The sequence below is a fragment of the Pseudobutyrivibrio xylanivorans DSM 14809 genome (assembly GCF_900141825.1).
Taxonomy (GTDB): Bacteria; Bacillota; Clostridia; order Lachnospirales; family Lachnospiraceae; genus Pseudobutyrivibrio; species Pseudobutyrivibrio xylanivorans.
Window position 1 is genome coordinate 346,030 of the sequence record NZ_FQYQ01000001.1, and the last position, 57,671, is coordinate 403,700.

The window sequence follows — 57,671 nt, forward strand, 5'->3', positions numbered from 1 at the left end:
TATATCAATTGTGACAGGACATAATTTATCAGCTTAATGGACTTTATAATTAATAATCACTGATTCGAAATAATTTTACACTGCTTTTGGTGTCATATATATAATCAGTGCATTTTTCAATAATAAATGATGATAGTGAAAAAAACATGTTTCAGTGTAAATTCGGGCTTAATAAGTGTAAGGCACAGGCTCCAGGAAATTTGGTGATAAATTTATCATGAAAATAAAAAATTAGCTGTGTGCTACGGGAGTTTTAGAGGAGAGAATGAAATGGAAGCAATCAATCAATTCCTGGTAATAATTTTTACACTTATTCAGATATACGTTGATTTTCTATTGTAATGAATTATCATGAAAATAGGTAGAATCTGAAGGGGGTACAAAATGCTAAGAATAGCAATTTGTGATGATGATAAATTAGATAGAGACAGACTTCATGAATACGTTGATCAGTATCTATATGAAAGAAGTGCTCAGGCTGAGGTCAGAGTATTTGATCATCCAGATACATTAATTCAGGAATGCGAAAGCTTCAGACCACAGGTATATCTTCTTGATATTGTTATGCCTATGGTTACAGGTATTCAGGCGGCCAGAGAATTAAGATGGAACCAGCCAGATGCGCAGATTATTTTTGCCACATCTGAAAGTTCTTATGCGTTGGAATCCTTCGATGTAAATCCAATTAACTATATTTTAAAGCCAGTTGATAAGGAAAAGCTTTTTTCAACCTTGGATTTGGCATTGTCGAGAGTGCAGGATGAGGACAAGAAGTCTATCACTATAAAAATAAAAGGTGGCCTTTGTACCTTAAGAATAGATGAAGTGATGTACATCGATTATCGTAATCACGTAGTAACATATCATATGGCAAATGGAGAAATTGTTTCCACTCCCACACTTAGAATCGGCTTTTCAGAATATATGGAGGAGAATCATTCCACACAGGATTTTGTCAGATGTCATGAATCCATCAGCGTTAATATCTCAGCAGTTGATAAACTTACAAAGACTGACATTACATTAAGGAATAAAGAGACTGTGCCAGTATCAAAAAGTAGATATAACGAAGTTGCAGACAGCTACATGAATTATAGATTTTAACGACTAAAGAGGAATTACTATGGGTGATAATAAAGCAAACGAATACGATGTACCGAAAAGAGAAGGAAGTGTGTGGCCAGAAGATATTTGTCCGGCGTATACACCACGTGAGGATGCCATACCATCAATCAAAGGCTGCTGGTACTGTAAATATGCAGATTTCCATCTAAAAGAGGAGCGGGCATTAGAGGTGGGAATATGTATGTGGCCAAAGAAGATTATCGAATAGGGGGAGATGACAAATGCATAATTTTCTTTTAGCTGCAATCATGGCCAGCGTATTCGCTATGTTTTTCGAGGGCTTCATCGTTTTTAGAAGCATGAAGAACAGGCTTCACGCATATCTGTTTATTAACTGTATTGTTATGCTTGTAAACAATATAGGTTATCTCCTGCAGCTATTATCCAAAACAGAAGATGAATATATAGCTGCCCTTAAATTTTCATATGCCGGCAGAATATGGATTATGTTTTCTCTTTTCATGTTCACGGTAGAATTTTGTCATATTAAAATTCCAAGATTTATTCCAAGCGTAATAATTATAATTAATGTTGTTGTTTATGGATTCGTATTTACGTTACAGAACCATACTTTCTATTATTCAAAGATGTGGTTCGATAAAGACGGACTTTTTCCAGTCCTGTTGCACAGAAGCGGCATAGTTCACCAGTCATTTATGCAGTTTCAGGCTGCTATTATGCTTATTAGCTTCTTCTGGATGTTTAGAAGCTTAAGAAGCTATAAAGGTAAAATTGCAAAAAGAAGAGCAACTATTATCATTGCTGGCTTTCTTACAGAGGCTGTTCTTTTTGTGTGTGAGATTGCACATTTATTCTTCTTCACTTATTTCTTTGATATTTCCATTATTGGCAATGTGGCTGTTACCATTTCCATGTTCATAGCCATATTTAGATACAACCTTCTGGGGATTATTGATATGGCCCGAGAGTATATTGTGGATAGATTATCTGAGGGCGTTATTGCTGTGGATTGTGAGGAAAGGGTCCAGTACTACAATGAACATGCCAAAGAACTTTACCCGGAGATTGCAAGCAATCCGGAGAGTGTTGTGGAAAAATTAAAAGAGGCTATTGTAAAAGATGACACCATAACAATAGGTGACAGATATTTTTCACCGGAGGAAAAGGATCTTTTTGCAGAGGGGGAACCTATTGGAAAGCTATATGCTCTGGTGGATACCACAGTCTTAAAGCAGAGAGAGTATAGGCTGAAATCTGATGCTGCCATACTTGAAATGGCTGCCAATAGCATGAAGGAACGCCTTAGTGCTACAGAAGAGATTCTCAGTCAGGACAGAACTATGCGTCATGACAGGAGACATTTTGAGGCATTGATTTTATCTTTGATTCAGGATGGAAAAGTTGATGAGGCCAAAAAATTTCTTGAGGAACGACTGGCTCACGAGCCTCGCGCCAGCGTGCGATACTGTGAGAATGCCACTATCAATGCTGCTATCATGCACTATGTCACAGTGGCCCAAAGAAATAATATTGATGTAAAGGTGGCTGCCAATATTCCTTATAATCCCGGGGTGGATGAAATGCAGCTTGCTATTGCCATAAGCAATCTTCTGGAAAATGCAATTCATGCCTGCGAAAAGCTTCCAGAGGCAGAGCGTTTTATTGAGGTAAATGCCAAATTCAAGGAACAGCTTTTGTTTGAGCTTGTAAATGCCTGTGATGGTAAGGTGGAGCTTGATGAGGATGGCTACCCTGTCACTACAGAGGTGGGACATGGCATAGGAACACGAAGCGTTCTTGATTTTGTTCAAAAGACTAACAGTGAGATTCGATATATTGCAGAAGATGATAAGTTTAAAGTAAGGATGATTATTGGTTAGGGGAATTTTGGGGGATTTTAAAGGCTATAGGCTGAGGAGATATATAGATGAAAAAAGGAGCATGTTTTCTTTTATCTATGATAATGTGTCCGCTGGTTTTTACAGGATGTGGTTTTGGAACTGGCAGTGGGGTTACGACTGTGACTTTCCAAACCTGGAACCCGGCAGATACGGGACCTGATAGTCCGATTTATAAAATCATAGAGGAGTTTGAAAAAGAAAACCCGGATATAAAAATTAAATACAATTTTGTTGGTGCAGGAGATTATCAGGAGCATCTTCGTGTAAATCTTATGACTGGAGATGGCCCAGATGTATTTGGTGTTAGCACCGGATCGTATTTTGATACATCAAGAGAGTTTGAGGAAGAGCTGGCACCATATTGCAAGAAGGCATGGGGCACAGACTGGAAGAGCAAGTTTTATAGCTCCTGTATCGAGGATGTAAGTGACGAGAATGGTAATATTTACGGATTGCCACTGGGCCAGACATACGCAGGCTATATGTGGGCAGATGTAAATATGCTAAAAGAGTATGGCTGTGAAGTGCCTTCCAGCTATAAAGAAATGCAAATGACCTGCCAAAGGCTTCGTGAAAATGGTCAGTATCCTTTGGGCATGGGAGCAAAAGATTCATGGCTAAATATTGATATGTGGATGTCCATAGCGGCTGACTGCGACAGGGATGCTTTGTATGATGCGATAGATGGAAACGCATCTTTTGAATCGGCTCCTATTATAAAATCCTTTGAAATATGGCAGGATTGCTTTAGCAATGGAGTTTTTCAGGATAAAGCTATCAAAATGACTCTTTACGATACAGTAAATGAGAAATTTCAGCGTGAGGGCAGTATACCTATGTTTGCCAACGGTTCATGGGCAATGAATATGTATACCATGAATGATGAGAAGACACAGGATAATTTTAATGGCTCAGGGGCAGACCACGACATCTTCCTTATTGATTGGAATGACGATGGAAAAGTGGCTCCGGTCACAGCATCTGCTGATGTAATTCTTTGTTTGAATCCTGAATCTGAGAATAAGGATGCGGCATTTCGCTGGATGGATTACTTAGTCAATGAGGGGCAGGAGCTTCTTGTAAATCAGTACCTTGAGTACATGCCATCCAGAACAGATCTGGAGCTTAATGTGCAGGGATTAAGTGCGGATGGAAGAGAAAATCTTGATTACATCCTTGAAAACGCAAATACGAATGTGGCAGGCTCCAGAATAATCAGATACGAAGATTTGAAGCTGGCTGTTCGTGATGCACTTGAGGATTTGGCATATGGACGAATAACTCCAAAGGAGGCTGCCAGCAGAGTTCAGAAAGTATCACATAATACAATTAGATGACGAGGCAACAGACAGTTGCGTGATTAAAATTAGTCTTCATAATACAATCAACTTATGAGGAGGTATTAATCTATGAGTACACAGGAAGTTTTATTAGAGCTTAGAACAAAGAATGGTCTTTCCCAGGATGAGCTGGCTGAAAAGGTTTTTGTCACAAGACAGGCTGTATCACGCTGGGAAAATGGAGATACTGTTCCTAATACAGAGACACTGAAGCTTTTATCAAATCTTTATAATGTATCAATCAATACATTGCTTGGTTCGCCAAACAAGCTAATCTGCCAGTGCTGCGGCATGCCACTTGAGGATGAGATTATTGGTCGCAATAAAGATGGAAGCCTGAATGAGGAATATTGCAAGTGGTGCTACGCTGATGGCACCTACACCTATAGCGATATGGATGATTTGATTGATATATGTGTTCAGCATATGGTTGGTGAAAATTTCACTGAGGAGCAGGCTCGCTCTTATCTTAAGATTGAGCTGCCTAAGCTGAATTACTGGAAGAAATACGATGAGCTTAGTGATGGTGGTCAGTTTGAGGAATTTAAAAAGCAACTGATTGATGAGATAAATGCTCTTGGCATAGAGGGCATGCCAAAGCTGGAAAAGCTGAACGCTTTGGTTGGTAGTTATGTGAATTTAGAGTATAAGCTGCCTAGCGGAATGAAAGTGAAGTATCTTGATGATGCAACCACATACCTTGGAAATCAGCTGGAGTCAGAAATTGTTCCGGGGCTCTGCTTTGGAATAGTTGCAAATATGGATTTCATCCTTGTTTGCACCTACGAGGCAGAGGGCGCTAATCCGGAATTGCTGGTGTATAAAAAGAGATAGCTGTTGATATTAAATGAGAGTAAAGCAGATTCTAATAATGGATTAGGATCTGCTTTTATTATGGGATTTTCAATGGGTGGAGAAAATGGTCGTATATTGAAAAAATAATGGCAGTATTTTCAATATATTGAGGTATGTGATTTATATTGAAAATTTTTTGCTGTTTTTTTCAATGGGAGAAGATTTTGAAAGTATATTGAAAAAATATGCCCTTATATTTTCAATGGGGAAGAGATTTGCTTCTATATTGAAAATAATAGGATTTTATTTTCAATGGGAATAAGATTAGCTCTAATATTGAAAAAGATAAGATATATTTTTCAATATAGATTTAGATTATTTTTCTGTTGAAAATTTCAGTGTAAAAACAGACTAAAAGCGTGAATGCTTAGGTCTGTTTTTTTCTATGTGATAAAAATGTAGTAGGTCAGGCAGGACCTACATGAATCCTTCTCAGCAGGAGGATTAAATCATGTACGATATTAATTTTTTTGAAATCGCTAAGAGGCGAGAAGAGTATTATCAATTTTCTGAGTGGGCAAGAAGTGAAAATCTTGAAAGAATCGTTCCACAGAAAGATTTGTGGGAGATGGAGCTGGACTTGGAAAACAAAATTGGAATTTTAGAAAAAATCGTAAGGAGGTTTAAATATGGTATTAGGAATAATAGGAGAGAATTGCAGTGGGAAGTCAACACTGGCGAAGGAAATAAATCAGCGATTAAATGCTAAGGTATATACAGGTAGTGATTATTTGAGACTAGCGAAAAATGAAGCAGAGGCAAGAAAAATGTTCATTAAAATGCTGAGTGAAAATGAGAGTGAAAATAACATTATCTATGTTGTTACAGAGCCAGAGCAGCTTGATATTTTACCAGATAACGCAGTCAGGATTCTTGTTAAAACAGACATAGAAACAATAAAAGAAAGATTCAGAGAAAGGATGCATGGGACCCTGCCTAGGCCTGTGGAGATGATGCTTGAGAGAAAGCATGGAATGTTTGATAACGAGAAGGTTGAGTTTGTTTTCGATGGAGTATCTGGTGATACAGATAGCTTATGTGATGCACTTGAAGCTATGTAGCATTATCTGGAGGAATAAGTAATGAGAGAATTTATAGATTTTAGTGTAAGTGCTCTTCCATGGATAGCAATCGGATTATTTATTGTAATGTCGTGTATACAAGCTAAAGCCATGGCTGATGGTAAGGAACTAGGCAGAGCCTTCAGCTGTGCTGCCTGGTTTCCTGCAATGGTATTCTTTATTCTTGAAATTTCAGAAATGCAAGATGGAGATACATCTAGTGGTACAACTTGGTTGATTTTGGGTATAATCAATATTATTCTTAATTATGTGGACAGAGAGAAAGATGAAACGTGAAATCTTTCACTCTTAGGAGGACAAAATGACACATAAAGGAGACAGTGATGTTTGTTTGGATTTGTTTAATAATATTGGTTGAGGTTCTTACATTTGGGTTTACAAATAAAAAACTGAAAGCTGCAGGTAAAAGAGGCATTAGAATTTTGGCAAATATAGGATTTATTCTTATTTTATTGGTTACACTGCGCTGTGCCCTCTTTCCACCTGTAGGGGAAATGCCTACCAATGGGCAGTATGAAATAACATCTAATGAATATTGGCTTGAGGAAGACAGGGTAGATCCTTATTTGGAAAGTGGAGACAAGAGAGTCCTTTGGGTAAGAGAATGGAAGCCAGTGGACTGTGATGAGGAGAAACCTGTAGTAATTGCTTCCCATGGTTCTTGTGGCTCTATTGATAATAACAGGTCGATGTACAGAGAGCTGGCAAGTAACGGATATACGGTATTGGCTGTAGCTCACTACGGTCAGTCGGCATCTTTTGTATTTGAAGATGGCAAAAGCACAGGCCCAAGTATGATTTTTATAAAGCAGATGACATCACTAGATCCTGAAAATAATCCAGAGGAAGCATTTGAGGTTTACAAGGAATGGATGGATATTCGTACCACTGACCTGAATACTGTCATGGATGATTACAACAACAAAAATGGTAAAACTGAATTTGTTGCTATGGGGCATTCCCTTGGCGGAAGTGCAGCCTATGCTATGGCAAGAATCAGAAGTGACGTGATAGGTGTTGTAGCTCTTGAGTCACCATTCATGTATGACATTGAAGGTGTTGAAAACGGTAAATACGTATTTAATCAGGAAGATTATAATGTGCCACTTTTAAACATCTACTCAGACTCAGTCTACCCACATCTTTTTGAGGCTGATTTTTCCGAATATGCCAATAATAAATTATTTTTAGAGCGTTCGAACGAACAGTACACAACTATCCATTACGAGGGTGTGGGACACATGGGACTTTGCGACTTATCACGACAGTCACCAATCTTAGCAGCTATGTTTAGTGGTGGCTTCCAGAAAGTAAATGCCAGAATACAGCTGGATACTCTAAATAAAGATTGCCTGGAATGGATAGAAAACATTAGATAATAAAATTTTGTGGAGAAGTAAACAAATGAAAACAATTGGACTTATAGGTGGAATGAGTTGGGAAAGCACAATCCCATATTACAAGATAATCAATGAGTATGTTGGAAATGAGCTTGGTGGCTTACATAATGCCAGAATCATTCTTTTCAGTGTAGAGTTTAGTGAGCTTGAGAATTACATGTCAGCAGGTGAATGGGATAAGATTGAAAAGATTCTTTCAGATGCAGCAGTAAAGCTTCAGGCTGCTGGTGCTGAAGTCATTCTTATTTGCACTAACACTATGCATAAGATGTTTTCAAGCATAAAAGAGAAAGTTAATGTTCCAATGATTCACATAGCTGATGCCACAGGAGATCAGTTGGAGAAAGATGGCTTCAAAAAGGTGGCTCTCCTTGGAACAAAATATACAATGACAGAAGACTTCTATAAATCCAGATTAATAGATAGAGGTTTTGAAGTGCTGATTCCAAATGAGGAAGACATCGAAACTGTAAATGATGTTATTTTTGATGAGCTTTGCTGTGGAATCATAAATGAAAAATCTAGAGATGCTTATTCTTTAATAATTGAAAAATTAAAGGCACAGGGAGCAGAAGCAGTCATTCTTGGATGTACAGAAATTGGAGGTCTCATCAGACAGGAAGATTCTGTCCTTCCAATCTTTGATACCACTGTAATTCATGCTGAGAGTGCTGCAAGATTTGCTGTGTCCTAGACTTGAAATAAGAGGGAAATAAAAAATGAATTACAAAATTATTGATAAAGAAAAATATTACAGACATGGTGTCTTTCGACATTTCATGGAGGACTGTAAGTGCTCAACATCAATTACTGCAAAGATTGATGTGACTGAGCTTGTAAATTATTCAAAGCATACAGATACTAGATTCTACATTAATTTCTTGTATCTGTTATCAAAGGTTTTAAACTCTAGAGACGATTATAAAATGGGATTTTTATGGGAAAGTGGAGACTTGATTTGCTATGAAACAGTGAATCCTATTCAGTACATTTTTCATGAGGATACAGAGACCTGTACACCGGTTTATACCACCTACTATGAAAACTATGAGACATTCTACGTAAATGCGATAAAAGATGTTGAAAACGCAAAGGAAACAAGAGAGTATCAATTAGATATGATGAATCATCCAAATTGGTTTGATGCATCATACATTTCATGGCTTTCATATGATGCTTTACATGTTGAACTTTCAGATGGATATCCGCACTTTGCACCTATTATTAATTGGGGCAAGTACAGCCAGCAGGATGGAAGATTTATGATGCCACTGACAGTTAGGTTGAATCATGCTATTGCAGACGGTTATTTAGTTTCATTGGTATATAGACTTTTGGAGAAGGAAATAGCTTCTTTTTGCAGAGGTAATAAGGAATGAGAATAGAGACAGATAAAAACATAGGATATGTGCAGTTGGTTCCAATTGGAGAAGATAAATTGGAGATTGGTTACCATGTTGCAAAACCATTTACCAGAAATGGATATGCTACTACCTACCAGAAGCATATTGGGATAGGTAGTAGGAAAAATTGGATTTTTTACTATCTGAAAAGCTTTTCTTCATGAAGGTGGTAATTTTTGACTTATATATTACTACTTGTATTGATTTTTCATTTTTAGGTAGTAAAAAGTTACTACCTGTATTCATTCCTCGTAGATAGGTAGTAAAAAATCTAAAAAAATGTACTACCTAATTCAATTAGTAGGTCACAGGTAGTAATTACAAAGGGGTTTGCCTAAAAAGAGGTCTAACTAAAGACTAAATATCGGAATTAAACTCTACTCTGAGTAGGTAGCCTTATCAGATCCGCTGATTTATCCTTTAATCAGAGGAGGTAAAAAGATAATGAACCAATATGTTACAGGAGCAGTTATTAAGGAACTGCGAGAAAAAAATAAGATTACCCAGAGTCAGTTAGCAGAAACTTTGGGAGTCAGTGATAAGGCTATTTCAAAGTGGGAGACTGGAAAAGGTTATCCTGACATAACATTGCTTGAACCCATAGCAGAAGTATTTCGTATTTCCGTTACAGAGCTTATTTCAGGAAGTACAGTCAGTAATGTGAATGTATCCGCAAATATGCTTAAGTCATTATTTTATGTATGTCCGGTTTGTGGAAATGTGATTCATAGCATGGGACAATCTGTTATCACCTGCCATGGAGTAACACTTCAACCGGAGGATGCAGATAAGCCTGATGAAAATCATAAGATTTCAGTTGAGCGAGTTGAAGATGAATACTTTGTTCACATCGAGCATGAAATGACAAAGAATCATTACATTTCATTTATTGCAGCAGTATCTTCAGATGGAATCCAGATGATTAAGCTTTATCCAGAAGGTAATCCTGAGGTTAGATTTAAGATAGCTGGGGTTAAAAAGATAATATTCTACTGTAACAAGGACGGGCTATTCCAGAAAGATTTGATTTCGTCCCCCAAAAACAGGGAATAGATACTATTTCAATGTAACATAAAACAATTTTAGCAAGGAGCGGAGTTATGATTGTGATAGTTAATACTACAGATAACAAAGAAATATCAGCGCTGATACAGACTGATTTAGAAGAGAAAAAAGTGGAGTATAAGATTTTTGAGGCTGACACTATGAACATTAGCCCTTGTTTGGGTTGCAACTATTGTTGGCTTAAAACTCCAGGAAATTGCATGATTAATGATGATTATGAGCAGATTGTAAAGTTGTTGGCAAAGGGAGGTCAAATGTGGGTAATATCTGATACAGCACTGGGATTTATTAATCATAAGGGAAAAAATATTTATGACAGATTGATGCCAATAGTTACCATGAATCTTGAGTTCAGAGATAAGTTGATGCGCCATATTATGAGATATGATACAAGACCGGATGTAGGTGTTATTTTCCAAGGGGAAGCAGATAAGGAGTTCCTGGATACCTGGAATAAAAAGGTAGCATCAAATATGAATAGTGAGCCACTTGGCGTATATGAGGTTAATGAAATTAGGGAGGCAATAGCATGCATGCAGTAATTATAAATGGCAGTCCTAGAATTCAAAAGAATAGCAATACTGATAAGATATTACAAAAATTCACAGCAGGTTTCTGTAAAGCAGGAAATACATTTGAATTGTATTCATTATCCGATAGAAATATTTGGGATGATGCAAGATTAGCTTTTGATAATAATGATAACATTATTTTTGCATTACCTTTATTTGTAGAGTGTGTACCTGGCTTGATGTTGGAGTTTTTAGAAACATTATCTTCTAAGAATTCAGATACAAAATTATCTTTTATACTTCAAAGCGGTTTCGCAGAAGGAGCTCAGCTTAGAGTAGGAGAAAAATATTTGGAGATTCTTACAGAAAAACTGAACTGTACATACGGAGGAACCCTCACAAAGGGAAACAATTTTGGTATCCGTGTATTTGAGGGAGCTGAAAGAGATAGAATCACAGAGCCATACAAAGAAATGGGTGAGTTATTTGCTGAAGAAGGTGATTTCTTCGACGAGAAATTCAAGACCTTTACCGGACCTGAAATGTATCCACTACCACTTCGATTATTCATAGACCTCTTGTTTAAAACAAGTGCTAAAAAGGCATATCAGAAAATAGCACAACAGTGGGGCTGTGATAAACCATTGGAATATCAGCCTTATGCATAAAAATATTACATTTTCAGCAGTAGTGTTTAATGCTATCATTGGGGTATATGTTTTGCTAGAAAAATTTGATGAAGATAGGAGAATTTTTATAGGTATGCGAGTAAATGATAGCTGTGCAAAGTGTATGTATGACCGACAATGTGCTAAAACTGACAATAAGGAGTATCTTTCTGAGATAAAAAAGCTCCTTGATAATAGACCAGAGGATATAACTAGCGCTGAGCTCAATATGGAGTTTAATAGACTTCATGAGAAATATATTGGAGAGCTGCCAGATTTTAAAGATGAAAAGAAGCAGTTTAATGATTTGGTTCTATCTATGGAATCGGATTTACGTAAAGAAATAGAGGCAAGTGAAGATCCTCTTGCAACATCTATTATTATGGCAAGAATCGGGAATTATATCGATTTTCCTGTACTTGATAATGTGGATCCTGATGAGTTCCTGCAGCTGTTTGATAATACGCAAATACGAAATGATGAAATAGATGTCTATCATTCATTTTGTAAGCAATGTGCCGAGGCAAAGAGCTTTTTACTTCTCACAGATAATTGCGGTGAGATAGTATTGGATAAGCTGATGTTGGAGCAGCTGAAAAAACGATTCCCCAATATGGAATTAACTGTAATGGTTAGAGGCGAAGATGTTTCAAATGATGCTACCATGGAAGATGCCACTTATGTTGGTATAGATAAGGTTGCAAAGGTAATTACGAATGGAAGAAAAATGGCAGGAACAGTGTATGAACTTGTTTCTGATGAGGCAAGGGAAGCAATTGATAATGCAGATGTAATATTATCAAAGGGGCAGGCTAACTTTGAGTCATTTTCGGGTGATGGCCGTCATGCCTTCTATACATTTTTATGTAAGTGCCAGTTATTTATAAATAGATTTCAAGTGCCTAAATTTACAGGAATGCTTGTGGAAGAATAAAACAAACATAGGAGAATAAAATGCAAGAATTAGTATTACACAGAGTGTATAAGCACTTTAAAGGTGATTATTATTTAGTGGAAGATGTTGCCCGCGATTCTGAAACACAGGAAGAAATGGTTGTATATCGCAAGCTTTATGATGATGGCTCTCTATGGGTCAGACCTAAGGAGATGTTTCTATCTGAAGTAGATCACGAAAAGTATCCTGAAGTGAAACAGAAGTATAGATTTGAACTTCAGGAAATTGCAAGCAAAAAGCATTAGGCAAATTTATATCATTCATATATAAATGATAAAAAAGGTTTCTAATCCGACAGTTTGAGTTTTTTATTGATATCATACCAAAGTCGGTTATTGGTTTATAGAGTATGAAAAAGAGCTTGATTAAGACTGTAGCTTTTTCAGGTATTCCTTATTAACATACATCTTTTCATCAGCAGATTTGAAGACAGGTGCAACACTACCTTCATTGTCATAGCGGGACATACCACAGGCTATAACAATGCCGCCTTTCTTTACTGCTTCCAGATTGGATTCGGTGAAATAATTTAATAATTCATCAATGTGCTCATAGTCCTCCCCTTGGGAGATGGCAATGAATTCATCACCGCCAATGCGGAAAACAGGACTATGTTTAAATTTGGTGCATATAATTTTACATGCTTCACAAATATAATTATCTCCAGCCTGATGGCCTAATGTGTCATTTATGGTTTTAAGATTATTGACATCGAATATCGTAATTGCGAATTGAACCCATCCTTTTTCAGAAATTGATTTATTTAGCTTGCTTTCAAATTCAACATAGGCAGCCTTATTTCTAATTCCAGTCAGAGCATCTATGTTGGCTCTGTTCTGTGCATTTTCAAGTTTTCTGTTATATTCTTCCTTAATTGTCATTGCGTCGGTAATATCCTGACATAAACCAAGCAGGCAGATTCTTCCAGAAGCATCCATGAATTTAAGTTTTGTAGTCTGGAAGCGACGCATATTTCCCTCAGCATCAGGAACATCTTCGAAAAATATATAAGGCTTATCCATGGACATGGCTTTTTTATCATCATCTACAAAATGTTGAGCGGTATTTCTATCAAATATTTCAAAGTCGGTAAGTCCACATACATCTTCCGGTGTTTCTTTAACTGCATAGTCTGCAAAGGCCTGGTTGCAGGCAATGTATTTTCCCGTACTAACATCCTTTGAAAAAGTCATGGCAGGCATATTTGAAAGAAGTGATGAGACAGACTCCTGCAAATCCATAATCTTTTGAGTAACCTGATCTCCAGCTTCTGTATACCATACATGAACAAGATGTACGTCGTTACCCATATCAACACATTTCCCAATTGCATGCATAACTTTATAGTTAGCAGAGGAATCTGTTCCCGCTGTACGTGAACGGTAAATTATGTCATAGGTGCCACTATTCATCAATGAACGATATGCTTCAGAGTCAATTCTGGAAACATCTGCAGGGTCGATATTATGGTAGACATTTTTGCGCAAAGCATCATAGGCTTGAGATTGATTCTCAAACCCAAAGGTTTTGCAATATCCGTCAGAGAGTACCAAGACGACAACCTTATCTTCTATAAATTGATAAATTGCCAGTGCATGAGGTAATCTCTCATAAGCATTTTGGATTTCATCGCTGAATTTAAATATTTCCATATTACCCCCACATCATGAGTAATTTTACAACACAAAATTAAATTTTTTGTGAAGATAAAAAATTCACACTTTTAATTTTCAGTGTATGATATAATAACTTTGCTAGAAAGAATTTTGTACATGGGGTTATTAATTCGGCGTTAATAAAAAGGGGGTTACTATGCTAAAAGAGTATACTAAGATTCCTGCACCACTTAATTCAGAAGTTGCACTGAAGATTATTCCTGGTCACTTCGCTACCAACCACTCGCACATCACTAATTATATGGAGATTGGTACAATGAAGACCAGATGCAACGAGGCACAGGGTGTTGCCCAGCTTCTTGCCATGCATTATTCAGTACAGACTCCCGTTGACACAATCGTATGTGCCGATGACATGGAGGTTGTTGGAACATTTTTAGCTATGGAACTTACAAAAGCCGGTGTTGCAAACTACAATCAGCACAAGACTATTTACGTAACATCACCAGAGCTTACCTCAACAGGACAGAGTATTTTCCGTGATAATATGCAGTTAACTGTACGTGATAAAAATGTACTCCTACTTTTTGGTTCATTAAGTACAGGACGTACTGTAGAAAGTCTTGCAGAATGCGTTAAGTATTATGGAGCAAAGATAAGTGGCGCCTGTGCTATTTTCTCTGCTGTACGACAGGTTGCTGGTATTGATATTACAGCTGTGTTCCATGAAGAGGATATTCCAAATTACGCATCATATCCACTTCATGACTGCCCACTTTGCAAGCAGGGAGTACCAATTGATGCCATTGTAAATTCATTTGGATATTCGGAATTACGATAATGTGAGCCACCTCATTTGAGGTGGCTTATTTTTTTAAGTTCACAAATCTGACATTAAATCATGAATTTGATAACTTTTTTTACAGGTGGGGCGTATAATACGACACATCATAAGAAAACAATTTTGTGAGGAGTATGATATGTTAAAAACAATCAATACAGATAAGTTTGAGTTTTTAGATGACAAAGGAAGCTTTAAAATCGGCAGAGCTGAAGACACAAGCTACCTATATTTTCCTATAGCTGGTGAGAAGGGATTAAAGTCGTCTGTTACACCTAATCTTGGTGGTGACGCTATGGTGAATCAGGAAACATTTCTTCTTGAGCCAGTGAGTGTAGAGAATCTTCACAATAATAAAAATGGCCGTAACTTCTGGTTGTATATGGATAATGGTTCTGTATGGTCAGCAGTTGGTACTTCTGCAGAGCAGGAGAGTAAGAAATTCACTATGGAGCAGGATGAAAGCCTTGTTTCCGCTGGCTTTATGTGGCACACAGCTACAAGAGCTAATAGCAGTTTTGGTGTATTGGCAGAGATTACATCATTTGTCCCTGTAGATTTTAATGTTGAAGTCATGTCAGTAACAATAAAAAATATCGACCACCAGACAAAGGTTATAACCCCTATCGCAGCAATTCCAATTTTTGGACGTTCTGCGGATAACCTTCGTGATCATAGAAATGTTACATCTATGCTCCACCGAATTTCTACTATAGAAGATGGTGTTACTGTAAAACCAACTATGTCATTCGATGAGAAGGGACATAGACTTAATAATAAGACATATTTTGTAATAGGATATGATGAGAATGGCAATAAGCCTGAGTCATTCTTTCCAACAGTAGAGTCGTTTATAGGTGAGGGCGGTAGCTTTTCAAAGCCAAGAAGTGTATATCGTCAGGAAGCTGGCTGTAGCGCTGGGGAAAACTTTGCCGGACTTGAGGCAGTTGGTGGCTTAAAATTTGCCAAGGCTACTCTTAAGCCAAAGGAAGAAATCGTATATACGGTATTAATTGGTGTGGCAGAAGATGAGGCAGAGTTTGAAGCTGCAAAGAAGAAGCTTGCATCAAAAGATGATGTTGAAAAATCTCTTGAAGCTACAAAGAAATATTGGAGTGACAAGGTTAACGTAGCTTTTCATACAGGCAATAAAGAATTTGATGAGTTCATGGCATGGGTAGCATTCCAGCCTTTCCTTAGAAGAGTATATGGCTGCTCATTCCTTCCATATCATGATTATGGAAGAGGCGGAAGAGGATGGAGAGATTTATGGCAGGATTGTTTAGCACTTCTTTTCATGGAGCCAGATGATGTAAGAAAAATGCTTGTTGCAAACTTTGGTGGTGTCAGAATGGATGGAACCAACGCAACAATCATCGGAGATGGTCTTGGCAACTTTATAGCAGATAGAAATGGTATCGCAAGAGTTTGGATGGACCATGCATATTGGCCACTTAAGACATTACTCTTATACATCCATCAGTCTGGAGATTATGAGATTCTCAAGGAGAAGGTTCCTTACTTTAAGGATTCCATCGTACACAGAGGAAATCTCATAGATAAGAAGTTTGAGACAGAGGGCAACCACCAGTACAGTGAAGATGGCAAGGTTTACGAGGGCTCTATTATCGAGCACCTTCTTGTTCAGAATCTCTGTGCATTCTACGAGGTGGGAGAGCATAATACATTAAAGCTTCGCGGAGCTGACTGGAACGATGCTCTTGATATGGCATCACATAATGGTGAGTCAGTTGCATTCTCATATGCATATGCAGGAAATCTCAAAGATCTTTCTATACTGATTCAGGAGTATGCAATGAATACAGGCATCGACACTGTTTCAATTGCATCTGAGCTAAATATTCTTTTGGATTCTTATGTTCAGATATACGAATCTGTAACAGAGAAAACAGAGCTTTTAAATAATTATTGCAAGCTTGTTGAAGGAGATATTTCCGGCAAGCAGATTTCAATTCCAGTATCTACATTGGTTTCTAAGCTTATGGAAATGTCAGAGTGGTTCACAGAGCATCTGAATAAACAGGAATGGATTTCAGGTGACGAGGGCCAGGGATGGTTCAACAGCTATTATGATGACAGCTGCCGTAGGGTAGAATGTTACGACAGCGATGATAAAAAAACTCGCATGATGCTGACAGGTCAGGTATTTGCAATTATGGGTAATGTGGCAACTGACGAACAGATAGAATATATAAGTAAGGCTGCAGATAGATATCTGTACAAGGAAGAGATTGGAGGCTACAGACTTAATACTGACTTCCATGAACTTAAGGGAGACCTTGGAAGAATGTTCGGCTTTGCTTACGGGGAGAAAGAAAATGGCGCGGTATTTTCACATATGGCTGTTATGTATTCAAATGCATTGTATAGAAGAGGCTTTGCTAAGGAAGGTTACAAAGCACTTAATGCTCTTTCTGAAGCATCAATGAATTTCAATGTAAGTCACATGTATCCAGGAATCCCTGAGTATTTTGATGCTAAGGGACGAGGCAAATATCCATACCTGACTGGGGCGGCATCATGGTATTTATTAACTATGATTACCGAAGTGTTTGGTGTAAAGGGTGAGGCAGGAAATCTTGTTCTTGCACCTGCGCTATTAAAAGAACAGTTTGATGAAGCCGGTGAGGCTAAGATCAGTTTGAACTTTGCTGATAAGAGATTTGATATCGTATATGCGAATTCATCAAAGCTCCAGCATGGTACATATAAAATAAAGGCGGCCAGCCTTAACGATGGCCAGCTCGCCTTTGATGAAACTAAGGTTACTATCTCGCGAGATGTTATTGATAACCTACCAAAACACAATAGCATTATCGTGACTTTAGGATAACAAATCTTCATTCTTCATGGGGGATATAATCCATTATGTCCCCCGCAGTTCCTTTCCAATGAGTACCGTAATATTTTTCACGGTACTTTTTTGGTGTAAGGCCAGTTTCTTTTTGGAAGAGCTGGCAGAAATGACTTTGAGATGTAAATGAAAAATAATTTGCTATATCAACAAGAGAGTAATCGCTATATCTAAGAAGATTCTTTGAAGCTTCCAATTTCGCATTTCTAATATAATCGCTGGTGGAAACACCTAATTCCTCTTTGAAAAGACGAGAAATATAGCTGGCTGAGTTGCTAGTGTACTCAGCGAGATCCTTTACGGTGATACGATCCTTTAAATGTGAATAGATGTAATTCATACATTCTGTCATAGGACGGGAAAGTCCAGCGTTCTGACGAATGATTTTCATCTTATATGTATAATCAGTAACCATCTTATCGTGAAGCTGCTCCATCATTTCTATAGAAGTAATATCATCCAAGCGCTGGATGTAAAAATCACTTAGTCTATAAGATTTTTCCATTTCCATTCCATTATCAACACAAAGACGTGAGATGATGGCAACAGAAACTACAAAATGATATTTAAGATTCTGAAGGGGATCTTTGGAAAGCTGACCTACACCAGCCTGATTTAAAAACTCATGATTAAGACAGTTCTCACGAATGGCGTCGATATCGCCTTTTGCAACCTGCTGATAGAATAGCAGCTCGGCATTCTGATGACGATGAACAATAGCTTCATCATCGTCGTTGACATTGTAAATAAAGAAATCTTTTTCCGCTTTCATAACATTACCTCCGCGGGTGGCCTAACAAAATTTTTATAAAGCATAGCATGAATTTATTATTTTCGCAATGAATTTGATATTAAAAAAATCGCCGAAAAATTAATATAGTAAACGTTTAAGGGAGATAAAAATCAGAATCCCAAATGTAGTATTTCTTAAGGAGGAATAAGTAATGAAAAAGAGAGTAGTTAGTCTTATGCTTTGCCTTTCAATGGTAGCAGGACTTACAGCTTGCGGGGGAGACGCGGCTGGTGCGGGCAGCGGTGCAGCAGATGCTGGTGCAGACAGCAGTTATGTTGCAGCAGGCGAAGAAGGAAAGGTAATCAACATTTACTGCTGGAACGATGAGTTCAGAACAAGAGTTGAGGCAGTTTATGACAAGGTTGATCACACATCTGACGATGGAACAATCACATACCTTACAGATGGAACAGAGATTCACTGGACAGTAAATCCTAACCAGGACGGTGTATATCAGTCAAAGCTTGATGAGGGTCTTTTAAATCAGGCAACAGCAGCTGATGATGACAAGATTGATATGTTCCTTTCAGAGACAGATTATGTTGTTAAGTATACAGACGCTGAGGCAGATGTAGCAATTCCACTTACAGACCTCGGCATTGACCCAGCAACAGATTTAGCTGATCAGTATGATTTCACAAAGACAGTTGCTTCTGATGCTAATGGTGTACAGAGAGGTTCTACATGGCAGGCTTGCCCATGTCTTTTCGTTTATCGTAGAGACATCGCACAGGATACTTTCGGAACAGATGATCCAGACGAGATTCACGCAAAGGTTGCTGATTGGGCAACAATGAAGGCTTCAGGCGAAGAGCTTAAGGCTAAGGGTTACTTCACACTTGCAGGTTATGCAGATACATTCCGTGCTTATGGAAACAGCATTTCAGCTCCATGGGTTGAGGAAGGTTCAACAGAGATTAACGTAGATCCACAGATCATCAACTGGATCAACGATTCAAAGGATTGGCTTGATGCAGGTCTTCTTGATAAGAACATCAAGGGCCAGTGGACAGATGATTGGAACAAGTCAATGGGTTCTGCTTCAAAGGTATTTGGTTTCTTACTTCCAGCTTGGGGTATCGATTTCGTACTTAATCCAAACTGGGATGGCGAAGCAGGTGAGTGGGCTGTTACAGATGGTCCTCAGGCATTCAACTGGGGTGGTTCTTTCGTTCACGGTTGTGCTGGTACAGATAACCCAGAGCACGTTAAGGAAATCATCCTTGCAGTTACAGCAAACAAGGATAACCTTATGAAGATTACAAAGGATTATCTTGATTTCACAAATACACAGTCTGGTATGAAGGAAATCGCAGAGGATGAGAGCTTCGGAGCTGAGTTCCTTGGTGGTGAGAATCCATTCAAGTACTTCCAGCCAGCAGCTGCATCTATCGAGATGACAACACTTTCACCATATGATCAGGGTTGCGTAGAGCTTATCCAGAGCTCATTTGGTGATTACTTCCAGGGACAGGTTGATTTCGAAACAGCTAAGGCTAACTTCGAAAAGGCTATCATGGAGAGATATCCAGATATCACAGCTGTTAACTGGCCAGAATAGAATTACCTAGTTTAATTTAGCTTTCTCTATTCATCCCAAATATATATGGGGCAGGCTTAAGTCTGCCCCGAATTTTTAAGGAGATATACATTATGAAAAAAGCAAAAAGTATAAGCCGATCAAAGTATGGCTACCTTTTCATATTGCCTTTCTTTGTGACTTATTTCATTTTTTCATTGATACCACTGTTAGACACGATTAGGTATAGTTTTTATGAATATTACCGCTCTGGTCTTCGTATTGTAGGACCAAGTTTCGTGGGATTTGATAACTATATCAATGTGATGGGTACGGATTTCTTTACATATATGGGAAATACCTTTACTCTTTGGATTATTGGATTTGTTCCACAGATTATCATCGCACTTTTACTTGCTTCATGGTTTGTAGATGTACGACTTAAAATCCGTTGTGAACAGTTCTTCAAGGTGGTGATATATTTACCAAATCTTATTATGGCATCAGCGTTTGCAATGTTGTTCTTTACTCTGTTTTCAACATCAGGCCCTGTAAACAATATTCTTACAGGTCTTGGAATTGTAAATGGACCAATCGACTTCATGGGTACACCAGTAGGAACAAGACTTCTTATTGCACTTATGAACTTCCTTATGTGGTTTGGTAATACAACAATCATGCTTATGGCAGCAATTATGGGTATCAGCCCAGATATTTTTGAGGCTGCATCAATCGATGGCTGCACACCTAGACAGTCATTCTTCCATATTACATTACCACTTATCAGACCTATTTTAACTTACACACTTATAACATCACTTATCGGTGGTCTTCAGATGTTTGACGTTCCTCAGATCCTTACAAACGGACAGGGAAATCCAAACAGAACAAGCTACACACTTATTATGTGGCTCAACAACTTACTTCGTGCTCCAGATTATGGCCGCGCAGGTGCACTTTCAGTTTATCTGTTTATTGTCAGCGGTATTCTTTGCCTTGTTGTTTATAAGATGGTAAACGGACAGGACAATGATGCTAAGGCAGAAAAGAAAGCTGCAAAGAAGAGAATGAAAGGTTTGAAAGGAGGAAACTAATAATGGCAAGAAAGAATTTTGCAGGAGTAGCTAGAAGCTTCATTGCACATTTGGTTTTAATTATCCTTGCCTTTATGTGTTTATTCTTCTTCTACATTTTGATTATTAACTCTACATGTTCACATGCAGATTTACAGAAGGGCTTCTCAGCTCTTCCAAAGGATTACTTCGGTAAGAACTTTAACGCAGTTGCTAATGACGGTACATTCCCAATGATGAAGGGTATCGGAAACAGTATTATCGTATCCAGCCTTTGCGCTGCAATCTGTACATACTTCTCAGCTCTTACAGCATATGGTCTTTATGTATATGACTTTAAGCTTAAGAAGGTGGCATTTACATTTATTATGATTATCCTTGTAATGCCAACACAGGTTACAGCACTTGGTTTCCTTCGTCTTATTACAAATATGGGATTATACGATACATTAATCCCACTTATTTTACCTTCGATTGCAAGTCCAGCTGTTTTCTATTTCATGTACAGCTACCTTCAGTCAAATCTTCAGCTTTCACTTGTTGAGGCTGCAAGAATTGATGGTTGCTCTGAAATGAAGATATTCAACAGAATTATCTTCCCTATCATGAAGCCAGCTGTTGCAGTACAGGCTATCTTCACATTCGTAGGTTCATGGAATAACTACTTTGTTCCAGCACTTATTCTCCAGTCAAAGGAGAAGGCTACAGTACCTATTCTTATTGCTACTCTTCGTGGTGCTGATTATATGAACTTCGATATGGGTAAGGTTTACATGATGATTACTGTTGCAATCGTACCTATTATCATCGCGTACTTATTCCTTTCAAAATTCATCATTGCTGGTGTTGCTCTTGGTGGTGTAAAGGAATAGTGCTCCTTTAATTATTGAGTCTCCGAAAGGAGGCTCTTTTTTTGTCTAGGATAATTATCAGATAATATTCTCTAAAACTGTGAAATATAATAGATAATTCACAGTTTTTTAATCTATGTTCCGTATACTAATTGGGTAGACATATGCTTACTAATAGGGCAGGAGGGGAAAACTTATGAGAAAGCAGATTAGTGTGTGGATGTGCTTGTTCCTGGTTATGGCCACTGTTTTGGGTGGTTGTGGAAAGCAGGAAGAGGCAGCAAGTGGTGATACTGGTGATACATCTGCTGGTGGCTCAATTACGATGGTAAACATCAAAAGTGAGATTAATTCTCAGGTTGAAGAGCTTGCTAAGGCTTATCAGGCAGCCACTGGCGTGGAGGTAAAGGTGATTAATGTCCCAGCTGGTGTTGATGCACAGGCAACATTAAAGGGATATTATCTGTCTGACCAGATGCCAGATATTATTGCCTGCGAGGCATCGGGCTTTGGTAATTGGGAAGGTCTGCTTGTAGATATGAGCGATCAGGACTGGGCAAAGAGAACAGAGGCCGCCTATGTAGACAGTACATATGGAACTCTGGGCTTCCCTTATACTACAGAGGCTATCGGATTGGCATATAATGCTGACATTTTAGAGAAGTGCGGTGTTGACCCAGCGTCTATCACAGGACCAGATGCTCTTCGTGCAGCTTTCGAAGCAGTAGCTGCTAATAAGGATGCATTAGGACTTAAAGCAGTAATTGGTTATTGTGCAGAGCCAGTTAATTTAGGCTGGTCAGCTGGTAACCATATTACTGGCGCATATATAGATTCTGGATTGGCACGTGATGATACAACCTACATCGATATGATTGCAAATGATAAGAAGGTGGATGATTCCAGATTCCTAAATTTTGCAAATATGATAGGTTTGTTTAATCAATACTCTGACCCAGAGCTTTTAACAACTGGTATTTACGATGATCAGGTTGCAAATTTCGCAGCTGGAAAGTACGCATTTATCACACAGGGTTCATGGATTGGTGCATCTCTTGCCTCTTCTGAAGCTTATGCAGCCGCAGGAAGCTTCAAGGTAGGAATGGTTCCATATGCATTTGAGGATGGAATGGAGACAATACTTACAGCGGCACCTTCATGGTGGGCAGTATTCAAGGAAGGAAATGTGGCAGCATCTGAGGCGTTTCTTCAGTGGTGTTCAGAGGATGCAGGCCAGAAGATTTTGGTAGAATCAGCAGGTTGTGTAAGCCCATTTACAGATTGCAAGTATGTGGCTTCAGATCCATTCGCACAGACTATTTCAGACTACATTGCGTCAGGAAAAACCTCCAACTGGCATTGGATGAACCTGCCTGAAGGTATTGGTAACGGAGAAGGAGGCTTCTGCTACAGCTATTATAGATATGCAAATGGAGAGCTTACTGCGGAAGGCTTTAGGGATGAGTTCAATCGTACCATTGAAGAATGGTACGCTAAATTATAGGAAGGGGGGTGTTTGTTATGAGTAAGAAGGATAACGGAGACGTAAAAGTAGGCGGAATTCATTCAATAGTTGTACAGATATCTCTCTTAAATATTGGTATGCTTATAGCATTTTTGATAGTTATGGTTATGATCATGACATCAATGAACACCTCTACAAGCACCAGTGTTGAGATGTTTGATTCAATGATGAATCTGACTACACATGATGCAAAGCTGAAAACAGATATTATGTCTCTTTATGATCAGGTAACTGGTTATATAGCATCAGGCTCAGCAGAAACACAGGAAGCATTGTTGCCTCAGATAGAAGTGGCTAAGTCTACAATAGCAGAGGATATTTCACAGCTGACCACAGATTTTGCCGCATACAGCAATGAGGACGCAGCAGCACAGCTTCAGGAAATTGAAGCTCAGTACGACAGAATGTGCTCATTTATTGATAAGGCAATCGAGAAGTGTGATGCTGGAGATCAGGCTAACGCATATGCGATACTCTTTGATAAGGCAGAGATTCAGAAGGTTGCTATTATCCATTCAACAGAGATTTTGGATGAGGCAATCGAAGAAAACTCTTCAAATACCAAGGCTAATATGAATTACCTTCTCAAGAGAGGAAATATTATAGCTGCAATCGGTATTGGTATTTTCATTTTACTTATTATCTTCAACTTCCTCATGACCTATAGAAGTGTAGTTGCACGAATCAAGTCTATGAGTGCTGAGGTAAATGATATTATCGATAACATCCAAAGGGGACAGGGCGATCTTACAGCAAGAATTAATACAAAGACCAGATCAGAGCTTCTTTATATCAAGAATGGTATAAATCATTTTATTGAGACACTTCAGGGAATTATGAAGGATGTTAAGGACGGTACAGTTGTCCTTACAGAAAGCTCTGAGGAGGTTAATTCGCAGCTTCAAATTGCAGATGACAACGTAACAAGTTCTTCTGCAGCTCTTGAGGAGCTTTCAGCTAACATGGAATCTGTAGTTGGCATTCTTGCATCTATTAATCAGAGTGTAGAGGATGTTAAGGAAGCTGCTGAGAAGATTACAAATCAGGCTGAGGAAGGCTCGCAGACAGCAAACGAAATTAAGACTGAGGCAGATGAGCTTCAGATTAAGGTTAATACCAAGAAGTCAGATGTAGGCATTAAGATGGCAAATCTTTCAGAGACACTTGAAAAGTCAGTTAAGGATTCAGAGAAAGTTGATCAGATTAGTGATCTTACAAATGATATTTTGGACATTGCCAGCCAGACAAATCTTCTTGCTCTTAATGCTTCTATTGAGGCAGCTAGAGCTGGTGAGGCAGGAAAGGGCTTCGCAGTTGTTGCTGATGAGATTAGTAAGCTTGCTGCTAATTCAAGACAGACCGCAGCTACTATTCAGGAGATAGCCAGTGAAGTTACAGCGGCAGTTAAGACTTTGGCTTCCAGTGCAGAAGAGGTTCTTAATTTCATCAATGGAACTGTAATCGGAGATTATGATGAGTTCGTTGATACTGGCGAGAAGTATGGACATACTGCAGAGGTTATGAACGAGATGCTTACAGAATTTACTGAGAAGGCAGAAAGCCTTAATGTAATTATGAAGGATATGGTTGATTCTGTAGATACAATTACAAATTCCGTTCGTGAAAGCTCTACAGCAATTACTATGAGTGCAGAGAATTCAGCAGAGATTGTTACTGGTATTAAGAACATTTTCAAGGCCATGGACAAGAATACCGAGGTTACAGAGCAGCTGAACGATACAACTCAGAAATTTACATCTCTGTAAAATAATAGTTGCAATTAGATTTGGTGCAACGTATAATACGGACATGGGTTAAAAGGTTTTCGCTTATTATGGCGAAAACCTTTTGTTGTCTAAAATTCTTTTTTATCTCGTTTTATCTCCAACAAAAGGTTCGAGCTCTGTAATAAATAAGTATATGTAGTAGAGAGAGGTCGACAATGACAATTGGAAATAAATATAGAATAACGGTGCTTACCAGCAGGCTAATTCGAATGGAGTATCAGGCAGATTATGATTTTGTGGATGCCCCAACTCAAATGGTGGTAAATAGAGCATTTCCAAAGGTGGAGTACACAACCCTTCACAAGGATGGACTCCTGATTTTAGAGACAGATGATTTGATTTTTAGATACGATGGCAAAGAATTCTCACCAGATGGATTGACGATAGAGCTAAAGGAAAGTGGTGAGGTTTGGCATTATAGCATCGTTTATGGAAATTCAGACAAAAACCTTTATGGTGCTGCCCGTACACTAGATAACGCAGACGGTGGAATTGTTCTCGATTATGGTATTTTCGGAGAAAAAGGCTTTGCTGTATTGGATGACAGTGAAAGTGCTCTGCTTGTTGACGGAGAGTTTGTAGCAAGAGGAAGGAAATGCCAGGATTTATATTTCTTTGGATATGGAAAAGATTACAGAGGAGGATTAAAGGATTTCTTCACTCTTTGCGGAAAGACTCCTATGCTTCCAAGATACGCTCTTGGTAATTGGTGGAGCCGTTATTATGCCTATTCTGCAGAGGAGTATAATCAGCTTTTAGATAAAATGGAGCAAGAAAACATTCCTGTTTCCGTGGCTGTTTTGGATATGGATTGGCATGTTACAGATGTTGATCCAAAGTACGGAACAGGCTGGACAGGATATACCTGGAACAAGGATTTATTCCCGGATTATAAAGGCTTTTTGAGGGGGCTAAAAGAAAGGGGACTTGCAACAACACTTAATTTACATCCAGCAGATGGAATCAGAGCATTTGAGTCAATGTATGAAAAAATGGCTAAAAGACTGGGAGTTGATGCTGCCAGTGAAAGACCTATTGAATTTGATTTTTCAAATGCTGAATTTAGAAAAGCTTATTTTGATATTGTGATGGATCCTTACGAGGATGATGGAGTAGATTTCTGGTGGATTGACTGGCAGCAGGGAACAGGTGAAGAAAATGCTGTGGATCCTTTATTCCTTTTAAATCACTATCATTACGAAGATTCAAACAGGGATAATCGCCGTGGAATGATTTTCTCTCGTTATGGCGGTGTGGGAAGTCACAGATATCCTGTGGGATTTTCAGGCGATACTGTAGCTACCTGGAAGAGTTTGGATTTCCAACCATATTTTACTGCTGTTTCATCAAATATCGGTTATGGTTGGTGGAGCCACGATATAGGTGGTCACATGATGGGAAATAAGGATGAGGAGCGTTTAATCAGATGGATTCAGTTTGGTGTATTCTCTCCGATTATGAGACTTCACAGCAGCTGTAGTCCATTCTTTAACAAGGAGCCTTGGAATGTATCTGAGCCTTACAGAAGAGTAATGGGTGAATTCATGCGCCTACGCCATCAGCTGATTCCATATATCTATTCAATGAATTACAAGATGTACACTGATGGGCAAATGCTTATAGAACCAATGTATTATCGTATAAGCGATAAAAAGGATGCCTATGAAGTAGGTAACGAATACTTCTTTGGGGACAATCTTTTGGTAGGAAATATTACTGAAAAGTCTGATGAGAAGCTTAGAATGGCAAAGGCTAATATGCTTATTCCAGAGGGCGTCTGGTTCGATATTTTCACAGGCTACAGATATACAGAAGGCAGAAGAAATCTTTACAGAACAATTGATTCCATTCCAGTTCTTATTAAGGCTGGTGGAATAGTGCCATTATCATTGAATGTTGGAAATGATGTAAGTAATCCAGTAAACATTAAACTTCTTATCGGTGCTGGAGAAAATGGTGAGTTTACCATGTTTGAGGATGATGGTTGCAGCAAGAACTTTGAAAATGGAGATTTTGTAACCACAAGATTTACCACTGAATATATTAGTGATAGGAATGTCACTCGTGTAGTTATCCATGGGGCAGAGGGCAATCTTGCACTTATTCCAGAAAAACGTATATACGAAATCCAGGTTATTGGTCTGGAAGGAAAAGTGGAGAACCATATTACTCCTGAGATTCCAGTTCAGCAGGATTATATTTGGGAGATTGAAGGAAGGCTTAAAGAGGAAAATGATATTGAGCAAGCAGCTTTTTCTATCCTTGAGAATGGCTGGATGGATATCTTGGAAAAGGAGAGAACCTTTGATGCAGTCAGAAGCTGTAAGTCTATGGATGAGCTAAAGCAGTGGATTTCAGGTGCTAATATTAACCTTATGGTTAAGGATGCTTTGCTTGAGTTAATGTAGGTGAATTAATTGACAATCAATTGGCAAAAGGCTTATAGTTATTAGTGGTTAATCGCTTAATCTAAGAATGGGGAATAAAGATGAATTTAAAAGATATTGCGGCACTTGCCGGGGTTAGTACCGCTACAGTGTCAAATGTTCTAAATGGTAACAATAGCAAGGTTTCTCAGGAAACCAAAGAAAAAATAGAAAAAATCATCAAAGAAGTAGACTATAAGCCAAATGCCATGGCCCGCTCTCTGGCTAAAAAGGAGAGTAAGATTCTGGGCCTGGTGGTTCCATATATCGGGGCTGAGGATGATTTCCTCATGAACCCATACTATGCCCGCATGGTGGCTGCCATCGAGCGTTTTGTAAGAAACAGGGATTATTATCTGATGTTAAGATGTGTTCCAGATTGTAGGGCGGTAATACCATTACTTTCGTCTTGGAATGTGGATGGAGCCTTCTTTCTTGGAGTAATGGAAAAGGACGTGGCAGAAATACAGGACGCGCTGGGTGCGCCTGTAGTATTTCTTGATACCTATTCAGACATCAAGGATACAGTTAATGTTGGTCTAGATGACTACAGGGGTGGTTATCTTTCTGCCAGATATCTTGCTGGAAAAGGGCATAGAAATATAGCTTTAGTCTGCCCTGACTATCATGAGGCAGGAGTAGTAAGAGAGCGATATCTGGGCTTTACTGCAGCCCTGAAGGAGCTTGATATAGATTTTACTGAGGATGATGTTTTCAAGGTAGATACTATTTACAAAAATGCAGTAAGTGTAGGCCTGGATGTGATGCTGGCAAAGAAGAAATACACTGCCGTAGCTACTATGTCTGACGTTGTTGCCTTTGGTGTAGTAGAAGGAATAAAGCAATGCGGCCTTAAGGTGCCGGAGGATATTTCCGTGGTAGGTTTTGATAATTTACCCGAGTGTGAATTTATGACACCTAAGCTTACTACAATCTCTCAGGATTTTGCTGCAAAGGCCAAAGCAGCTGTGGAAGGAATGTTCAGGATTCTTGAGGGCCAAAAGGATGGCGGAGAGGATCTGCATCTGCCGGTACAGCTGATAGAACGCCAGTCAGTTAAAGATATAAGTGAATAAAAAAGAGTCAGCGCAGCTGACGGATGAGGTGTAAGGCTTCCCATTTTTGGGGAAGCCTTTTTTGTATTTTTTAGCCAAATTAAATTGGTCTCTTTTTGTCAATTAATCACAAAATAAAAAATCCCTCTTGACGATTTGGGGTTCGATGACTATATTTTAGTTAAGCGATTAACCTAAAACAAACCCAAATAAAAAGAATGAAGAAGAAAGCTTAATTGTATTTTGCGGTTAAGCGCAAAACCAAAGAAAAGGTATGGAGGGAACAAAGAATGAAAATGAAAAGATTAGTAGCTACCATGCTTTCAGCTGCAATGGTAGCAGGTACTGTGACAGGCTGTGGATCCGACAGTGCAGGTAGCGATGGAAAAGCTACAGCTCAGAGCGCACAGGCAGGAGAGACACAGGATGTCACACTTAAGATCTGGGTACCTGAGGAAGAGGTAGAGATTACAGATGAGATGGTGAAGAAGTTTGATGAGATTCACGATGAATTCAACATCACTTATGAGATTGCAGTAGTAGGTATTGACGAAGCACCACAGGCACTTGATACAGATGCTGATACTGCAGCAGATATTTTCTATACACCATCAGGCGGTGTAGCGGATCTTGCAGGAAAGGGACTCCTTCTTCCAATTACAAAGGATTACGAGACAATCAAGGATGAGCTTCCAGAGAGTGCTTTAAATGCAGTTACAGTTGATGACATCACTTATGCAGTTCCATTTTCACCAAACACATTCTTTATGTACTACAACAAGGATCTTCTTACAGAAGAAGAGGTTAAAGACCTTGATACAATCATGGCTAAGGATTTAGGAGATGGAAAGTACAACTTCAGTACACACATCACTGATTCATGGTACTCAGAGATGTTCTTCCTTGGAAATGGATGTACATTGTTCGGAGCTGATGGTAAGGACGCAACAGATTGTACATTTAACAACGAGGCTGGTCTTGCAGCTGGTCAGTATATTGTTGATCTTGTAAGGAATCCTAAGTACATCGAAGATTTAGATGGAGCAGGAGGTTCTGAATTCAAGGCAGGAAACCTTGGTGCTATCACATCAGGAGCTTGGTCAGCACCAGAGTTTAGAGAGGCACTTGGGGACAAGCTTGGAGCAGTTGCACTTCCTACAGCTACAATCGGAGGCAACAAGGTTCAGCTTTCAAACTTCGTAGATTTCAAGACAATCACTGTTAAGTCAAATACACAGTATCCACTTGCAGCACAGCAGCTTGCAGTATTTATGGGAAATCCAGAAAATTGTCTTACAAGATATGAGAATCAGGGCGATATTCCAGTACTTGAGTCATTAGCTTCAAGCGAAGCTATCTCATCTGATTTCGTAGCTAAGGCACTTAACCAGCAGGCATCCTACGCGACAAATCAGCCAAGCATTCCAAAGATGGGTGATTACTGGGATCCTATGAAGGCTCTTGGAGAAGGAATATACTATGGCGATATCACATCAGCTAATCTTCAGGCTCAGCTTGATTCATTAGTTGATAGCATTACAGGAACTCTTACAGAATAGAAGAAGCGATTATGAATAAAGAATTATATACAAAGCTATCTTATGTTGTCTGGGGACTTTTAAATATTATTCACGGACAGATAGTTAAAGGTTTGATTTTTCTTTCATTAGAAATTTCATACATACTCTTCATGATTATTAGCGGGGCGAGAAATCTCGCCCAGCTAATAACTCTCGGTGATAAACTGCAGGGTATGAATTTCAATGAGGAAATTGGAATATACGAAATGACAGCTGGAGATAACTCCATGCTTATTCTCCTGTACGGAGTAATAACAATAGTCATTTCAATTGTTGCTTTATCAATTGGATTCTTTTCAGTTTCATCTGGAAAGGCTGCCAGAGAAAGAGCAATGGCTGGCAAGCATAACAATAATTTTTTAGAAGATTTAAGAAGTCTTACAAACAATAACATTAGATTTCTATTACTCAGTGTTCCAGTGGTTGGACTTATCGTATTTACGGTAATGCCACTTCTGTATATGATTTTGATGGCATTTACAAATTACGATCAGAATCATCAGCCACCAGGAAATCTTTTTGACTGGGTAGGAATAAAGAATTTTATAACATTGCTTTCAACAGGAGACAGACTGGCATCTACATTCTGGCCTGTTCTTGGCTGGACCCTTATCTGGGGATTTGCAGCTACATTCACCTGCTATTTTGGTGGGATGATTTTGGCAATGATTATTAATTCGCAGGGTATTAGATTTAAAAAGTTTTGGAGAACGATATTCGTTTTCACAATGGCAATACCAGGTTTTATTTCACTTAGAGTAGTAGCTACTATGCTAGGTGAAAAGGGAATATTCAATGTGCTTCTTCAGCAGTGGGGATTTACAAGTGCATCACTTCCATTTTTATCAAATGCTACCTGGGCTAGATTCTCAGTAATCATTGTTAATTTCTGGATTGGTGTTCCGGTAACAATGCTGATGGTAAGCGGCATTTTAATGAATATTCCAGGGGAATTATATGAGGCAGCTAGAATCGATGGAGCAGGACCTGTGACCATGTTTAGGAAGATTACCTTCCCATATATGTGGTTCGTAACTACTCCATATCTGATTTCAAACCTGATTAGCAACTTTAATAATTTCAACACTATTTACTTCCTGACAGCAGGTGAACCACACACACTTGATTACTATAAGGGTGCAGGAAAGACAGACCTTTTAGTTACCTGGTTGTACAAGCTGACTAAGGATAGTAACGACTTTAATTTGGCGGCAACAATCGGAATTATTATCTTTGTTATTTCAGCGATTTTCACCCTGATTTCATTTTCAAGGTCAAATTCACTTAAGAATGAGGAGGGATTCAGCTGATGAAAAAGGCGGTTATAGGATTAAATATAAAGTATTTCACAAGGGCAGTAGTGTTTGGAATTTTGCAGTTTATCTGCTTGTTCCTCCCTTATGTGAATATAGAAGGCAGCAAGCATAATTTTTTCCACATGACATCAATGTTAATTCACACAGAGGGTGGAAGTAAATTAAATGTAGTTGTCTATGGAACTATCGTATTTACGATATTATCCTTTGGCTTTGTGGTAGTGAATCTGATTTCAAAATCAAAGGTGAAGGTGCAGATATGGCAATGTCTTCAGGCAATTAATACAGTGGCCATAACAGTATTATTATTTTCAACGAAGACAATAGTTGAAAAAGCTGGATTGGCCAGGGGATTCTTAAACAAGGATCTGGGATTAGGTTATTATGGTGGATTCATTTTTGCTTTTCTCACATTAATCTTTGTTATGAAGCTAAATGAGACAAACACTGGCTATATTGTACTTACTATAATGGGAATTATTTGGATGTTTCCAATCCTTTGGATTTTACTTACAGCCCTTCGTGCAGAGCAGGGATATTATGTGGGATATTTCTTTCCAAAGGGACTTACACTTTCAAACTTTACGAAGCTATTTGCCAAGGACAGCGTAATACCATTTGGTAAATGGTGGGTAAACACATTTATAGTAGCTATCTGTGGATGTGTGTTGAATACACTTATTATTCTTGCTACATCATTCACACTTAGTCGTACCAGATTTGCAGGTAGAAAAGCATTTATGAATGTGCTTATGATTATTGGTTTGTTCCCAGGATTTATGTCGCTGATTGCAGTGTACAACATCCTGAAGGGAATCGGACTTAATCAGTCACTTTTAGCACTTATAGTTGTAAGTGCAGCAGGAGCTGCTATGGGATATCACGTCAGCAAAGGCTTCTTTGATACCATTCCAAGAGCTGTTGATGAGGCTGCAATAATTGACGGGGCATCACGCTTACAGATTTTTACTCACATTACATTGCCTCTTTCAAAGTCAATTATCGTATATACGGCACTTGTTAATTTCCTTGCAGCTTGGTCAGATTATATTTTCCCAAGTATGCTGTTTGGAGATAAGCAGAGCTCATATACTGTTGCAGTAGGATTATACTGGTTGACAGATTTCAGACGTATCGATAGATATTATACACAGTTTGCTGCCGGAGCAGTGATTGTGGCTATACCTATTGTAATCTTATTCATATGGTTACAGAAGTTTTACGTAGAAGGATTATCTGGATCTGTTAAGGGTTAATTATAATGCGCAACTTAAATTCAAGTTGCGCATTTTATGACAAAATAATCCTATTGACCTTTTTGTTGCGAAGGCTTATATTTTAACTGATGGGGGAAGGAAATCTCTAAAAATACTTATGCGCAAGTAGTTGCGCAGATGCCTTAGGCAAGCATCTAAAAACTAGTATGTTTAGGGAGGTCACATTAATGAAAAGAATGGGAAAGATGGCGAAGAAATTCGTCGCAGTTGCCATGTCACTTGCCATGGTAGCAGGGATTCCTGGCGCAAACCTTGAGGCTTTAGCGGTTCAGGGACCAGATTCAGTTCAGGCAGCATCGGCTGTCACAAGGTCATCAATTCATGATGGCACAATTCTACACGCATTTTGTTGGAATTTTAATACTATTAAGGAGAACATGGCGGATATTGCCGCAGCTGGATACACAGCAGTTCAGACATCTCCAATCAACGATTGTCTTTCTATCCATGATGGAATGGCTCTTTACGGAGAGACAGAAGACGAAGGTCGTTGGTACTATCATTATCAGCCAACAGACTGGAAGATTGGAAACTATCAGCTAGGAAGCCGTGATGAGTTCAAGGCTATGTGTGATGAGGCTGACAAGTATGGCATCGGTATCATCGTAGATATCGCTCCTAACCACACTACACCTTTATATGATCAGGTTTCTGAGGATTTAAAGGCAGCTGCAGGTGGTGAAGATGCTCTCTATCACATCGGCTCAAAGGTTGAGAATGGCGATGATGGTGGAATGCAGTATGACAAACGTGTATCTGTTACATACGATGCAATGGGTGGTCTTCCAGATGTTGATACAGAGAACCCAGGATTCCAGAAGTATTTCTATGAATTCCTTGAGGATTGTATCGAATGTGGAGCAGACGGTTTCAGAATTGATACTGCAAAGCACATCGCACTTCCTGATGACGAGGTTCCAGAGGAGTATGCAGGTCAGGAGGACAGAAACAACTTCTATCCAAATATGAAGGCTGCAATTGACGCTTATGGTTCAAAGGACTATGCAGATCTTTTCGTATATGGCGAGGTTCTTGATGGCGACGCATCACGTGTGGCTGCATACCAGGACATGCTTGGCGGAACAGTTGCCAGCAATTACGGCGGAGCAATCAGAAATGCAGCATCTTCAGGCAATGTTTCTGTAAAGAAACTTCAGAGCTACAAAATCAGTGATGATACATCTATGGGAACCACATACACAGCTGATTCAAACAAGCTTGTAACATGGGTAGAGTCTCACGATAACTATATTAATGATAAGAGCTACAACGAGGTTGATGATAGAGAGGTTATTCTTGGCTGGGCAATTATTGCTGCAAGACAGGATGGAACACCACTTTTCTTCAGCCGTCCAGAGGGTAGCAATGCAGAAAATCCTTGGGGTGCTAACCGCATCGGTGAGGCTGGTAGCGATATTTACAAGGCACCTGAGGTAGCAGCTGTTAACAAGTTTAGAACAGCAATGGATGGTCTTTCTGAGAATCTCAGAAATCCAGGTAATAATTCATCAATCCTAATGATTGAAAGAGGTACAAAGGGTGTTGTAATTGTAAATGCCAGCGAAAATGATTTTGCACTTGATTCTGAGACTAATCTTTCAGATGGAACTTATGTTGATTCAGTAGAAGGAAGAGATGGACTTTACACAGTATCAGATGGAAATATCTATGGAACAGTTCCTGCTAAGTCAGTAGTTGTTCTTGATACACCTGCTGATGGAGACTATTCCACGATCTTCTTTCACAACACAGACAATTGGGCTAGCGTTAGCGCTCTTGTTAACGGTAATAGTTTTGATTGTGATTATACACAGGATAACTGGTGGAAAGTTACTATTCCAGAGAAAGAATTCAAAGTAGTATTTACAGATGGAGTTAATAAATCAGCTGAATTCAGCGTAGGTGCTGGAACAGGCAGATTTATGACAGCAAAATCTGACAAGATTTATGGAAGTAAGGCAGAGGCAGAGGATGCTCTTGGCATTGTTACAAAGACAGTTTATTTCCTCAATACAGAGGAATGGAAATCCGTATATGCGTATGCATGGACAGACGGAACACAGCACTTTGGTGGATGGCCAGGTGCACCAATTGTTAATGAAGAGGGATACTGGTGGAAAGCTGACGTAAAGATGGTTGGCGACCATGACTTCTCAATTATCTTTAACAACAACGACGGCGCTCAGACAGTTGACATTTCAATGTCAGACATGAGCAAGAATGTAATCGTAATTGCTGCAGAGCAGCCAGGTGGAAATCTTGCAGTAGAAAGATATTCATCTAAGGCAGAGGCAGAAGAAGCTACAGGTATCAACGGTACATCCACAACAGTTCATTTCTATGATGCAGCTGGTTGGGGAAATGTAGGTGTTTATACATGGGGCGATGTGGATATGGGAAGCTGGCCAGGTTCTCAGTGTGAATATGAGGGAGATGGCTGGTGGAAGAAGACTATTGAGTGCGCTCCAAGCTCAAACTTCAACATCATCTTTAACAATATGCCAACAAGCGATGATGACAAGCGCCAGACTGAGGATATGAAGTGCGACAGCCTAAAGAAGGTTTACTTCATCGGTGCTAATTATAAGTATGGTTCAAAGGCGGCTGCTCTTGAGGCACTTGCAAATGACAATCTTAAGTTAGAGAAGAATCTTCATCCAGAGCTTAATCCAATCGACGAGCCAACAGACAGACCTGTTGAGGAAGAGCCAGCTCTTAAGGATGGCGAGGTAAAGATTTACTATTATAACAAGGCTGACTGGGATGAAGTTAGCATGTATGCATGGACAGACGGAGCCAACACAGAGTACTTTGGCGGATGGCCAGGCAGAAAGATGCAGCATATCGGTGGCAACTGGTATTCAGTAAGTGTCAGTGAAGCAGCACTTTCACATGACGGATTACATCTCATTGCTAATAACAATGGTAATGGTGAGCAGATTAATAATGTTGACCTTATTTCTGAGAGACCTGATGTGAATGATAAGCCACAGGAGCCAGAACAGCCAGAAGAGCCTAAGGCATTTAAGGCAATTGAAGAAGAGCCAGAGCTTGCAGAAGGAAAGACAAGAGTATACTACAAGCTTGATGCTGATTGGGACAGCGATGTATTTATGTATGGCTGGCTTAAGAAGGCAGATGGAACATCAGCGGGTTCACCACTTGGCGACTGGCCAGGAACAAAGATGACTCACATCGGTAATGGATGGCATTCAGTAGATATTGATAGTCAGTATTTTGAGGATGTAGTTGCTGATGAGGTAGTAGCAGAAAATTTAGCAGAAGAGGAAGTTGCTGAAGAAACAGAGGAAGAAGTAGTGGTTGCAGAAGATGATGCTGATGTTGAAGAGGCTGAAGATGCAACAGAGACTGATGATGCTGAGGTAGTTGAAGAAGCTGGTGAAGAGGCAGCTGAGGAAGAGGTTGCTGCGGAATCAGGGGAAATCACAGTAGGTGATATTGTAAGTAACTTTATTTCATTTATTCATAGAGCCAAGGAGGCTGTTAAGAATGCGTTTGCACCTATGACTGTAAATGCAGAGGAGGTAGCTCCTGAGCTTCAGTTAATCGTAAATGATAATGGAAAGCATCAGCAGATTGAAGGTGACAAGACTCTTGTTACAACTGTAAGACCAAGTGATGAGGAGCTTAAGCAGGATGAGCCAGCTGAGGAGCCAGAACCAACACCAACACCAGAGCCAACACCTGTAGCACCATCACCAAGTAATCCAACAGATCCAGAGCCTACACCAACACCAGAACCAACACCAACACCGGAACCAACTCCAGTTCCAACACCAGAGCCTACACCAGTACCAGAGCCATCGCCTACTCCAGAACCTACACCTGTAGTAGAGCCAACTCCAACACCGGAGGTAGAGCCAACACCTGTAGTTGAACCAACACCAGAACCAACTCCAGTTGTTACACCAACACCAACTCCTGAAGTTAAGCCAACACCAACTCCAGTTCCACAGAAGCCTTCTAGGGAACAGGTAGAAAAGGTTGTTCGTTATGTGGTTCAGCAGGTATGCATTTTTATTAAAAAGATTTTCGATTACTTCAGAGGTTTCTGGAGATAAGCAATATGATTTGAATTTTAGCCTGGGGCAGTTTTGCCTCAGGCTTTTTTCGTTTTTCAGATGAAAATCAAAAACATGTGATATAATTACGGGATGGATTTGAAAATTGGAAAGGATACAGTACTAATGCCGAAAGAAATAAAAGCTGTTTTGTTTGATTTGGACGGAACACTTACAGATACGGAAAAGATTTATCAGGAACAGTGGCCAAAGGCTATGGAACATTTTGGCTATGAGATGACACCTGAAAAGCCGCTGATACTTCGCTCACTTGGCAGTGCATTTGCTACAGAGCAGTTTAGACAGTGGTATGGTGATGATTTTGATTACATTAAGGTGAGAAATTATCGTAGGCAGCTTGTGGAAAACGTTGTGGCTGAGACTGGAATTCCTCTTAAGCCTGGCGCAAAAGAGATTTTGCAATGGCTTAGGGATAATGATATATTTATTGCGCTTGTAACTGCTAATGTAAAAGAAAGAGCAGAGCGATATCTTAAGAAGATTGGTCTTTTTGAGTATTTCAATGCAGTGGTATGTGCAGATATGGTAAAGGTTGGTAAGCCAGCTCCAGATATATATGCATATGCATGTGAGAGCCTTGGTATCAGCCCAGATGAGACTTATGCTGTGGAGGATTCTCCTAATGGATGTATGAGTGCTTACGGGGCAGGCTGTAATGTTATAATGATTCCTGATTTAACTGAGCCAGATGAGGAGCTTAAGGAAAAGCTGTTTGCAAGACTGGATTGTCTTATGGATATAAAAACATTGTTTGAATAGGAGAAAAATATGTCAGAAGCAATTGTTACATTGAAAAAGGGAGAAGGTCGTACAATCAAAGCCGGCGGAGCCTGGATTTTTGATAACGAGATTGATAGTGTAATGGGCTCTTTTGAAAATGGGGACATTGTTGTAGTACATGACTTTGATGGATACATGATGGGACGTGGATTCATCAACACCAATTCAAAGATCAGAGTTCGTATGATGACTCGCAAAAAGGATCAGGTAATTGATGATGACTTTTTATATATGAGAGTGAAGAATGCATGGGAGTATCGTAAATCCGTATTACTTCCAGTGGATTTGAATTGCTGTCGTGTAATATTTGGCGAGGCAGATTTCCTGCCAGGTCTTGTTATTGATAAGTATGATGATGTACTTGTTGTGGAATCACTTGCACTTGGAATCGACAAGCTGAAGCTTAAGATTGTAGATATGCTTAAGGAGATTATGGCTGCAGACGGCTTTAAGATTCGCGGTGTCTACGAGCGAAGCGATGCAAAGGTTCGTGTTAAGGAAGGTCTTGCTCCTTATAAGGGTTTTATCGGTGATGAGTTTGATACAAATGTGGAAATCGTAGAGAACGGTGTTCACTACATGGTAGATGTTGTTAATGGTCAGAAGACTGGATTCTTCTTAGATCAGAAATATAATCGTCTTTCTATCCAACGCCTTTGCAAGGATAAGAGAGTTCTCGATTGCTTTACGCACATGGGTACATTTGCCCTTAATGCTGGTATTGGTGGAGCAGCAGAGGTTACAGGTCTTGATATTTCTGATTTTGCCGTGGCTCAGGCTACCGCAAATGCGAAGCTTAATGGACTTGATTCTACAGTAAAGTTTAAGCAGGCAAATGTTTTAGATGAGCTTCCAAAGCTTGCAGAGGCAGGAGAAAAGTTTGATGTGGTTATCCTCGACCCACCTGCATTTACAAAATCCCGTGAGGCTACAAAGAATGCTATTAAAGGCTATCGTGAGATTAACATGAAGGGCTTGAAGCTTGTTAAGGATGGCGGTTATCTTGCCACTTGCTCATGCTCACACTTCATGACTCAGGATTTATTTATAAAGGTAATCGGTCAGGCTGCACAGGCTGCTCACAAGCGTCTGCGTCAGGTGGAGTTTAGAACACAGGCCCCTGATCACCCAATCCTTTGGGCTGCAGATGAAAGCTATTATCTAAAATTCTTAGTGTTCCAGGTTGTAGATGAAAAATAAAGACATATAATACGGACACAAAAAAGGAGAATAAAGTGAAAAAACATATAGTAATTCTTTTATGCATATCACTTGCTGTAGCAGTATGTGGATGTAAAAAGGAAGATATTGGCACTACAATTAGTAATGTTAAGGAGAGTGTGGAGGAGACAATATCCTCAGATGAAACCACATCAGAACAGCAATATTATTTGGATTGCGACGGAGAAATAGGCTACACAGTAGATGTAGCTTGCAATGAAATCGGTAAATACACCTACAAAGATTATGAGGATGTCTTTAAAGAAATGGGTGTAGATTCCGAGTATGGTGTATCTATAGATGGAATGTACGATGGGATAATTTATTATTACACTACCGATTATTCCGAGGACACTTCAAAAATAAATTTTTATGCAATTGATGCTGCATCAAAGAAGTGGGTCAAGTTTTACTCTATTAGTGGCGAATGGGCTGTGTCGGGACTTGATTATTACAATGGCAAGGTTTATGTAGATATTCGTACATACGAAGATGATAGTCGCCAGGAAGAGCATGTATTTAATGTAGATAAGAATTCTCTTACATTCACAGAAGAAGATTCTGAAATAAATGAGATATTGAAAGGTCTTAATGGTAAGCAGATTTCTCCAGCCAAAATGGGATATTGCTTGCAGCGCAGTTACGATGAGATGGGATATCTTGTGGTGGAGCAGGCAATAGAAGGTGAAGAAACCAAGTGGAGCTATTCAAAATATACAGCTGATGGAATAAGCGAATTTAAGGACCTTCAAAAGTGTCGAAAATATATATGTGGCTATAGCCAAAATTATCTTTATATGAACAATTTCGAGGACGATACGCTGATTTTGGATTGCTACAATATTGAAAATGGCACTATTCATGAAATTCACGGAGAAGATAGTAGGGATAGCTACATAACTTATGAGGATGGCGTTGTATATTACTATGCTACTAATGAAAAACAGTATGGTATGAATGAATATTCAGTTTATCGTCACGACTGCCGCACTGACAGAAACGAAAAGCTATACACAACATCCCACATACCAGGAACTGGAAATGCCAGATTTGGAGTTGATGGATTTAGGTTGATTGGTGGCCAAATTTACGTCTTACAATTCTTTGGTAATGAAGAAAAATGGGCAAGATTTGATGAGGCAAGCAAAACATTTGAGGAGTTAGATTTACCTGTAAAGGAATATACTCCATTTAAATATGGAACTATCAATTATTATTCTAATGCTGAGATATGCTCGGCATGCAGTGCAACTGTTTCCAAAAACTATGTTGAGAACTTTGTATTAGATTCAAAATATTCTGCCCATGCAGATGAGATTAATAAGCTTCTTGCGCCAGGTAATCCAGAAAATGGAGAGATTGTTACAGATGCTTATGCAGATGATTGTGAGTGGCATAACGGTGACGAAAACAGTAGCTGCGAAACCGTAGATGTGTCAATTTATGATGTAAAAATAATTGATGACAGATTCCTAGAGGTTTGTGAATCTGACTATGTGTATGGCGGTGGAGCACACGGTAATCCAGACAGGTCAGAGAGAATATTTGATTTGACTACTGGAGAAGAGCTTGGAATCACAGATTTTTACAGTGGAACAGAAGAAGCATTTAAGACACTTGTAGCAGAAAAAGTTAAGGAAGATTATCAGAAGGACCCTGAAAAGTATTTTGCAGGAAGTGCAGATGAAGCTTATTCAGAGGCTTATGAATCAGCAAGCACTGAATCATCAACTATAATGTGGGAGCAGGATCACGCAGTTTATTATTTCGCTCCTTATATTTTAGGACCATTCGCCTCAGGATTTATTGAGGTGGCCCTTCCTTACACGGAGTTACTTGGAACAAATCATCTAACTAGAATAGCGGAATAAGAGAATAGAAAGCACATTACGGTTTTGTAATGTGCTTTCACTTTTTCTAAACAAATGTGGAGTATGATTCTGACATAGGGAGAGTGGAGGAAGACTATGACTAGAATGATGAAGAGAGCCCTAATCAATTTCTTTTTTAGATTGTTTGTATTTATATTTATTTTTGGATTATATCTGACCAGAAAAGAAATGTTGTTTGAATTCATGACTCATGAGTTTACCTTTGGAATTTCTGAGTATGGAATAAGCCCTCTTCATGCACTGTGGTTTGTATTCATGGTGATGATGATTCAACATATTTTCCCAAACAAAGAGCTGTCCATGGCATACAAAAAAGGGAAGATAGAAGAGTTTGAGGAAGTGCCAGGATATTCAAGATTAGAGCTTTTGGAATTCGTTCAGAATATGAATGTGAAAGCTTGGATAGTAATGTTGACATGGCTCATATTTAACGCAGTATTTGCAGCGCTATACCTTTTTAAAATAATAGATGTGGCTGACATGCTGATGCTGACGGTGTTCTTTTATCTAAGTGATTACCTTTGCATATTATTTTTTTGTCCATTTCAGACAGTCATCATGCACAACAGATGCTGTATCAATTGCCGCATCTACGATTGGGGACATTTTATGATGTTCACACCGATGCTGTTTATAAAAAATTTTTTCTCTTGGAGCCTGTTTTTCACATCACTGATAGTGTTAATCAGATGGGAAGTAAATTATGCCAAGCATCCAGAGCGTTTTTGGTACGGAAGCAATCAGCGGCTACGATGTAGTCAGTGTAAAGAAAAGCTTTGTGTCATAAAGAATAAACTGAAAAAAGAATAAAAAAACAGGGCGCTTTTGGGCGCCCTGCTTTCGTATATGCGATATTAACTTAATTTCATATCTCCACTCTTTACCCAGCCAATTTTCTTGAGCCAGTTGTTGATAGCAGGGCAGATTATAGCAGGAAGTACAAAGCAGATAAGTACGAGACCTACCCAGTCCATTGTAGTGATAGCTGATTTTGTGCCAGCGGCAATATCATTTACCCATCCAGTGTACACACCAATTTGCCCAACAAGTCCACAGGTACCCATTCCTGAAGAAACAGCAGCACCGTTCATTTCCATCTTGAAGATGCAGGTGGCAATAGGTCCAGTGATCGCAGAGCAGAGGATTGGGGCAATCCAAATACGAGGGTTCTTGATGATGTTTGGCATCTGAAGCATTGAGGTACCGATACCCTGTGAAACAAGTCCACCCCATTTATTTTCATTAAAGCTCATTACAGCAAAGCCTACCATCTGTGCACAGCAGCCTGCTACGGCAGCACCACCAGCAAGACCAGTAAGTGAAAGGGCCGCGCATATTGCAGCAGATGAAATAGGAAGCGTAAGGGCAATTCCTACGATTACTGAAACTAGAATACCCATTAGGAATGGCTGCTTTGTTGTAGCCCACATAATAAGTGTACCAACAGAGCTTGCTGCTTTTCCAAGAGCTGGAGCCCACCATGCTGAAAGGTAAATACCCACACCGATTGTGACAAGTGGAGTTATAAGAATATCTATCTTTGTCTCCTTTGAAATAGCTTTACCAATCTCTGCAGAGATAATTGCAACGAACAATACTGCAAGTGGGCCGCCGGCACCACCAAGGGCATTTGCAGCAAATCCAACTGATATAAGTGAGAATAGCACAAGTGGAGGAGCCTGTAGAGCATATCCAATTGCAACAGCCATAGCAGGACCGCTCATTGCCACCGCAAGACCACCAACTGTGTATTCAATTCCGCCAACCGTAGCCACTGGTGTAGTGAGCATAGCAATGTGGAACTGAGCTCCTATTGTATTGATGATTGTACCAATCAAAAGGGAGCAGAATAATCCCTGTGCCATGGCACCAAGAGCATCAATAAGATATCGTTTAACTGATATCTCTATGTTTTTTCTTTTCAAAAATTTTCTCATAATAGAATCTTCTCCTTAAACAAATTACCTTCATATTTTATATGAAAAATTGGATGTTCACAATCTATATTTGATTGTTAGGAATCGAAAGGAAAGCCGCGTATTCACCAGCATGAGGCTTATTCTACAAATGGAAACTACTTTTTGATGATTTAGTTTATTAAAGAATAGTTATATGATATAATTCTTACCGTGGGATTTATATTCAAGGGAGGGAATAATTAGTGAAAAAACGCTATAAAGCAGCCTCTTTGGCAATCGCAGGTGTACTTGCTACTCAGGCACTTATTCCTATGTCTGCGATAGCTGAAGAAGAGGACAATCAGGTATTAGTAGAGGGTGAGGCAACACCTGAGGCAGCTGATACAGCTGAGCGGACAGATGTTGCTGAGCCATCAGATGATACAAATGATAATGAAACTACAGAAGTAACTGTTGATCTTTCTAAAAGTACTGATGACACAGAAGAAACTCTTGTAGAGGAAGAAAAATCAGCAGAAGAGGCACTTGCAGAAGAGGCACTTGCGGAAGAGGCACCTGCAGAAGAGACGCCAGCAGAAGAGACGCCAGCAGAAAAGAGCGAAGAAGATTTACTTGAAGAAGAACTCTTAAATGATGAGGAGCTTGAGCTTCTTGAAGCAAAGGCAGATGAGGATTTCAATGGCGACGGCATCAGCGATTTATACACAAAGATGCTTTGCGAAGGCCAGATTCTCACTGAGACAGGAAAGAAAGTATTTGGAGATTATTCATATCTTCATGTTCAGAGCTCAAACGATTTAGATAGCGACGGTCTGATAAATTGTCAGGAGGTTGTTATTAAGGAAAGAGAAGACGGTTCATTATATGCAATTATGTCTTCAGACCCTTGTAAGGCAGATACTGATAATGACGGTATCAGCGACAACGACGATACAGACAAGTGGCATAGAGGCTTACTTGGCGGTGTTGTTGGGAATGTTAGACTTGTAGCTCGTCATGACGATTCAAAGGATTTCCATGATGGTCATGTTTACATTGTTTACACAAGCTATGTAAATGACAACAAGATTAACATTGATAATCTTTATGGATACTACATCACTAATCCAGATAAGAAAGCTTTGTTAGATGCTGCTTGCGACAGCGAAGACGGTAGCGATAGTGTGGTTTCATGGAGAAGTACACTTGCAGAAATCGAGGAATCAGAGAAGACTGATGCTAATGAAGCCATTAGAAAGGCTGCAGCAGATGGCATGTATGTTGAACAGACACACGCTCATCATGAGGGTGGATATGTTACATTAAACCGTGGCGATTATGTTTCTATCGGAAACTACGGAATGTCTAATGCAAAAGAGTTAATCATTAATGACTACATTCCATACTTAATGACAGAAGGCGAGTTATTCTTTGATCATATTATAAATGAAAAAACTGAGGGTGGAGTTTGGATTAACAGAGAGCTTTACAATCAGAAATATGCATATGACCAGGGACCAAATGAAATTGTTGAGCAAGAAGCTACAGAAGAGCAATTAAATGTTATGCTTAATTACTTCAGCTCTCACAGCTATTTCAACGAGTTTACTCACAACTGCACAACAGTTGCAGCTGGTGCATGGAATGAAGTGTATGGTACAAAGACAGACGAGAATGGTAACAAGGTTAAGACAGAGTATTACGTTAATTCTGGTACACCTATCAAGACTTCATTTGAAAATCCATTCACAAATAACGTTGTAAGCATCGATACACAGATTGATTATCCAGGTGCTGTTAAGAATTCTATTAAGAGCATGAAGGATATTCCAGGATATATTGGAAGCAGAGTGTATGTGGCAGGTAAGAAGGTTACTGATACAATTGCAAAGGTACTTAAGTTTGATATTTCAAAGCTCTTCAAGAAGAAGGATGCATCAAACAGCTCAGCCTCAGATAAGTTTGATGAGTACAGAACAATTTCATCAAATAGTTCATCTGGCTCAGCTAGCTCGTCTAGTTCATTAAGCCATGTTGGTACAGTTGATATTATTACAAGTGTTCCTGGCACAGAGGACTTAGTTGGTGAAGAGGTTGAGGTAATAAATGCAGCATCTTCTTTAAATAAGAAGTCTGTTAAGAAGACAGCTTCTGTTGCTACAGATGATGAGGAGCCAACAGAGGAAACTTCAGAGACAGAAGAAGTTACAGATGATACTTCAGTTGCAGAGGAAGAGATTGTTAAGGGATCAACAGTGGAAGAGGAAATCGAAGACACACCAGTACCTCTTTCTACAGAGAAGAGCAATCCATTATTATGGGTTTGGGCTACTTTGCTTTGCATTATTGCAGCTGGTGGTATTGCAATAGCTATTGTGTTCGTCAAAAAGAAATAATTAACAAAATATTCAATTATTGATAATATAATAGGTAGAGGCTTAGGGATATCAAGTCCTTAAGCCTCTTTTTTAAAATCAAGAAAAAACTGTTGACAAAAACAATTTAATTGCGTACAATTCAATCATAGAAAATAGTTGTACGCAATTTAATCGAGATGTCAATGGAGGTATATAATATGGAAAGGTACGATGTAGCAATAATAGGTACTGGACCAGCAGGTCTTGAGGCAGCTATTACAGCAAAGGTTAGAAATAAGTCAGTTCTTCTTTTAGGAGGAAAGGGCTCATCTGATAAGGTTTCAAAAGCTCACACCATTCAGAATTATCTTGGCTTGCCAGATATTGCTGGTGAGGATATGGCGAAGACATTTTTAGATCACGCCACAAAGATGGGTGTTGAGATTACAGAGGATAAAGTAAACGCAATTTACTCTATGGGACAGTATTTCGCAATTCAGTGCCACAATGGAGATTACGAAGCAAGCACTGTAATTGTTGCGGCTGGAATGACAGCAATGAAGCCATTCCCAGGAGAGATGGAAAATCTTGGCCGTGGCGTCAGCTACTGTGCAACCTGTGATGCAGCTCTTTACAAAGGAAAGACTGCTATTATAGTTGCTTACAGTGCAGAAGATGAGCCAGAGGCAGAATTTTTGGCAGAGAGAGCTGAGAAGGTTTACTATCTTCCACAGTATGAATATGCAGGTTCATTAGGTGGAAATATCGAGGTTACCTTAGATGTTAAGCCTGAATCAATTGAAATGAAGGATGGACAGGCAGTTTTAAATGCCAAGGATTCATCATTTACAGCAAATGGAATATTTATTTTGAGAGAGCAGATTGCTCCATCTCAGCTTGTTCCAGGACTTGAGATGGATGGTAACCATATTAAGGTTGATCGTTCTATGGCTACAAACATCAAAGGATTGTTTGCAGCAGGAGATATTACAGGTGCGCCTTATCAGTACATTAAGTCTGCCGGTGAAGGAAATGTTGCAGCGCTTTCAGCTGTGTCATATCTTAATAGTGTAAAGAACAATTAATTGTGATTGATTAAATTTGAAAGGAGTTTTATTATTATGGTAAAGAAGATTACAACAGATGAGTTTAATTCAATGGATAAGGCAGGAGTTTCAGTCTTAGATTTTAATGCTGTATGGTGTGGCCCATGTAAGATGCTTGGCCCAGTTTTGGAAGAGGTCTCTGAAGAAATGGCTGACGATGCAAAGTTCTACAGCATCGATACTGACGAAAATCCAGATTTAGCAAAAGAATTTGGAATTATGAACATTCCTGCAGTAGTTATTTTAAAGGACGGACAGAAGGTAGACATGAATGTTGGCTTTGTTCCAAAGGATGCCCTTAAGGACTTTGTAACAAAGAATCTTTAAAATTTTCCTTAATTAAGCTCAGAAAAAATTATTAAACAATGAGGTGATAGATAATGGGTGATAAGTATGATTGCTTAAAAATTTCAAATCAATTATGTTTTCCGCTTTATGCCTGTTCAAAGGAGATTGTTAAGAGATATAAGCCATTTCTCGATCCAATCGACCTTACTTACACTCAGTATATTACTATGATGGTAATATGGGAGGAAAAGGAGATTACAGTAAAGGCTCTTGGAGACAAATTATTCCTCGACTCAGGTACATTGACTCCTGTGCTTAAGAAGTTGGAGCAGAAGGGTTATGTTAAGCGTAGCAGATCAAAGGACGATGAGAGAAATCTTATTATTACTTTGACAAAGGATGGAGAGGAATTAAAAAAGCAGGCATCTACGATACCTGCTAAAATGGGCAAATGTGTGTGCTTATCTCCAGAAGAATCTGAGCAGTTATATAAATTGCTTTACAAGATTCTTGATAGTATGGAACATGAATAAGAATCGCTAATCAAAAAAGTTTAAAACATCTACATTTTCACGAGCTTGAGAAATGACATCGTCTACAAATGAGGCGGTGTCATTTTTTATTCTATCCCAATCAATGATAGTGACAGCAGACAAATCTGCATGTGCATTTTCAAAAACATCACCCATGTTTTCTTTAGTTGAAATGGTGCCGTTAATATAGCCTTCTGTAAGAACGGTGCTGTCTTGAGTTACGCTAACATCTGTGGCCTCGAATTTAATGCCATCATCAACATAATTCATTAAGAAATTAAAATCCATAGAATAATTGCTACCTGTATCTGTAATGTAGGTAATGTTATTGGTAAATGAATTAGTGTAATTGGTCTGACCATTACGCTTGATTGTGGCAACGACTCTTTCATTATCAGGAAGAGGAGCAAAAATCTCAATTTTGTTAAAGTTCTTACCAACGATGGAAATGTATGCTCCAGGTGTCTTGTAAGAAAGGTCAAATGTTATCTTTCTGGTGTGATTAAATCTGTCTAGGAAGAGAGAGCATTTTATATCGTGATCTGGAGCATCCATACCTAAAAGCTGCCAGATGAAATCGCCCTCGCCCTTTGGAATGGTGATTCTGAATTCGTTGCTTTCCGTACCATCTTCATCTACGAAGATAACGTCTGTTTTTTCTATCTGAATTTTTTTAACGAACTCATAGATGTTACGTTTGTTCTGGTGGAACCATTCGTGGTTGATATCGTTATTAAGATTTGGCGCAGTTGGAAATAAGTCTGAGCCTGTGTCAAAACCGTAGGAGATACCACCAAGTAGAGGTGCAACAAGATATACAGTCTCATCCTGAGCATATACATCCATTTCCCCTACATCTAAAACGAGTACGTCCAGATTAGATTTGCAAGAGAACTTCTTTTGAGAAGCAGAACGCTGACCCTTGATGCCGCCACTGATTGAATATGGGAATCCCTTTAATTTTTTGATGTAGGCATTTCCAGAGTAATCGATATCTGCATTTGTGTAATTTCTAAACAAATCCTTCAAATCAATATTGTAAGCCAGATAATCTGGGTTATTCAAAGTGCTCTCTGAAAAATGAATAACTGAGGCGAGTATTCTTGCTGAAGGATTATAATTCAGCTCTGCTTTGATGATTATGGCCAGAGCGAGTACCACAACAATTATTATCCCTAATTTTTTCTTTTTCATAAAAAATATTATAGTAATTCTAGTGGAGTATCTGCAATAGACAATGCAATCGAAGTGTCCATCTCAACCAGGTGATTGGCAGCCTGGGATTTCTGATATGCGATGTCATTTTCGGCATACTTTACGCAAGCCTCGTGGTATTTTTCAGTGTTGCCACTTTTCTTGTAAATATCCATGTATAGCTTTGCAGTCTCAAGCTTTAGGTGGTAATTATCAGAGATGGTGGCAGAAGATTCGAGATTCTTGGCTACGGCTTCAGCTCTTTCAAATTCTTTCATACTGCAGAAGGTATCTACCAGTAATTTCAAATCCTCTAAATAATCGTGAATAGTAATGGATGGATCTTTCATAAGACCAGCAAGGTCATCGAGATGGTCATAGACGTACTGATTATCCCCCATCTGATGATGTAAGTTTGCATTCAATATCGTCAAACTAAAATCGTGATAATGCATGTCGTTTTTCGCGGCAATATCACTGGCTCTTCTAAGATATGTTTCAGCGTCACTAAAACGATGAGTCTGTAAGTAGCAATAGGCCAGATTCAGGCAGGCTACTAGATAGGAGTGCGGTTTGTTACTGAAAGAATCTCCATAATCCTCCAAATCCTGCATAGCCATTTTTCCATAGTTAATAGCACTGTCGTAGTCTCCGAGCAACATATATCTGTTACAGATTGTTGCATAGAAGAAATGCTTTGCGCCGCGAATACGGTTTTTATCCAGATAATCAAAGGCATTAAGGCACTTGTAGAGCATTTTTGAATCGTAGCCCATAATTCCATAGGCGATGGCTAAGCCACGGAGAGTCATAATGTAATTCGTGGAGTCGTTTATTTCCTCGTAAATACTCTTAGCCATATTGAGATTGTCTATTCCAAGCTCTATGTTGTTAACATGAATTAAGTGCATTCCTTTTTCATAATATTCTTTTGCTATTTGCTCTGAACTTGCCATAATGACCTCCTGTGAAGAAACCCACAATTCAATATGTTATAAGTATAAGAAAACTTTGTGACAATTTTCGTAAATTGTTGTTTATTCGCAGTCAAAAATTTATACTATATATTGATATTATGTATAAATTTGGGGATTTTTATTATGAAAAAGACGAGTAGTTTTCTATATGGTTTGATTTTAATTGTCGGCTTAGGAATATTTACTTTCGCAATTGGATTGATATTTATCGGAGAATTTACCTTACCAGACGAGAGAACCTACACAGATTTAACAGTTGAAAAATACAGTGATGGTTGGGAGAGAATCCGCTGGGACGGAAGTGCAGAGAGCATTACGCTTCCAGGAAATTATGAGCCAGAAGGCTCCCATGAATTTGTACTACGAAAGAAGCTTGATGTTTGGGATGACAGGGATTGTTTTTTAAGCTTCAATTCTAATAAGCAGGATGTGGATGCTTATATTGGTGATGAATTAAGATATTCGTTTTCTACCAAATCTACCAGAGTATTAGGAAGCAACACACCGGGAACTATGGTATTCATTCCGCTTCATCCATCAGATGAAGGCAAGACAATAAAAATTGTCCTTTCCGGCGATAATAATTATTCCGGAGTATTGGATGAGTTCATAGTAGGTACCCAGGTTGGTATAGTAATGTATGTCTACAATCGTGAGAGATACACATTACTACTTACATTATTCTTATTGGTACTTGGTGTTATAGCATTTATTATTGGTGTTAGTGTAAAAATCGCATACAGAAAAACATTGCCATTGTTCTTTATTGGATGGGCAATGATTTGTGCTTCATTATGGTCATTGGCAGAAACAGACTGCAGGCAATTCTTTGTGCCTAATTTTTCGTTACTGTCCTACATGACATATTTGAGTTTGATAATGTTGCCGTACACGGTGGCACTATATTTTGACCGTCTGCAGGAAGGCAGATACCGAGCTTTATATATGGGACTTGCAGTGCTTGAAGAGTTCAGTGCAGGAATTGCCATTTTGCTTCAGTTCTTCAACGATACAGATTTGAGTGGAATATTGCCGATTGCATTTGTTTCTATTGGATTAACCATGATTACGTATATTGTTACGGTTATTCCTGATATTATTCATGGAAGAGTTAACTCATACTGGCTTGAGTTTATCGGTATTTGTGGTGCGATAATTATGGGTATCATGCAGATGTGCGACTACGCATTTTTGCATCCGACAAAAATTCATTCATTGTATTTAATAATTGGTTTGCTGTTCCTGATAATCATGGCATACTTCCGTGCTTTGAAGGATATCAGAAATACTGAGCGAGAAATGTATGCGGCAGTACAGGCTCAGGAATCCAGCACAGCATTCATGACAAGAATGTCTCATGAAATGCGAACACCTATCAATGCAATTCTTGGAATGAATAAAATGATTCTGAGAGAGAGCAAAGATGAGCACATTTTGGAATATTCAAGAGATGTTAACAGTGCCGGTAATTACTTATTAGGAATTGTTAACGAGGTATTGGATCTTGCAAAGGTTAGTGCTGGAAAGATTGAAATTGTCCCAGAAGACTACGATTTGATGGATATGATTCGAGAATGTTATTCTCTGGCTCGTCCTAGAGCTAAGGCCAGCAGACTTTCGTTCGAGGTAGACATGAGCGATGTCCTGCCAGCAAGACTTCGTGGCGACAGGGAAAGAATCATCCAGATAATAACAAATCTGTTGACCAATGCAGTTAAGTATACACCTGAGGGGCGAATTACTCTTTCTGTTCAGGGCAAGATATCAGAAGGCAAGCTTTTGCTGATTGTAACTGTTACTGATACAGGTATTGGTGTGGCTGAGGAGAATATACCTTATCTTTTCGATACATTTACAAGAGTCGGCGAGTTTAATAAGAAGAGAATTGAAGGTACTGGACTTGGTCTTACAATTACTAAGCAGTTGGTTGATTTGATGGGAGGTACCATTTCCGTTGAATCTGAGCTTGGAAAGGGGTCTTCATTTATAGTAATGATTCCTCAGGAGATTCGCTCAGTGGAACCATGCGGAATGTTTTCAATGGGACCAAATGGAGACCGTCGTGTTGCTGATCGTCATGAAGTATTTGATGTTCTTGGAAGAATTCTCGTTGTTGATGATGTTGCAATTAATCTTCGAGTTTTCTCTGTGCTATTGAGCAACACAGACATTACAGTAGATACAGCTATAAGCGGAACAGAGGCTCTTGAAAAGATTGGAAGAAACAAGTACGACATTATCTTTATTGACCATTTGATGCCTGGCATGGATGGAATTGAGTTGAAGAGACTTATTGATTCCATGGAAGATAATCCTAATAGCAACACACCGCTGGTTATGCAAACCGCAAATGCGGTAGTAGGCGCAAAGGAAGAATACGAGCGATTGGGATTTACCGACTATATCGCCAAGCCAATTAAGGAAGAGGAGTTGCGTAAGCTCATACGTAAGTATATAATTTAAGCATTAATTAAGTGAGCTAGTAATTCTCAAGCTATTAGATTTCTTAAGCGAAGCTTTCTTCAGCTGAGCGTAGAAATACTAATGCTTGTGAATGTAACTAGCGGATTATAAATAGGAGTAAATTAAACCATTGCATTTAATCCAGCTGATTTATTTAAAGTGAAGTCTGCGGCGGAGACATTTAATAGTAATCATCCAAAGCTTGTACCATTTTTCCATGCTATTCAGGGAAAAGCTATGACACCAGGTACAGTAATTGAGATGGCAGTTACTGATCCTAGCGGCGAGCGTGTGGAGACTAATCTTCGTGTCCAAGAGTCAGATATTGAATTGATTCGTCTCTTAATGGAAATCGGAGCTAAAGGATAATCTAAGAATAACAAAAGCCAACCAGTTACGGCTACAAGCCTAATGATTTCTAAGTTCAGCTGAAGAAAGCTTCACTTTAGAAATATTAGAGCTTGTTGCCTACTGGTTGGCTTATTTAAATTCAAAGAATTTCGTATCTAATTCCGGATACGCACGCTTCATGGAAATAGGAATGCCCGCCTTGTTTACAAAGCAGTGCACGGTGCGTGCAACAGCTCTGTCTTCGCCGGTAGCCTTATCGTATATACGATAAGCGATTTCCATTTCATGTCCATCATATGAAATGAGCTTTGTATCTATAATGACAGTTTCATCAAACTTAATGGCGCTTCTGTGTTCAATAGAAGATGAAACTATAGGTGAGCTGATTTCCATGTCTAACATCTGCCTGAATCCAAGTCCCATTTGCTCCATCAAATCCATGCGGGCATCCTCAAGCCAGTTTGCGTAATTGGATGTATGGATAATGCCCTGCTGATCTGTCTCATGATATTTTGTGTGATGCTCAAAAGGGGTAATCTTTATCTGCCTTTTCGCACCAGCAACTTCAATTTCTTGTTTTGCCATAGTTTACCTCCTGATGATATTTCTTCTAAGTGATATTATATCACTAGAATTAAAAATCGATTAAAAAATTTAGTGAAATAAAAGACGTTGAATAGAGATTGTATAAGTGTTAAAATATAAAGAAATTGATAAATTTTTAACGAGCGGAGGTTATTATGGATTTTCAAGCTGAGTATAAGAAGAAACTTACTACAGCAGCAGAGGCTGTAAAGGTAGTAAAGAGCGGTGACTGGGTTGATTACGGTTGGTGCACAGGCACACCTGATGCTTTAGATAAGGCACTTGCAGCCCGCACAGACGAGCTTAAAGATATTAAGGTTCGCGGTGGTATCTTAATGAAGCTTCCAGCAATTTTTGAGCGCGAGGATGCTGGCGAGCACTTTACATGGAATTCATGGCACATGGGTGGTATTGAAAGAAAGCTTATCGCTAGAGGATGCTCTTTCTATGCACCTATCAGATACTCTGAGCTTCCTAGATATTATAGAGAACACATCGAGCCAAACGATGTACTTATGATTCAGACTACAACAATGGACAATCACGGATATTTCAACTTCGGTCCTAATGCATCACATCTTATGGCTGCAGTTGAGAAGTCTAAGCACATCATCGTAGAGGTTAACGAGAACATGCCTCGTTGTCTTGGTGGTTTCGAAGAGGGCGTTCACATTTCTAAGGTTGATGCTATCGTTGAGGGCAGCAATCCAGCTATCGCAGAGATGGGCGCAGGCGGAGCTCCTACAGACGTTGATAAGGCAGTTGCAAAACTTATCGTTGAGGAGATTCCAAACGGTGCTTGCTTACAGCTTGGTATCGGTGGTATGCCTAACACAGTTGGTGCTATGATTGCTGAGTCAGATCTTAAGGATCTTGGTGTTCACACAGAGATGTACGTTGATGCGTTCGTTGACATTGCTAAAGCTGGCAAGATTACTGGTGCTAAGAAGAACATCGACCGCTTCCGTCAGACATATGCTTTCGGTGCTGGTACAAAGAAGATGTACGATTACATGGATGAGAATCCAGAGCTTATGAGTGCACCTGTTGATTATACAAATGACATCCGTCAGATTTCTGCACTTGATAACTTCATTTCTATCAATAACGCTGTTGATGTAGATTTATATGGTCAGATTAATGCTGAGTCTGCTGGAACAAAGCACATTTCAGGAGCAGGCGGACAGCTTGATTTCGTACTTGGCGCTTATCTTTCAAACGGTGGAAAGAGCTTTGTATGTCTTTCATCTACATTTACAACAAAGGATGGTACTGTAAAGAGCCGTATTCGTCCTACTCTTGCAGAAGGTTCTATCGTTACAGATACTCGTGCTAACACACATTACCTTGTTACTGAGTATGGTAAGGTTTGTCTTAAGGGACTTTCAGCTTGGGAGCGTGCAGAGGCTATCATATCTATCGCTCACCCAGATTTCAGAGACGAGCTTATTGCAGAAGCAGAGAAGATGAATATCTGGAGAAGATCTAATAAATAATATAATATAGAAATTACTACGGGCCAGATGGGTTGAAGGACTCATCTGGTCTTTTTTGTTACTTATAATACACATAAGAGTATAACGTTATTGCAAACATAAAATATTCATAAGTAGGACATAAATATAACACAACTACAAAGTAGAATCTCAGAGGTTTTTGTTTTACGGTTTTTACATGTGAGAGGGTTCAATGACAAAAGAAAGAATGTCAAAGATTAAGAAGATTAATAAGATAGATTTGATGAAGATTATTATTAAGGTTTTTATAAAGAATTTGAAATGTACGTTACAACGTATAGATTTTCGAGCGTTGATGCCCCATAAAAAGATTCTACAGCATGCATTTGGTATGCTGGTGATAATGGTAGTTATTGTTAGCCTGGCGTTGCCAAATACTATTGCAGCAGATATTAATGAAACAACACCAGCTAATAAGAGTGTTTTTGCAGTAATGTCTGAGCAGGAAGCATTAGAAGCTTCTATTAGAGAGTTTACCGTTTATGGAATGTACCTGAAGGACAATGAGACAGAAGCGGAAACAGCAGAGGTAATCGTTCCTACAGGGCCAATTTCCAACAACGGTTATCCATATGGAAAAAAGTCGGCAGAGGGCGTGACTCTTTCTATTAAATTAGCTGAGGATATCGCAGATGCAACATATCAGTGGCAGAGCAGTGATGATCAGACTAATTGGTCAAATATAGATGGCGAAACAAGCCAGACATTTGAAAATAAGACTCCTAAGGATGGAAGATGGTACAGATGTGTCATTAATGGCCAGGAGAGCAAGGCGGTCCAGGTGGTTGGACAGTTCAAGTGTGAGGGCACAACTGAGAAGGATTCGTTAGGGCGAATCTGGACTAATCCTCTGATGCCATGGTACATCAGTAATGGTACCGTAGCTTATGGAATTAACGCCGAGGGAACAGTATTTGATGTAGTTGGTCTTTATAACAAGAGTGGCAACACATATATGGTTCAGACTGCTTATTCAGAGGGCTGGAAAATGGTGACATCTTCATCTGATGCACCTGAGGTGAATCATACTGCGGCACAATTGGATGATCTTATTTGCAGCTTTGATGAGACAAATGCTTATGAGTTATATCTAAGCGCTGACTTGGCAGATGGCCAAAGTGCATTTGCGTTTGGATGTGACACCATGCTTGGTAATGATTCCACATCAAGAGCTCATTCAGATTTTGCAGCAATTGAGGTTAACAAGAATCAGGATAATACGGTGGAAAATATTGCCATGGTAGGAGCAGGTTCATCAAGCCAGGCGTTAGGAAGTAATCCTGCATTCATGATTACACCTATTACTTCAGAGGAGCTGGAATTCTGGTTAGGGCAGTATGATGAAAGAAAATATTTCAGCTTTAATTCCGGAACAGGAAACATTACTGTGGACGGAGAATATATTGATAATATAACCACAAAAACACAGGGGATTGACGCAGGAATGACAATGTCATGGTTCAATGTTTCCGATGGTGGAGTGGTTAGCTTTAAGTTTTCGGTTGGCGATGCAGCAAGCATTGGTGTTGCTACAAACGGTGGAAATCTTAATTATATAGCTGAGTTGATTGAGGGACTTAAGCAGGATACAGAGTATATGGTTTCGGCTGAAGGCGATGAGATTGTTTATTCAATAAAATCTAATGCCTTGGGTCATATTACATTAACAGGAGTAGATACAAATGGCAATTATTTCGATTTTACTGGTAAAACTATTAATATTACAAAGAATGATAGCGAGAGTGAAAAAATCACTGTCAATGTAAATTCCCGTCCATATAATATTCAGGATATTCCAGATTCTAATGAAATGATTTCTGTAGGTGATACTTCTATTAATATTAGTATCTCTCTTGGAAGTGTTCAGATGTTTGCTCAGGAATATCGTATCTGTGATGAGAATGGAAAAGAAATAGAAGGCTTTGGCTGGACCAGAGTAACTGGAGATGGAAAACTATCATTCTCAGGGCTGGAGTCTAATACTTCATATGCTATAAAGGCAAGAATATTTGCCACTGAAACCACACCAGCTTCTGTTGGACATGTGGTTTACAAATTTCAAACAAACTAAATAGTTAATAGTAATAAAAGGCTACAAATCTTAGTATTTCTCGTGGGCAGCTGAAAAGCTTTGCCCCTTGATAATAAGATTTTGTAGTCTTTTTTTGATTTAAATGTGACGATAATACCACGGATGAGATACATGGTTACGAAACTCACAATTATTTCAAATTTACAACACAATATAACCACTGAATAAAGTTATAATTCGACTAGTTAATTTAAAAGAGTGAGTAAACTGTAACTTAATTACACTAGCGTAGAATTTTCAGAAAAAAGAGGTATTGAAATATCAAAGTAGTTAGGAACGGAGGTATTAATATGAAGTGGGCAAATATTAGTACTAAACAAATCAATCGATTCATTGCAATGGTTGTTGCTTTCGCCATGGTTTTTACAATGGGCTTTGGAACACCACTAGCTATTGCAGAAAACGGTGGTACAGAGAGCATTATTACTAACATTGCATCTCTCAGCGATGATGTTGCAGTTCAGCATCTTCCTGTTGGCGCGTCCGAAAGTGACGTGAATTTCCCAAGTACAATCGATGCAACTTTAGAGACCTATAAGGACGTATTGGTAGAGGTTATTCCTGAGGAGAAGCTTCAGGAAATTGAAGAAGTATCCGAAGAAATCGAGGAAACAGAGGAAGAAATAGAAGAAGCTATAGAGGAAGAGACAGAGGTTCCTTCAGATGCAGCAAATCCTGAAGCTGAGATTGATACAGACGTTCCAGAAGCTGACACTGTTGTAGAAGAAGCTACAACAGAAGATAGTATAGCAGAAGATAGTATAGCAGAAGATAACACAGCAGTTGATACAGCAATTGAATCTACTGAGACTCCTGTAGAAAATCCAGAGGCACAATCAGTGGAAGCAGTATCAGAGCCAGCTGCTGTAGAAAGTGCTCCTGTAGCTGAATCAGCACCAGCATCAGAACCAGTATCAGAGCCAGCATCAGAGCCAGTTGATCCTGTTGCTTTAATTATTGATACATTATTCCCAGCTATTACAGCTAAGGCAGCAGAAGCAGGAGTATTTGCAGAGGTTGCAGCTACAACAGCTGAGGTTATTTCTGGTGAGACAGAAGCAACAGAAGAAGAGGTAATTGAAGCCCAGCCTACTTATGTAGTAGAGACAATTACTACTTCTGCAGATATTACTCTTACAGATATTACATGGACTCTGGATGAATCTAAGAGTACAGCACCAGCATTCGATTCAAATATCGAGGGTGCAACATATGTTTATACAGCAAATATATCAACTGAGTTCGCTATTAATGCTGCTATTCCTACAATCACAGTAATTATTGGTGAAAAAGCAGCAGAAGTTGAGTTTGAGCAGAGCACAGTTGTTGATGGTGTCGTGATAACTGTTAAGGCAGATAAGGGTGTGTTCCCAGAAAGAGCAACTTTATCAGCAAGACGTGCTACAGCAGAGGAAACAGTAGTTGCAGAGGAAGCTGTAGAAAACGAGAGAGAATCAGAAAATGTAGCTGCTTCATATACCTTTGATATTAAGGTTTTGGATGCTTTAGGAAA

49 protein-coding genes (1 of these 49 running past the window's edge) are annotated in these 57,671 nt (G+C 39.1%); 43 read left to right on the forward strand and 6 right to left on the reverse strand.

Annotated elements, in window-relative coordinates; genetic code table 11:
• Positions 1 to 384 precede the first annotated feature (384 nt).
• From BUA88_RS01550 to BUA88_RS01630, 17 genes are all read left to right on the forward strand, one after another.
• A complete protein-coding gene (locus tag BUA88_RS01550; protein ID WP_072911499.1) occupies positions 385 to 1,104 on the forward strand; it encodes a LytR/AlgR family response regulator transcription factor in 720 nt (239 codons plus the stop codon).
• A 19-nt stretch (positions 1,105 to 1,123) separates the two neighbouring features.
• Complete coding sequence (locus tag BUA88_RS01555) at positions 1,124 to 1,333, forward strand: hypothetical protein (RefSeq protein WP_072911504.1); 210 nt, start codon at positions 1,124 to 1,126, stop codon at positions 1,331 to 1,333.
• A gap of 13 nt (positions 1,334 to 1,346) precedes the next feature.
• On the forward strand, positions 1,347 to 2,966 hold the full coding sequence (locus BUA88_RS01560; RefSeq protein WP_072911508.1) for an ATP-binding protein: 1,620 nt from the start codon (positions 1,347 to 1,349) through the stop codon (positions 2,964 to 2,966).
• A 47-nt stretch (positions 2,967 to 3,013) separates the two neighbouring features.
• Entirely contained in the window at positions 3,014 to 4,324 is a 1,311-nt protein-coding gene (locus BUA88_RS01565) for an ABC transporter substrate-binding protein (protein WP_072911513.1), read from the forward strand.
• Between the two features lie 72 nt (positions 4,325 to 4,396).
• The gene (locus BUA88_RS01570) at positions 4,397 to 5,161 is read left to right on the forward strand and encodes a zinc ribbon domain-containing protein (protein WP_072911518.1); all 765 of its coding nucleotides are present in this window, start codon (positions 4,397 to 4,399) and stop codon (positions 5,159 to 5,161) included.
• Between the two features lie 472 nt (positions 5,162 to 5,633).
• Complete coding sequence (locus BUA88_RS01575; protein WP_072911524.1) at positions 5,634 to 5,891, forward strand: hypothetical protein; 258 nt, start codon at positions 5,634 to 5,636, stop codon at positions 5,889 to 5,891.
• Positions 5,812 to 6,243: a P-loop NTPase family protein gene (locus tag BUA88_RS01580; RefSeq protein ID WP_143151381.1), complete on the forward strand. Its 432-nt coding sequence runs from the start codon at positions 5,812 to 5,814 to the stop codon at positions 6,241 to 6,243. The genes BUA88_RS01575 and BUA88_RS01580 overlap by 80 nt, the downstream gene beginning before the upstream one ends.
• 21 nt (positions 6,244 to 6,264) lie before the next feature.
• Positions 6,265 to 6,540, forward strand: a complete 276-nt coding sequence (locus BUA88_RS01585) for a hypothetical protein (RefSeq protein ID WP_072911533.1) — start codon at positions 6,265 to 6,267, stop codon at positions 6,538 to 6,540.
• A 47-nt stretch (positions 6,541 to 6,587) separates the two neighbouring features.
• Complete coding sequence (locus BUA88_RS01590; RefSeq protein WP_072911536.1) at positions 6,588 to 7,643, forward strand: alpha/beta hydrolase; 1,056 nt, start codon at positions 6,588 to 6,590, stop codon at positions 7,641 to 7,643.
• A 25-nt stretch (positions 7,644 to 7,668) separates the two neighbouring features.
• Positions 7,669 to 8,358 (forward strand): aspartate/glutamate racemase family protein, encoded by a 690-nt coding sequence (locus BUA88_RS01595; protein WP_072911541.1) that lies wholly within the window; start codon positions 7,669 to 7,671, stop codon positions 8,356 to 8,358.
• Positions 8,359 to 8,383: 25 nt separating this feature from the next.
• Positions 8,384 to 9,043, forward strand: coding sequence for a CatA-like O-acetyltransferase, family 3 (locus BUA88_RS01600; protein WP_072911546.1), 660 nt, complete (start codon positions 8,384 to 8,386; stop codon positions 9,041 to 9,043).
• Positions 9,040 to 9,231, forward strand: a complete 192-nt coding sequence (locus BUA88_RS16435; protein ID WP_072911552.1) for a GNAT family N-acetyltransferase — start codon at positions 9,040 to 9,042, stop codon at positions 9,229 to 9,231. Before BUA88_RS01600 ends, BUA88_RS16435 begins: the two co-directional genes overlap by 4 nt.
• Before the next feature lie 280 nt (positions 9,232 to 9,511).
• Complete coding sequence (locus BUA88_RS01610; protein ID WP_072911559.1) at positions 9,512 to 10,120, forward strand: helix-turn-helix domain-containing protein; 609 nt, start codon at positions 9,512 to 9,514, stop codon at positions 10,118 to 10,120.
• Positions 10,121 to 10,167: 47 nt separating this feature from the next.
• A complete protein-coding gene (locus tag BUA88_RS01615; RefSeq protein ID WP_072911564.1) occupies positions 10,168 to 10,674 on the forward strand; it encodes a flavodoxin family protein in 507 nt (168 codons plus the stop codon).
• Entirely contained in the window at positions 10,662 to 11,312 is a 651-nt protein-coding gene (locus BUA88_RS01620) for a flavodoxin family protein (RefSeq protein WP_072911569.1), read from the forward strand. The genes BUA88_RS01615 and BUA88_RS01620 overlap by 13 nt, the downstream gene beginning before the upstream one ends.
• Positions 11,305 to 12,246 carry a damage-control phosphatase ARMT1 family protein gene (locus BUA88_RS01625; protein ID WP_083572340.1) on the forward strand — a complete coding sequence of 314 codons (942 nt, stop codon included), beginning with the start codon at positions 11,305 to 11,307 and terminating at the stop codon, positions 12,244 to 12,246. Before BUA88_RS01620 ends, BUA88_RS01625 begins: the two co-directional genes overlap by 8 nt.
• 20 nt (positions 12,247 to 12,266) lie before the next feature.
• On the forward strand, positions 12,267 to 12,512 hold the full coding sequence (locus tag BUA88_RS01630; protein WP_028246520.1) for a DUF1653 domain-containing protein: 246 nt from the start codon (positions 12,267 to 12,269) through the stop codon (positions 12,510 to 12,512).
• 120 nt (positions 12,513 to 12,632) lie between these two features.
• On the opposite strand, the gene BUA88_RS01635 is transcribed toward BUA88_RS01630, so the two are convergent.
• Complete coding sequence (locus tag BUA88_RS01635) at positions 12,633 to 13,919, reverse strand: GGDEF domain-containing protein (protein ID WP_072911574.1); 1,287 nt, start codon at positions 13,917 to 13,919, stop codon at positions 12,633 to 12,635.
• Between the two features lie 160 nt (positions 13,920 to 14,079).
• Between BUA88_RS01635 and BUA88_RS01640 the strand changes: the two genes are divergently transcribed.
• Positions 14,080 to 14,724: a type I phosphoribosyltransferase gene (locus tag BUA88_RS01640; RefSeq protein ID WP_072911579.1), complete on the forward strand. Its 645-nt coding sequence runs from the start codon at positions 14,080 to 14,082 to the stop codon at positions 14,722 to 14,724.
• 139 nt (positions 14,725 to 14,863) lie between these two features.
• Entirely contained in the window at positions 14,864 to 17,578 is a 2,715-nt protein-coding gene (locus BUA88_RS01645; RefSeq protein WP_072911584.1) for a GH36-type glycosyl hydrolase domain-containing protein, read from the forward strand.
• A 7-nt stretch (positions 17,579 to 17,585) separates the two neighbouring features.
• Here BUA88_RS01645 and BUA88_RS01650 read toward each other — a convergent pair whose 3' ends face one another.
• On the reverse strand, positions 17,586 to 18,371 hold the full coding sequence (locus BUA88_RS01650; protein ID WP_072911589.1) for a helix-turn-helix domain-containing protein: 786 nt from the start codon (positions 18,369 to 18,371) through the stop codon (positions 17,586 to 17,588).
• A 172-nt stretch (positions 18,372 to 18,543) separates the two neighbouring features.
• Between BUA88_RS01650 and BUA88_RS01655 the strand changes: the two genes are divergently transcribed.
• From BUA88_RS01655 to BUA88_RS01725, 15 genes are all read left to right on the forward strand, one after another.
• Positions 18,544 to 19,953: an ABC transporter substrate-binding protein gene (locus BUA88_RS01655; protein WP_072911593.1), complete on the forward strand. Its 1,410-nt coding sequence runs from the start codon at positions 18,544 to 18,546 to the stop codon at positions 19,951 to 19,953.
• 89 nt (positions 19,954 to 20,042) lie between these two features.
• Positions 20,043 to 21,005, forward strand: a complete 963-nt coding sequence (locus BUA88_RS01660; protein ID WP_072911598.1) for a carbohydrate ABC transporter permease — start codon at positions 20,043 to 20,045, stop codon at positions 21,003 to 21,005.
• A 2-nt stretch (positions 21,006 to 21,007) separates the two neighbouring features.
• Positions 21,008 to 21,856 carry a carbohydrate ABC transporter permease gene (locus tag BUA88_RS01665; RefSeq protein WP_072911603.1) on the forward strand — a complete coding sequence of 283 codons (849 nt, stop codon included), beginning with the start codon at positions 21,008 to 21,010 and terminating at the stop codon, positions 21,854 to 21,856.
• A 175-nt stretch (positions 21,857 to 22,031) separates the two neighbouring features.
• Positions 22,032 to 23,339, forward strand: coding sequence for an ABC transporter substrate-binding protein (locus tag BUA88_RS01670; RefSeq protein ID WP_072911608.1), 1,308 nt, complete (start codon positions 22,032 to 22,034; stop codon positions 23,337 to 23,339).
• Positions 23,340 to 23,356: 17 nt separating this feature from the next.
• Positions 23,357 to 25,126: a methyl-accepting chemotaxis protein gene (locus tag BUA88_RS01675; RefSeq protein WP_072911614.1), complete on the forward strand. Its 1,770-nt coding sequence runs from the start codon at positions 23,357 to 23,359 to the stop codon at positions 25,124 to 25,126.
• Between the two features lie 176 nt (positions 25,127 to 25,302).
• Positions 25,303 to 27,555: a glycoside hydrolase family 31 protein gene (locus BUA88_RS01680; RefSeq protein ID WP_072911619.1), complete on the forward strand. Its 2,253-nt coding sequence runs from the start codon at positions 25,303 to 25,305 to the stop codon at positions 27,553 to 27,555.
• An 80-nt stretch (positions 27,556 to 27,635) separates the two neighbouring features.
• The gene (locus BUA88_RS01685) at positions 27,636 to 28,649 is read left to right on the forward strand and encodes a LacI family DNA-binding transcriptional regulator (RefSeq protein WP_072911624.1); all 1,014 of its coding nucleotides are present in this window, start codon (positions 27,636 to 27,638) and stop codon (positions 28,647 to 28,649) included.
• A 269-nt stretch (positions 28,650 to 28,918) separates the two neighbouring features.
• On the forward strand, positions 28,919 to 30,187 hold the full coding sequence (locus BUA88_RS01690; protein ID WP_072911628.1) for an extracellular solute-binding protein: 1,269 nt from the start codon (positions 28,919 to 28,921) through the stop codon (positions 30,185 to 30,187).
• Between the two features lie 11 nt (positions 30,188 to 30,198).
• Positions 30,199 to 31,518 (forward strand): carbohydrate ABC transporter permease, encoded by a 1,320-nt coding sequence (locus BUA88_RS01695; RefSeq protein ID WP_083572341.1) that lies wholly within the window; start codon positions 30,199 to 30,201, stop codon positions 31,516 to 31,518.
• Positions 31,518 to 32,780, forward strand: coding sequence for a sugar ABC transporter permease (locus BUA88_RS01700; protein WP_200798834.1), 1,263 nt, complete (start codon positions 31,518 to 31,520; stop codon positions 32,778 to 32,780). Before BUA88_RS01695 ends, BUA88_RS01700 begins: the two co-directional genes overlap by 1 nt.
• Positions 32,781 to 32,968: 188 nt before the next feature.
• Complete coding sequence (locus tag BUA88_RS01705; protein WP_072911635.1) at positions 32,969 to 36,883, forward strand: starch-binding protein; 3,915 nt, start codon at positions 32,969 to 32,971, stop codon at positions 36,881 to 36,883.
• Positions 36,884 to 37,009: 126 nt separating this feature from the next.
• On the forward strand, positions 37,010 to 37,663 hold the full coding sequence (locus tag BUA88_RS01710) for an HAD family hydrolase (RefSeq protein WP_072911783.1): 654 nt from the start codon (positions 37,010 to 37,012) through the stop codon (positions 37,661 to 37,663).
• Between the two features lie 9 nt (positions 37,664 to 37,672).
• Positions 37,673 to 38,884 (forward strand): class I SAM-dependent rRNA methyltransferase, encoded by a 1,212-nt coding sequence (locus BUA88_RS01715; protein WP_072911640.1) that lies wholly within the window; start codon positions 37,673 to 37,675, stop codon positions 38,882 to 38,884.
• Between the two features lie 35 nt (positions 38,885 to 38,919).
• Positions 38,920 to 40,776, forward strand: a complete 1,857-nt coding sequence (locus BUA88_RS01720) for an RsiV family protein (RefSeq protein ID WP_072911645.1) — start codon at positions 38,920 to 38,922, stop codon at positions 40,774 to 40,776.
• Positions 40,777 to 40,872: 96 nt separating this feature from the next.
• Positions 40,873 to 41,607, forward strand: a complete 735-nt coding sequence (locus tag BUA88_RS01725; RefSeq protein ID WP_072911650.1) for a hypothetical protein — start codon at positions 40,873 to 40,875, stop codon at positions 41,605 to 41,607.
• Between the two features lie 44 nt (positions 41,608 to 41,651).
• On the opposite strand, the gene BUA88_RS01730 is transcribed toward BUA88_RS01725, so the two are convergent.
• The gene (locus tag BUA88_RS01730) at positions 41,652 to 42,734 is read right to left on the reverse strand and encodes a PTS sugar transporter subunit IIC (RefSeq protein ID WP_072911654.1); all 1,083 of its coding nucleotides are present in this window, start codon (positions 42,732 to 42,734) and stop codon (positions 41,652 to 41,654) included.
• Positions 42,735 to 42,958: 224 nt separating this feature from the next.
• On the opposite strand from BUA88_RS01730, the gene BUA88_RS16290 reads away from it, so the two are divergent.
• The 4 genes from BUA88_RS16290 (at position 42,959) to BUA88_RS01750 (ending at position 46,979) form a co-directional block, all read left to right on the forward strand.
• Positions 42,959 to 45,091: a hypothetical protein gene (locus tag BUA88_RS16290; protein ID WP_072911659.1), complete on the forward strand. Its 2,133-nt coding sequence runs from the start codon at positions 42,959 to 42,961 to the stop codon at positions 45,089 to 45,091.
• 179 nt (positions 45,092 to 45,270) lie between these two features.
• Positions 45,271 to 46,137 (forward strand): NAD(P)/FAD-dependent oxidoreductase, encoded by an 867-nt coding sequence (locus BUA88_RS01740; protein WP_072911664.1) that lies wholly within the window; start codon positions 45,271 to 45,273, stop codon positions 46,135 to 46,137.
• A 36-nt stretch (positions 46,138 to 46,173) separates the two neighbouring features.
• Positions 46,174 to 46,485 (forward strand): thioredoxin, encoded by a 312-nt coding sequence (gene trxA, locus BUA88_RS01745; protein WP_028246539.1) that lies wholly within the window; start codon positions 46,174 to 46,176, stop codon positions 46,483 to 46,485.
• Between the two features lie 53 nt (positions 46,486 to 46,538).
• A complete protein-coding gene (locus tag BUA88_RS01750) occupies positions 46,539 to 46,979 on the forward strand; it encodes a MarR family winged helix-turn-helix transcriptional regulator (protein ID WP_072911669.1) in 441 nt (146 codons plus the stop codon).
• A 6-nt stretch (positions 46,980 to 46,985) separates the two neighbouring features.
• On the opposite strand, the gene BUA88_RS01755 is transcribed toward BUA88_RS01750, so the two are convergent.
• Together BUA88_RS01755 and BUA88_RS01760 are read right to left on the reverse strand one after the other, a co-directional pair.
• Positions 46,986 to 48,173, reverse strand: coding sequence for a hypothetical protein (locus BUA88_RS01755; protein ID WP_072911673.1), 1,188 nt, complete (start codon positions 48,171 to 48,173; stop codon positions 46,986 to 46,988).
• 8 nt (positions 48,174 to 48,181) lie between these two features.
• On the reverse strand, positions 48,182 to 49,129 hold the full coding sequence (locus tag BUA88_RS01760) for a tetratricopeptide repeat protein (RefSeq protein WP_072911678.1): 948 nt from the start codon (positions 49,127 to 49,129) through the stop codon (positions 48,182 to 48,184).
• A gap of 144 nt (positions 49,130 to 49,273) precedes the next feature.
• On the opposite strand from BUA88_RS01760, the gene BUA88_RS01765 reads away from it, so the two are divergent.
• Together BUA88_RS01765 and BUA88_RS01770 are read left to right on the forward strand one after the other, a co-directional pair.
• On the forward strand, positions 49,274 to 51,613 hold the full coding sequence (locus BUA88_RS01765; protein ID WP_072911683.1) for an ATP-binding response regulator: 2,340 nt from the start codon (positions 49,274 to 49,276) through the stop codon (positions 51,611 to 51,613).
• A gap of 159 nt (positions 51,614 to 51,772) precedes the next feature.
• Complete coding sequence (locus BUA88_RS01770) at positions 51,773 to 51,982, forward strand: hypothetical protein (RefSeq protein ID WP_083572342.1); 210 nt, start codon at positions 51,773 to 51,775, stop codon at positions 51,980 to 51,982.
• 111 nt (positions 51,983 to 52,093) lie between these two features.
• Here the strand turns inward: BUA88_RS01770 and BUA88_RS01775 are convergent, their stop codons facing one another.
• On the reverse strand, positions 52,094 to 52,549 hold the full coding sequence (locus BUA88_RS01775; protein WP_072911690.1) for an acyl-CoA thioesterase: 456 nt from the start codon (positions 52,547 to 52,549) through the stop codon (positions 52,094 to 52,096).
• Between the two features lie 155 nt (positions 52,550 to 52,704).
• Here BUA88_RS01775 and BUA88_RS01780 point away from each other — a divergent pair, with 155 nt between their 5' ends.
• From BUA88_RS01780 to BUA88_RS01790, 3 genes are all read left to right on the forward strand, one after another.
• Positions 52,705 to 54,045, forward strand: a complete 1,341-nt coding sequence (locus BUA88_RS01780; protein ID WP_072911695.1) for a butyryl-CoA:acetate CoA-transferase — start codon at positions 52,705 to 52,707, stop codon at positions 54,043 to 54,045.
• 193 nt (positions 54,046 to 54,238) lie between these two features.
• Positions 54,239 to 56,137 (forward strand): hypothetical protein, encoded by a 1,899-nt coding sequence (locus BUA88_RS01785; RefSeq protein ID WP_072911700.1) that lies wholly within the window; start codon positions 54,239 to 54,241, stop codon positions 56,135 to 56,137.
• A 311-nt stretch (positions 56,138 to 56,448) separates the two neighbouring features.
• Positions 56,449 to 57,671 carry the beginning of a prolipoprotein diacylglyceryl transferase gene (locus tag BUA88_RS01790; RefSeq protein WP_072911704.1) on the forward strand. It continues 3,967 nt past the right edge of the window, so the window shows 1,223 of its 5,190 coding nt (coding positions 1-1,223); it begins with the start codon at positions 56,449 to 56,451; its stop codon lies beyond the right edge, outside the window.

What these genes read in the sequence shown, in the direction of transcription:
- BUA88_RS01755 (WP_072911673.1), bottom strand. Translation starts at nt 48,173, where the DNA reads ATGAAAAAGAAAAAATTAGGGATAATAATTGTTGTGGTACTCGCTCTG.
- BUA88_RS16435 (WP_072911552.1), top strand. Translation starts at nt 9,040, where the DNA reads ATGAGAATAGAGACAGATAAAAACATAGGATATGTGCAGTTGGTTCCA.
- BUA88_RS01650 (WP_072911589.1), bottom strand. Translation starts at nt 18,371, where the DNA reads ATGAAAGCGGAAAAAGATTTCTTTATTTACAATGTCAACGACGATGAT.
- BUA88_RS01700 (WP_200798834.1), top strand. Translation starts at nt 31,518, where the DNA reads ATGAAAAAGGCGGTTATAGGATTAAATATAAAGTATTTCACAAGGGCA.
- BUA88_RS01550 (WP_072911499.1), top strand. Translation starts at nt 385, where the DNA reads ATGCTAAGAATAGCAATTTGTGATGATGATAAATTAGATAGAGACAGA.
- BUA88_RS01780 (WP_072911695.1), top strand. Translation starts at nt 52,705, where the DNA reads ATGGATTTTCAAGCTGAGTATAAGAAGAAACTTACTACAGCAGCAGAG.
- trxA (WP_028246539.1), top strand. Translation starts at nt 46,174, where the DNA reads ATGGTAAAGAAGATTACAACAGATGAGTTTAATTCAATGGATAAGGCA.
- BUA88_RS01645 (WP_072911584.1), top strand. Translation starts at nt 14,864, where the DNA reads ATGTTAAAAACAATCAATACAGATAAGTTTGAGTTTTTAGATGACAAA.
- BUA88_RS01670 (WP_072911608.1), top strand. Translation starts at nt 22,032, where the DNA reads ATGAGAAAGCAGATTAGTGTGTGGATGTGCTTGTTCCTGGTTATGGCC.
- BUA88_RS01600 (WP_072911546.1), top strand. Translation starts at nt 8,384, where the DNA reads ATGAATTACAAAATTATTGATAAAGAAAAATATTACAGACATGGTGTC.
- BUA88_RS01615 (WP_072911564.1), top strand. Translation starts at nt 10,168, where the DNA reads ATGATTGTGATAGTTAATACTACAGATAACAAAGAAATATCAGCGCTG.
- BUA88_RS01655 (WP_072911593.1), top strand. Translation starts at nt 18,544, where the DNA reads ATGAAAAAGAGAGTAGTTAGTCTTATGCTTTGCCTTTCAATGGTAGCA.
- BUA88_RS01565 (WP_072911513.1), top strand. Translation starts at nt 3,014, where the DNA reads ATGAAAAAAGGAGCATGTTTTCTTTTATCTATGATAATGTGTCCGCTG.
- BUA88_RS01730 (WP_072911654.1), bottom strand. Translation starts at nt 42,734, where the DNA reads ATGAGAAAATTTTTGAAAAGAAAAAACATAGAGATATCAGTTAAACGA.
- BUA88_RS01675 (WP_072911614.1), top strand. Translation starts at nt 23,357, where the DNA reads ATGAGTAAGAAGGATAACGGAGACGTAAAAGTAGGCGGAATTCATTCA.
- BUA88_RS01775 (WP_072911690.1), bottom strand. Translation starts at nt 52,549, where the DNA reads ATGGCAAAACAAGAAATTGAAGTTGCTGGTGCGAAAAGGCAGATAAAG.
- BUA88_RS01725 (WP_072911650.1), top strand. Translation starts at nt 40,873, where the DNA reads ATGACTAGAATGATGAAGAGAGCCCTAATCAATTTCTTTTTTAGATTG.
- BUA88_RS01705 (WP_072911635.1), top strand. Translation starts at nt 32,969, where the DNA reads ATGAAAAGAATGGGAAAGATGGCGAAGAAATTCGTCGCAGTTGCCATG.
- BUA88_RS01685 (WP_072911624.1), top strand. Translation starts at nt 27,636, where the DNA reads ATGAATTTAAAAGATATTGCGGCACTTGCCGGGGTTAGTACCGCTACA.
- BUA88_RS01635 (WP_072911574.1), bottom strand. Translation starts at nt 13,919, where the DNA reads ATGGAAATATTTAAATTCAGCGATGAAATCCAAAATGCTTATGAGAGA.
- BUA88_RS01590 (WP_072911536.1), top strand. Translation starts at nt 6,588, where the DNA reads ATGTTTGTTTGGATTTGTTTAATAATATTGGTTGAGGTTCTTACATTT.
- BUA88_RS01585 (WP_072911533.1), top strand. Translation starts at nt 6,265, where the DNA reads ATGAGAGAATTTATAGATTTTAGTGTAAGTGCTCTTCCATGGATAGCA.
- BUA88_RS01695 (WP_083572341.1), top strand. Translation starts at nt 30,199, where the DNA reads ATGAATAAAGAATTATATACAAAGCTATCTTATGTTGTCTGGGGACTT.
- BUA88_RS01620 (WP_072911569.1), top strand. Translation starts at nt 10,662, where the DNA reads ATGCATGCAGTAATTATAAATGGCAGTCCTAGAATTCAAAAGAATAGC.
- BUA88_RS01625 (WP_083572340.1), top strand. Translation starts at nt 11,305, where the DNA reads ATGCATAAAAATATTACATTTTCAGCAGTAGTGTTTAATGCTATCATT.
- BUA88_RS01630 (WP_028246520.1), top strand. Translation starts at nt 12,267, where the DNA reads ATGCAAGAATTAGTATTACACAGAGTGTATAAGCACTTTAAAGGTGAT.
- BUA88_RS01750 (WP_072911669.1), top strand. Translation starts at nt 46,539, where the DNA reads ATGGGTGATAAGTATGATTGCTTAAAAATTTCAAATCAATTATGTTTT.
- BUA88_RS01760 (WP_072911678.1), bottom strand. Translation starts at nt 49,129, where the DNA reads ATGGCAAGTTCAGAGCAAATAGCAAAAGAATATTATGAAAAAGGAATG.
- BUA88_RS01680 (WP_072911619.1), top strand. Translation starts at nt 25,303, where the DNA reads ATGACAATTGGAAATAAATATAGAATAACGGTGCTTACCAGCAGGCTA.
- BUA88_RS01765 (WP_072911683.1), top strand. Translation starts at nt 49,274, where the DNA reads ATGAAAAAGACGAGTAGTTTTCTATATGGTTTGATTTTAATTGTCGGC.
- BUA88_RS01570 (WP_072911518.1), top strand. Translation starts at nt 4,397, where the DNA reads ATGAGTACACAGGAAGTTTTATTAGAGCTTAGAACAAAGAATGGTCTT.
- BUA88_RS01560 (WP_072911508.1), top strand. Translation starts at nt 1,347, where the DNA reads ATGCATAATTTTCTTTTAGCTGCAATCATGGCCAGCGTATTCGCTATG.
- BUA88_RS01665 (WP_072911603.1), top strand. Translation starts at nt 21,008, where the DNA reads ATGGCAAGAAAGAATTTTGCAGGAGTAGCTAGAAGCTTCATTGCACAT.
- BUA88_RS01640 (WP_072911579.1), top strand. Translation starts at nt 14,080, where the DNA reads ATGCTAAAAGAGTATACTAAGATTCCTGCACCACTTAATTCAGAAGTT.
- BUA88_RS01690 (WP_072911628.1), top strand. Translation starts at nt 28,919, where the DNA reads ATGAAAATGAAAAGATTAGTAGCTACCATGCTTTCAGCTGCAATGGTA.
- BUA88_RS01595 (WP_072911541.1), top strand. Translation starts at nt 7,669, where the DNA reads ATGAAAACAATTGGACTTATAGGTGGAATGAGTTGGGAAAGCACAATC.
- BUA88_RS01785 (WP_072911700.1), top strand. Translation starts at nt 54,239, where the DNA reads ATGACAAAAGAAAGAATGTCAAAGATTAAGAAGATTAATAAGATAGAT.
- BUA88_RS01610 (WP_072911559.1), top strand. Translation starts at nt 9,512, where the DNA reads ATGAACCAATATGTTACAGGAGCAGTTATTAAGGAACTGCGAGAAAAA.
- BUA88_RS01740 (WP_072911664.1), top strand. Translation starts at nt 45,271, where the DNA reads ATGGAAAGGTACGATGTAGCAATAATAGGTACTGGACCAGCAGGTCTT.
- BUA88_RS01580 (WP_143151381.1), top strand. Translation starts at nt 5,812, where the DNA reads ATGGTATTAGGAATAATAGGAGAGAATTGCAGTGGGAAGTCAACACTG.
- BUA88_RS01555 (WP_072911504.1), top strand. Translation starts at nt 1,124, where the DNA reads ATGGGTGATAATAAAGCAAACGAATACGATGTACCGAAAAGAGAAGGA.
- BUA88_RS01710 (WP_072911783.1), top strand. Translation starts at nt 37,010, where the DNA reads ATGCCGAAAGAAATAAAAGCTGTTTTGTTTGATTTGGACGGAACACTT.
- BUA88_RS01715 (WP_072911640.1), top strand. Translation starts at nt 37,673, where the DNA reads ATGTCAGAAGCAATTGTTACATTGAAAAAGGGAGAAGGTCGTACAATC.
- BUA88_RS01575 (WP_072911524.1), top strand. Translation starts at nt 5,634, where the DNA reads ATGTACGATATTAATTTTTTTGAAATCGCTAAGAGGCGAGAAGAGTAT.